A 57671-nucleotide genomic window follows, 5' to 3' on the forward strand; every position below is an offset into this window, starting at 1 on the left:
TTTGAAGATGCTGAAGATATTGACTACTTACTCACAAATGTTGAGGGAGAAATAGTAACCGAGCAATGGATAGTTCAAACTTATGCTCAGAGAAACTGGATAGAAGTTTTCTATCGAGAAGCCAAGGGATGGTTAGGATTAAAAGAGTATCAAGTTAGAGATAAGAAGAGTTTGGAAAGACATTTTATTCTAGTTTTTTGTGCCTATACTTTTATCCTTTGGCATAAGCTTACTGGAGGTTTAAGAAGACGTTGGGCGAACAAACCTTTGGAGACATTTCCTGAAGCATTAGAAGCTTTTCGTACAGGTATATCTTATCGTTTTGTCCAATGGTTGAACCAAAATCGCGACGTATTCGTAGCTTATAAAGCTAGTTTGGGCTTTGTTTGGTCTTGATTTTTGTTTAAGTACCGTTAAAAAAAACAGGAAATACATAAAACCACTAATTTAAAATTTATGTTGGTACTTAATAAATAAAAACTAATCAAAATTAGAACATTAGAAACATTAAAACAAATGAAAAAAGAAATAGAACTACTCAAAGAAGAGTTTGCTTACAAAATATCTGGTTGGAATCGCAGACGTAAATGGCAATTGTTTCAGAAAAACTTACCCATCACCCGCAATACATCTATTTTAGATGTAGGCTTTAGTGAAGAAGAATATAGTGAAACCGATAATTTCTTAGAGAAACATTATCCTTATCCAGAGCAGATTACTGCTTTAACTCTAGATACCCCCGATAAGTTTTTACACGCTCGCAAAGATTCAGAGTTTCAAGTTCCAGAAATTGAAATCTTACGCAAAAGAAAAGAATCTTCAGCACGATATCCACAAATCAAAGTTGTTAGCTATGATGGTAACTCTTTTCCTTTTCCCAATCGCTCGTTTGACATTTGTTGGTCGAATGCTGTCTTAGAACACGTTGGTAATTGGGAAGAACAGATTTTCTTTTTAAAAGAGATTAAGAGAGTTAGCAAAAGAGCCTTTATTACGACACCGAATAGAAACTTTCCCATAGAAGTACACACACGAACACCGATTCTACATTTTCTTCCTAAAAAAATCTTTGACCGATATTTGGTGTCTGTTGGCAAGGAATGGGCAGCAGGAGATTATATGTACTTATTGTCTCTTAGAGAGATTCACAAGTTGTTGAAAGCTGCCGAAGTTAGTAAGTATCAAATTTTTAAAAATAAGCTTTTGATTTTCCCGCTCGATTTTGTAATTATTTTTTGATAAAAGATTAGTTATTAATTCAATCAAGGAACTCAATGTCTTTACAAGCTACACCAAAAGTTTCAGTGGTTATTCCCGCCTATAATGCCATGACTTATCTTCCCGAAACGATCACAAGTGTTTTGCAACAAACCTATACGGATTTTGAAGTAGTAGTAGTTAATGATGGCAGTACTGACAAAATTGAAGAATGGATAGTTCAAATTAGCGATCCTCGAATCAAATTGGTTTCTCAAGCTAATTTAGGATTGGCAGGAGCGCGAAACACTGGAATCAGAGAATCTCAAGGAAAATATTTAGCATTTCTAGATGCAGACGATCTATGGGAACCAACCAAGTTGGAAAAGCAAGTGAAAATTTTGGAAAAGAATCCAGAAGTTGGTTTGGTATACACTTGGGTAACTTATATTGATGAGACAGGACAATCTACAGGTAGAGTTTTCGACCTCAGGCAGAGGGTTATGTATGGAAAAATCTCGTTGAGCGTAATCTGGTAGAATGCGGAAGTGTCGCCATGGTACGCAGTTCTTGCTTGGCTACTGTAGGACTATTCGATGAAGATTTAAGCTCTTTTAATGTAAACGAAGACTGGGATATGTGGCTGCGAATTGCCACTGAATATCCTTTCAAAGCTATTAAAGAGCCTCTCGTTTACTATCGGCAACATCTATCAAGTGGTTCGAGAAATTGGAAAGCAGTAGAGCAAAGTTTCCGCATAGTTATTGAAAAAACTTTTGCTAATGCGCCACTAAATTTTCTTTATCTCAAAGGAAGAAGTTATGGTTCTGCATACTTTTGTCTTGCCTGGAAAGCTCTTCAAAGTCGCGAACGCGATTATCAACGAGCCGCTGATTTCCGTAGTCAAGCTCTAGCATACTATCCAGGATTACGTTTTTCTAAAGAATACTTTCGCCTCAGTTTGGCTATTGCTATTATGCGTTGGTTTGGTTCCAATGGTTACGGTAAATTTTTGTCCCTGTTTTATAGTTTACGTCGTCGCGTAATGGCACTTCCACGATGAAATCTTACTAATTATAATTTGCAAATTTATAAATCCACTAGTTTAGAGTTATGCCTCAAATTTCTGTTATCGTTCCTGCATACAATGCCGAACGCACGATCCTGGAAACAATTCAATCTGTTCAGCAACAAACTTTTCAAGATTTTGAAATAATCGTTATTAATGATGGCTCTCGCGATCGCACTTTAGAATTACTAGAAACGGTTCGAGATGAGAGATTAAAAGTTTATTCTTATCCTAACGGTGGATTACCTACTACTCGTAATCGTGGTATTTATAATGCCATTGGAAATTATCTTTCTTTTATTGATGCAGATGATTTATGGACAGAAGATAAGCTAGAAAAGCAATTGCTAGCATTACAACAAAATTCCGAAGCAGGCGTTGCATATAGCTGGGTAGTATGCATGATTGAAAATTTGAATAATCCAAATAATATTAGTTTTGTTTCTGGCGCAAAAGTCGCTTTTATAGGAAATATTTATTCTGACTTATTGTTAGGAAATTTTATTGGCAATGGTTCAAATATTTTGGCACGACGAGAAGCAATTGAGTCTGTAGGAGAATTTGAACCAACTCTTAAATCCTGTGAAGATTGGGATTATTATCTACGACTGGCAGCTAAATGGGATTTTGTTCTCGTTCCCAAACCGCAAATTATTTATCGTAAGTCGGTGGGAAGCATGACATCTCATGCATCTACCATGGAAGCGGCCGGTATGCTTGTTTTAAGTAGAGCTTATCAAATTTCTTCTTTAAGTCTTCAAGAACAAAAAAACAGAAGCCTAGCTAACTTTTATCGTTACTGTGGAGAACTATATCTCTATAGTTCTCCTACTTTGCAAGATATTAGACGAGCTAGACAGAAATTGTGGCAAGCTATTCGCCTTTATCCGTTTATTTTATTAGAAAAGAATACTCAAATATTATTGATTAAGTTTTTATTAAAACAAATATTTCCAGCTGACATACTTGACAGTTTTGCTGCGTCAATTAAAAAACCTTTTTTAGTTAAAGATCCACGATAGTAGTTTATAATTTTTCGATTTTAAAAAAATTCGAAATGCTAAATTCAAAGGAAATAGTTTAAATAAATGATTGAATGATTAATTGTAACGCTAAAATAGATAATTTTTTTAAAAAACTTTTCTGCTATATCTACAAAGTCTCTTAGTTTAACAAAGGAATCATTGTATCTAACATGAAAATTCTTGTAGTTGGTTGGTTTAGTTTTGAAGACTGCAACGTTACTGCCGGAGATCTGATGGCACGAGATCTCGCTTGTCAGTGGATTGAACGAGCTGGTTATCATTATGATGTTGCACTTTTGCCGATCTTTAGTGGAGGAGTTGATTGGCGTACGGTCGATCCTGCCACTTATTCACATCTGGTCTTTGTTTGTGGTCCGTTTCCTCTGAACAAAATTACTAATGATTTTTTAAAACGTTTTAATTCCTGTCGTCTTATTGGTCTAGATTTATCAATAATCGAGCCAATTAATAGTTGGAATCCCTTCGATGTACTACTAGAAAGAGATAGTTCTGCGAGTTCACACCCAGATATTACTTTTCTTGCTCGTCATCCGAAAGTTCCTGTTGTGGGTATTATCCTCGTTCATCCACAAGCTGAATATGGTAGTAAAGGCAAATATAAAGTTGCTAATGAAGCTATTAATCGACTCATTACTTCGCGAGAAATGGTAGCAGTTGCTATTGATACTGGTTTGGCTCCTAATACGACCAATCTCCGTAGTTCAGCCGAAGTAGAATCCCTTATTGCTCGAATGGATGTTGTAGTAACTACACGCCTGCATGGTACTGTTCTCGCTCTTAAAAATGGAGTTCCTGTAGTTGCTATCGATGCAATTGCTGGAGGTGCGAAGGTTTCACGCCAAGCAAAAACCATTGGTTGGTCGAATGTGTTCTCTGTTGATAATCTTTCAGATGAAATGTTGACCAAAGCTTTTGATTACTGTCTAACCGAAGATGCAAAAGCACACGCACAAAAATGTCGCGATCGTGCGATTCTAGGAGTAGAAGAAATCCGCAAGCAATTTATTACTGCTCTAGAGCCGTCAAATCAATCCACTGCAAGATTTTGGTCTCAAGCAGCACTCAATAAATCTAAATCTTTCGATCAGCTTTTGCCAAATCTTTGGAAACAGGCGATCCCGATTAGGTATGAGATTACAGGTAGTATTAGAAACTGGTTATTTAAGCAGCTTTTTCGACCCCAATAAGACAGTAGCTCGGCAACTGCGTGATTTTTATTAACTTCCAAATTTTATCTAGTTTGAAAACATTAAATATGCTAAATATCAATCTGACAGCTAAACCTTTAGAAATCGAACCTCAAGTATCAATCCCCTTGAAAAATATCAATAAACGTCTAATGTCTGGCGAAGTTATTGTAGTTCCCCAATGTTTACAGGCTATTGGTTACTACGAACTCCTGCAAGAAGCTAGTCTAGAGGGAATTCGTCAGGCTGTGGGTGAGGAGAAAGCTACACAAGTCAAAAATCGAGGCTTTGAAGCTCTTCATGACATTATTACTTTGGACGAGCTATCCTTAGTTAGCGGTCGCACTTATGAGACTGTTCGTACGATAGCTCCAGAACTATCAAAAATACTGGTCAAAAAAGTATTTCAGCAAGATCGACCTTTTTACTGTGAAGAATATCCCAACGTACGGTTTCATGTTCCTTACGATGTAGTAGCACAGAAAAAAAGTGTATTTGGCAAGTTCTATTGGAATGGCAAAGTAACAGCCCACGGTCCCCATCATGATAGTTGGTATCAATGTCCTTTCAATTGTATTAATATCTGGATTGCGGTTGGTTCAGTCAAAATCGGTAATGGCTTGAGTATTTATCCTCAAATCTATGGAAAACGTCTTCCCTGTACCAAAGATGGTAAAATCCTGCCCGACCAGTACTTCGGTTCAATTACCAATTTTGAGCTAAAATCAGGGGATGCGCTCATTTTTCATGGAGAGCATCTGCATAGTTCTGAAATTAATAGCACAGATGAAACTCGATGCGTTGTCAGTTTGAGAATGACTTTAGAGAAGCCACAATTCCTCGACCAGTCGCCTTATAAAGATAACTACATTTACTATCATCCTAATCATAAATTAAAGGCAAGGTTGACCGAACTGCTGAGAGGAATATTACGCCGTCTGAGAAAACAAATTAACTCTTCTCTAGGTAAACAAGAACAACAAAACTACATTCTTTCGGAACTTGCTGGGACAGTTTTTGATGTTACATCTACAAATTTCCCCAAACCTATCTCACTTAAGACTGTTGAAGAAACTTCTCGAGATGAAACTAAGTTTATCTTTGACTCCTCAGATTTACCCACAGGCACAATCAAACCTTTATCCAAAAAGCTATGTGTTGCCCGATTGGATAATCAAAAAGTGGTCGCTTTTAGCAGATATTGTCCTCATGAAGCAGCAGATTTAGCAGGAGGTTTTTTGCGAGACGGACAAATTTTCTGTCCTTGGCACAATTTAGCATTTAGCCTAGAAGATGGTTCTAGTCGCTGCCAATCGCTGTCTTCATTGACTATTGTTAATTCCATTGAAAATAGCGACAAAGTAGAAATTCGCAGTTGAAACAGAAAGCAATTAAGCGATCTCGGTAGCCAAATTCTGTGAGCAAGCGATCGTAACCAATGGTAGATGTAGTATATGCGATTTTATTTCCTATCAATGAGTTTTGACTAAGTAACTAGTGATTTCTAAACAGCAAGTTTCTGGTCCTTACTGCTTCAAATCCTCGCCTTATAGCATTCACAGCAATAGTTTGCTGAAATTGTAAAAATCAAGTTTTAAGGTTTCTTATGCAAAATACAAAAGTCACTCTAGTTGTAGTTCCAAGAGAAAGATTTAGTTATACTCAAAAATCTCTGGAAAGTATATATCAGAATACAAAATTTCCCTTTAACCTTATCTATGTGGATGTAAATTCTCCGCCTCAGATTAAACGTTACCTCGAAATGCAAGCTCAGGAGAAGAGCTTTCGCCTAATTCGAGTAAATAGCTTTCTTACTCCAAACCAGTCTCGCAATCGAGCACTACCTTCTGTTGATACCGAGTATGTTGTGTTTATTGACAATGATGTTTTAGTTAAACCAGGTTGGCTAGAGTCACTAGTTAAGTGTGCTGATGAAACTGGAGCCTGGATGGTTGGACCGCTTTGTTTAGAAGGTGAAGATTTCGCAAAAGTTCACATGGCTGGAGGAACTTACGAGTTCAAACAACGTGATGGCAAGCGCTGGATGATTATGAGGCGTCCATACTTTAGAACCCCTTTATTTAAGGTGCGAACTGATTTTCAACGTCAGCCATGCGATGTTAATGAGTTTCACTGTTGTCTAACTCGTATGGATGTATTTGAGCAATTTGGATCATTTGATGAACAATTCATGAATGTGGGTATACAGGATGATTTTTGCTTAACATTGCTTAAAGCTGGTAAACCTGTCTACTTTGAGCCAACCTCTGTCATGAGCTATGTTCCTCCTACAAGACTTGTCCTTTCAGACATCCCCTTTTTCTTTACACATTGGAGTCAGGCTTGGTTTGATAAAAGTATCAATCGACTACAGGAAAAATGGAACATTACTGAAAATTCGCCAGTAATCAAGGGGAATAAAGTATTCTTAAAAGGACAAAAGTACTCTATATGCCCGAAACCTCAAGAAAAATTTTTTAACATTAAGGCATTGCTACTTCTTGGAAATCTCCTACAGAAGCAATCGCATTCGCTATGAATAAAAAACAAAAAGCTCTATTTTATAGGCATTTCAGTGAGTATTTCCTCAGAGGCTTCAAAAGTTTTTTAAATGCGACTTAGACATTTTTTAGTCTACAGCACCCTCAAATGTATATACACCTAAGTTCTACAAAGACTCAAAGTCTTATTCTTTCGTAAGTTGAAATTTGTATTATTTCGTTAAGAGATTAATAATTTCTGTTTTTATCGATTTTCAAGAAAAAAATTATTTCTTTCAGACATAACCAATCAAAATTCATTGGACGCTCCCGTTATGTACAGTAATTACTTTAATTGAATCATTGAATCATATGGTTGGAATGATTACTTAGAAACGTCTATTTATTTAGGAATTATGTCTAGAAAAACTTTTGTAGCAGGTTGGTCTAACTTTGAAGGGTGCAACGTTACGCTCAGCGATCTAATGGCACGAGATACTGCCTGTGAACGGTTACAAAGTGCTGGTTATAGCTATGATGTTGCTCTTACACCTCCCTTTACTGATGGTGTTGATTGGCGTTCAGTCAATCTTAATACTGATTCAGATGTTGTGTTCGTATGGGGTTCCTTACCTCTATCGATGAGTTTTGACTAGGTGATAATGATTTATAAATAGCAAGTTTATTGTCCATGCTGCTTCAAATCCTCGCTTTGTGGTATTCACAGCAATAGTTTACTGAAATTATAGAAAAAATCAAGTCGGGCAATGGAGATTAATACAAAGAAGTTAAATATTTTTTCTGAGTATAATTATTCGCTAGAAGGAAAAGCATATGAACCGATACTTTATCCCTTCTGGGGAAAACCTTTAGGCAATTCTAAAGTTTTGAGAAATGGACCTTATCCCTGGAATGAATGTTTTGATAATTATATAAAAGTTGGAAAGTCCATTTTTCGACTGTCTTCTCTAGAGAAAGCAGATGTAGCAATTGTGCCTCTCAACTTGGTAAAGCTAGAAACTCCAAAAACCAAAGTTCAGATAATAAAGTTTTTGGAAAAGACACGGCAGGCTGGAAAGCTAACCATGAGCTTCTTCGGTGGTGACCACTCTCATACACAACTCCCAGCTTACTGTGATTTGGTATTTCGTCACTCCATGTACGCTTCTACTAGGAAACCGAATGACTTCGCTATGCCAGCTTGGGGAGAAGATTTTATCAAAACTTATTTTAACGGTCAAATCATACTGAAACAGAAGCAACTTAAACCAACCGTAGGTTTCTGTGGTTTTTCATCAAAAAAAAATTTTAAGACATATGGAAAATTTATTTTGTATGAAACTGGAAAGTTTTTTCAAAAACGACTAATTTCGAGATATAACATAGGTCATGTTATACGGTTTAAGGCTTTGTCCACTCTATCTAAAAGCTCATTAGTAAAAACAAATTTTGTTTTGAGAGACCAAGCTTTTTTTAACCAAAAAAACGCGAATTCACAGAAAACGGTTCGAGAAGAATATACTCAGAATCTTATAGAAAGTGATTATGTTTTCTGCTGTCGAGGATATGGGAACTTCTCCTTCCGCTTTTATGAAGCTCTTTCCTGTGGGCGAATTCCAGTTTTTGTTAATTCAGATTGTGTTCTTCCATATGATTTTGAGATCGATTGGAAAAAGTATTGTGTTTGGGTAGAAGAAAATGAAATCTCGTTGATTGCAGAAAAAGTTGCTGAGTTTCATGAAAAACTTCAACCCCAAGAGTTTTTAGATTTACAGTACGAATGTCGAAAAATTTGGGAACAGCGATTGTCTCCTGAAGGATTCTATTCCAATTTGTATCGCCACCTTCCCCTAGTCTCTGGTAAATAGAAAAGAGAAGGTGCTAATTTTGATTTGTTTTATATTACTGACATCGAAAACTCTGATGTCAAACAGCCAAAACTTTAGGGATAGTTAATGTTAATTGCCAGACTTCAAAAAGCTTTCTCAGGTTCCTATATCCGCAATGTAGGCTGGATGGCTAGTGCAGAGATAGCTAATCGCATTATCCGTTTAGCAAGCACTGTTATCTTAGCCCGAATGTTCAGTCCACAAGACTATGGATTAATGGCAATTATCTATACTGTATGTGACTTTTTTCAGGTATTTACCCTTAGAGGTGGAGTTGGCTCCAAGATTATTCAGGCAGATGAACGAGATGTAAACGCGATTTGCAGTACTGCCTACTGGCTAAACTGGATTGTTTGTAGCTCGGTTTTCATCATTCAATGTCTTGTTGCCCTTGTTCTTCCCTACTTTTCGGAGGAGCCAAACCTCACTTTACCGTTAATTGCTGTTGCCTTTACCTATCTGGCATATCCGCTTTTCCTCATTCATATGACCTTAATCCAACGAGAGAACCGATTCAAAGCTGCAGCAACTTGTAATGTCGTTGTCTCTCTGGTTTCAAGTATTGTTACTGCAATACTTGCTTTGTTGGGAATGGGCATTTGGTCAATTATTTGGTCAATGATTTTATCTTTTCCTATTACTATTATCCTTACTTGGAAATATCATCCTTGGAGACCACCTCTTCACTTTACTCTAGAGAAATGGCGAGAGATTCTCGATTTTGGCGGCAATTTGCTAATTACCAAACTGTTAAAAAAATTCCGCGCTAACATAGATTATTTAATTGTTGGAAAATACCTTGGGGTTGAAGCTCTGGGAATCTATTATTTTGCCTTTAATTCCGGCTCGGGAATTACGATAAGTATCCTTAATACATTTCTGTCTCCTATGTACCCTTATATCTGCGCGGTTAGAAATGATTATAGGCAGTTTAAGAAACGCTATTTTAGCAGTCTTAAAAGAGTGACTGTAATTCTCGTTCCACTTATCTTATTGCAAGCTTGTTTAGCTCCTATATATGTACCTATAATTTTTGGCAGTAAGTGGACTTCTGCTATTCCAGTATTGATTCTAATTTGTCTGTCTGTGATTCCCAAGATTTACTCTTGGGCTGCCTTTTTATTACTGAATGCAATTAATCGACCAAAAATTTCATTGCAGATAAGCTTAGTATTTACAACTATTTTTATTATTTCCCTCCTTGCCGTCGTGAAGGCTGGTATCGTATGGGTTGCTTTTACTGTATTGTTAAATAATCTAATATTATTATCTATTTTTACTATTTGGATACACCGATTTGCTTTAAATCAAAAGCATTTCCCGCAACTTAAATAGTGATTTCAACAAGGTTCACATAGCTAGAGGAACTTACGATTCAAACCACATATACAAGGTTGGTAAATTTATGTATCTCCTCGACAATTATGCTAAACAAAAAGTTGCAAGTTTTCAAAAGAAAAAAATCTTAGATATTTCCTAGAAACACTAGAAACATATGTTATTTGTTAAAATGAAAAAATATCTCTCGCTGCTCTTTTTCTTCATCATAGTGGTTAGCTTCTGTATTGCAAACCAGGTAGATTCTCTAGCTGAAAACCCAATTAATGTAACAGATAAATGGAATAGAAATCAAATTGAGCTAATAAAAACTATAAATTACGATATGACTGCTCCGCATGAGGGAAATCCTAAAGGTGTTTCAACAAGTATAGAGTGGGCCACGAGTCCTCGTATAAATATGGGAAACGATCCATGGGAATTCAAAGCTATTATAGCTTGGGGGCATTTGTATGAAGATGATAGTGGGAATCCTGCAACTAACACCCGTGTACAAATCAAAGAGATTAAGGCATACATGCTCAGTAAGCGAGATGGCAAATGGCATCTTTTGCAAAGCTCGAAAAAAGTTGAAGGTGCTGCTTACCGAGCAGATTATGCTAATAATGAAAGCAAACCCGCGGACATTCGTTACGAAAAGGACGGAAGCATATCAGTCAAGGCAGGTCAAGGGTACAATTTTCACTTTTGGACTCCCCGAAGGAGTAATATCGATCCCACTGATATCGCTGGTATTGTTACTAGTGTAAGAGCAAGGCTCATAGTTAATAATCCCCAACAACCAGATGATAGATCTAAGGCTCGTTATCTATTGGGTATGGGTGGGGATTATTGGAGAGACCAAACTGCTCAGTGGAATAAATCCTGGACTAACAACGCCGATATAGGTATTGGTAAATTCAAATATGTCAAACCATGGTGGCGGTATTTCACTATGACTACTCTTTCACCAACTGAAATTTGTCAAAATCCTCCTCCTGTCGATCGAGCGATGAGTACTGATTAAATTGGTTGACGGGTAAAAAGTTGCATACATCATTAATTATTTTGAAATATGGTCTTAAATATAATGTGCCTGAGAAATCTAATTTTTACGAAAATACAGAAATTGACATTGATGCGGTAGTTCGTGCTTACGAAAAAGGTAAGGGAGTTTCGAGTAACCCTACCGTAACTGAAGAAAGTAAAAGAATACTTTTCGGACAAAAAGCAAGGCGAAGTTAATCGTTACCAGTGGCAAAACTCTAGGGTTTGACAGACAATTGTCAAAGTACGAAGTGACTTAAGCTCGAGAAGAATTAATGTAGAGAATGCAGTCAGAACTGACTAGGATCGCAGGAATAATTAAATCCGGTCATCGAGTAGCATCGGGAATGGCTGAAGATAGCCCTTACGATCGCGGTACGATTGAAATGCAATTACCTCATTTCCAAAAGTTTGGACTCGATCTCAGTTCTTACTTTTTTGGTACGTTAAATATCTCAATTGCACCTCACACCTTTGAGATCGAACGACCCCAATATACTTTTAAAAATGTTAAATGGCATCCCGATTATCCAGCGGAAGATTTTTCTTTTTCGCGATGTCAAGTAATTGTTAAAAATATTAGCTATTCGGGACTAATTTATTATCCCCATCCCGAAACTAAAATCGGACATTTTCAAGATGACTCAATATTAGAAGTAATTGCTTTACCGATTCCCGAGATTAGTTATGGCGATCGCTTACAGTTAGCTCTCAAGGCGAGAGAAATTAAGCTCTACTGACGAGTACAACCAGCAATTCTCGACCTCTATACTTTTAAGTAGCCGCATTATTTCTTCGTTCCAGTAATTATGAGAACACGAGTTGGTAGCTACCTGACTTCCATATTTCATAATTAAATAATACAGGGTAAAAGCAAATTTAAAAAAATGTCTCAAAATAAATCGCTTCCGAGTAAATTTATCGTTAAATTGGGCAAATTTGTCTGGACGACGATGTGGCAGATTATGATGTCCCAACTCGCGCCGCGTAACAATTCTGGAGAATACGTTCGCCCCAAAAGTCAGTTTCGAAACTTTATCGACACCGAAGCCGATAATCCCTATCAACCAGAACCCCAACGCTATCGTTTGTATGTCGGTTTGGGGTGTCCCTGGGCACATCGTACTTTGGTAACTAGGGCTTTAAAAGGATTAGAAGATGCGATCGCCGTATCGACCGTTTATCCTTCTGCAGACGAAGGAATTTGGGTACTAGAAAAATCCGAATTAGGCTGTCGTACCTTACCCGAACTGTATCAGTTAGGACAACCTGGATACATGGGACGTTCTACCGTACCAGTATTATGGGACACTCAGAACGAAACAATTGTTAATAACGAGAGTGCAGAAATTATCGTAATGCTCAACTCTCAGTTCGATCGCTTTGCCACCAATCCCGATTTGGATCTCTATCCCAATGAACTAAAAGCCAAGATCGATCGCTGGAACGATAAAATCTATCATACGGTCAACAATGGGGTATATCGTTGCGGTTTCGCTCAAACTCAATTAGCATACGATCGCGCTTGTGAAGAACTGTTTGCCACTTTAGATGAAATCGATCGCCTTTTAACCTCTAACCGCTATTTGTGTGGCAATACGGTTACCTTAGCAGATGTGCGACTGTTTACCACCTTATTTCGCTTCGATATCGTCTATTACGGATTATTTAAGTGCAATCGCTGTCGCATTCGCGACTACGATAATTTAGGTGCTTACCTACGAGATTTATATCAATTACCAGGAGTTGCCGATACTTGCGATCTAGAAAGCATCAAACGAGATTATTATGGCAACCTGTTCCCACTCAATCCTGGGGGAATCATTCCTGCAGGTCCCGATCTGACCAACCTCCTTCAACCCCATCATCGAGAAAAAATTACGGCGAATATTGGATAAACTAAACTTATAGCACTACCATTCTGTCAATGGCTTGCGCCATCTCTACTGCTACACCTGGTTGCCAATTTCCCTCACACCGGCGATCGCCTGCTAAAATCAGACGCAAAGAATAAGCGTGGGGATAACCTTCTACTTCCATCCACAGCAATTCGCTTTCGGCTTCGCAAGCCATTCTTTCCTCGTCCATCAGTTCTTTTTCCATTTGTGCCATCGTAGTTACGAGTTGCTGTAAGAGACGACCAAAATCTTTAAATTCGGCGGCGGTTAATTCGATCGCCCACGCGTTGCTACCTACCAAACCCTGATACTTTTTAGGTTCTGAGTCCCAACCAATACGCCAATTAGCACCTTTTTTTAATAAACGTTCCACTTAATTATTTTAAAAGTCTAACCTTGTTAGGGAGCTAAGAGAGGCTGAATTCAGCTAACTATGGCAACAATAAATCTGCATTGCCTCTTTGGGGGAATTGGGTATTATTGTTGTTTTCTGAAGTTGGCTGAGGTTGAGCGGCAGAGTTGGTATTGATTTCTTCTGATTCAGGATTGTAGATACTTAATAATGTTTCTACTAATTGATTTCTCTGTTGGCGACTCAAACTTTCAATAACTGCGCGATCGCCCCGATAGGGATTTTGGGTAAGGGTAGTACTGCCAGGATAGCGAGCCTCTGGAATTAATTCATTAACACCTAGATAATCTGCTAGGGTTAGTTTCCAATCTAGCCGATAATTCACAGGACGATCTTTAACGTATTGGTGATAGCGAATTAGTCGCTCGATCAAAGTGTTCTGTTGTGCTACTTTGCCTGTTTCTTGGCTTAGATACTGATTTTCTAAGGGAAATTCGGCTAATCGCTGGTAAGCTATTTCTGCCGCAGCATCTGGACGAATGCTACTAACATTTGTCGGTAATTGTTGGGCATACGATGCGATCGCCGCAAAGACCATGTTCGCTGTAACGAAAACGATCCAGCCAAGAGCAAAGGCGAGCGCTCTACGGTAAATTTTATCCTTTAATTTCATCTAACTGCTGGCAAAAGTGTCGATCTTTTACAAACAAGATTGGGTGATAGCGATCGCTAAACTAGTAAACAAATTTTTTCATCAATCTTCGCCTCACCCAACCCACTTCGAGTAATTGCTAAACTATTTGGCGATCGTGTTTCTATTAAAGTGGTTTGCAGAACCTTTAAGGAGGTAAAAGCTGAAACTAGATTGAGAATCAAACATGGGAATTTTGGATGTAATTCTCGATGGTGCAAACCGTTTTATTCCTAGTCGCCGATAATTTCTGGTTGAGTTAGTTCGTCAGACATTTCGATAATGGCGCGAATTGCGGGTTTCATCATTGGCTCGTCAAAACTATCTATTTCTTCATAACGACGGCGCTTGGCTCTATTGGCTACCTGAACGGTAATCCGATAGCGATTGGAGGCAGCGTTCATTAGTTCGTCAGCACGATACATAATTTCAGAAGAGTCAAAAGAACTTTTTTTGTTCATACCAGAAAGGTTATTGTTTCAGAAGTTAAGTATAATCTAGTCTAGCAATAAGTAAGTCTCGAGCGTATTGGCGATCGCTGTAAAAATCCTGTTGTCAATAAACTGCGAGCTCGTAGACGATCGAAACGCACTATATTAACAATCAACACACAATTTCTGATGAACTCCGAGCGCAAATTTGCTTTATTAGTCTTGGGCATTCCTCTAGTCGGTCTATTATATTGTGGTTTGGGTATAGCTTTATTTACTTCCAGCACTATTGTGAGAGAATATCCCCTAGTCACTGGCGGTATCTTTATTCTGTTGCCGTTTGGCATCGCTGCCTATATTTGGATCTCGGCTTCGGCTAGAGCTTATAAGAAGTAAAGATAAAAGTTCACAATTCCCCGCAGTAAACGGACGGGGATTGTAAGGAAGAGGGAAGAAGGTACAATAACAAATTCATCAAACTTCTTTCTTCAAACTTCAAAAAAATGAGCCACAGAAAACAATTTATTTGGAAACGTAGCGTCGAGCTTTGTGTTATTTGCTATCGATTAACCAAGCATTTTCCACAATCAGAACTATACGGTTTAACCAATCAAATCAGACGAGCAGCAGTATCCGTGCCATCCAATATGGTTTCTACTTTACAGAAATTATCTAAATAACCTTGTTCCCTCTTCCTTCTTCCTTTGAGAAGCGGCGAGAAAGCTTTGTTCTTTTAGGGCAAAGATGAATTGCCGCCGCTTCTCGGTAAAAATTATTCTGCGCTGCTCTTCTTATCATTAGTCAAAGCGTGACTTAGAGCTAAAGTCTGTAAAAATAATAGATAGAATTAGCGCAATAAATAAAGATTAAATATATTACATTATGCCCGCACCAGGTCTAGATATCGATCTTGCTACCTATATCGACCACTCTTTACTGCAACCTTCAGCAACAGCAGAACAGGTAAAACAGTTATGCCAGGAAGCTTTTGTATACAATTTTCCTGCGGTTTGTGTTTATCCTACAGCAGTCAGGCAAGCCGCAGAGTTACTTTACGATAAAAAAACTAAGGTATGCACGGTAATTGGTTTTCCTACCGGTGCTACTACTTCTGCTGTCAAACTATACGAAGCCCAAGAAGCTACGGAAAACGGTGCGACAGAACTAGATTTAGTAATTAATTTAGGTTGGGTTAAAACTAAGGAAACCGACCTAATCTATCGAGAAATAGCTCAAATTTGCGAAGAAACCGGACAAACAGTTAAGGCGATTTTGGAAACTGCCGTGCTTAGCGAAGCAGAAATTAGATTGGCAGGAGAAATTTGTCTCGATGCTGGGGTGGCATATCTCAAAACCAGTACGGGATGGTTCGGCGGTGCCACCGTAGCAGCGGTACGGCTATTGCGAGAAATTACTGGCGGACAAATTGGAATTAAAGCTTCTGGGGGAATTCGTACTCTAGAACAAGCAATAGAATTAATTCAGGCTGGTGCTACTAGGTTAGGTACTTCTCGCGGGCTCGATTTAATGCGCCAGCAGCGAGAACCCGATAACAAGTAGAGAGGTAAACCAAATTTAATTAATAATACTTAATGAATCAAAAATATAAGGCCACGGGGATCGTGCTAAAAGGCTCGCCCCTAAAAGAAAGCGATCGCCTGGTAACTCTGTTAACCTCAGAATATGGTTTAGTGCGCGCTGTCGCTCCTGGAGCTAAAAAGCACAAGTCTCATCTACGCGGTAGAACCGAGCTATTCGTAACTAATGAATTTTTAATCGTTAAAGGGCGTTCTTTAGATAAGATAATTCAAGCCGACACGCTCTATACCTATCCTGGTTTGAGCCGGGATCTTGGCAAACTGGCTACCGCCCAGTATTTAGCAGAATTATCTCTATCTCTAGCTTTGAGCGAACAATCTCAAACTCCGCTATACGAATTACTCAACGAACATCTACGTCGGTTAGAACGATTAGATTTGCAGCAGTCAGTATATCCCAATTTAACCCAAGCAGTATTTCACCTATTGGCAATTGCGGGTATTGCTCCGCAAGTTTATACTTGTTGCCAGACTCAAAAACCAATTGCTCCTGACTTTACCAGTTCTCGGTGGCGTGTGGGATTTAGTTTTAATAGTGGCGGAACTATAGATCTCGCTCTCAAACAGTCTAATTCCCCAAGCCAGCCAAATAGGGAGAGGGATTTGGAGTTTACTGAAGCTGAGGGCGATCGCTATCCTACGATTAATTATAAAGTAAACGCGATCGAACTGACTATCTTGCAACTACTCAAGAATAATTCTTTACCAGTAAGCGAACTGAGTGCCTGGGAAAAAAGCCAAAATTTATCTTTGGCAACTACCTGGATCCGAGTCGAAAAAATTTTGCGTGAATACATTCAATATCAGCTTGGTAAACCGATACGCTCTGCCACTTTAGTAGATAATTTATATGTAGAATTCTAAATCTCAATCCTAGCAATCATTACTAATTGAATCGAGATCGACTGAAACAATGCATCTTTCAGACACCAAAAGCAGCCAAGAACAAAAACATCATTCACCTTCTCAAGCGATCGCCCAAGAGAAAGGGTTCGCTCCCGTCTTAAAAAATAGTCGCTTTCTCACTTTGTGGCTGGGTCAAATATTTTCTCAACTAGCAGATAAAGTTTATTTAGTTTTAACCATCGCCATTATTGCCGATCGCTTTCAGTTACCCAACCAACCGATCAGTAAATGGGTATCGCCGATTACGATCGCCTTTACTATTCCTGCAATACTATTCGGTTCTTTGGCGGGAGTATACGTCGATCGCTGGCAGAAAAAATCTATTTTAGTTATTTCCAATCTGATTCGGGGTATTTTAGTCCTAATTCTACCACTTCTGTTGTGGACATCTACAGGAAAACTCTTTGGTTGGGGAATCTCGTTGGGTTTCGTGTTGATGTTGGGCATCACTTTTGCCGTATCCACCTGTACTCAATTTTTTGCTCCTGCCGAACAAGCGGCAATTCCGCTAATAGTCAAAGATAAACATTTGCTCGCCGCTAACTCGCTGTACACGACGACGATGATGGCATTGCTGATCGTTGGTTTTGCGATTGGGGAACCTTTACTGAGTTGTGCTGACTGGTTGGGTACTAGAGCGGGGTTACCGAGTAATATTGGCAAGGAAATTTTAGTCGGTGGTGCCTATGCGATCGCCGGAATTATTTTACTCTGGTTAAATACGGGAGAACGGCAACAAAACCTAGAACGGAAGCAGCCTCACGTTCTTTCGGATATTTGGGATGGAATTCAATATTTAAAAACTAATAAACGGGTGCGTAACGCTTTAATTCAGCTAGTAATTCTATTTTCCGTTTTTGCTGCTTTAGTGGTACTGGCAGTAAGTATGGCTGATGCCATTCCTCAAATCGATGCCGATCAGTTTGGCATTTTGTTGGCGGCAGCAGGAGTGGGGATGTCGGCTAGTGCGGCTATTTTAGGTCACTGGGGTCAAAAATTCGATCGCGCTCGGTTGAGCTTTTTGGGTTCGGTGGGTGTAGCCTCATCTTTAGTAGGATTGTCTTGGGCAACTACCAATCTCTGGTTAGCTTTAGCGATCACTGCTTTACTGGGAGCTTTTGCGGCATTAGTCGGCATCCCGATGCAAACTACTATTCAGTCAAAAACCCCTCCAGAAATGCGCGGTAAAGTCTTCGGACTGCAAAACAATGCAGTTAATATCGCTCTGTCTTTACCCTTGTTTCTAGCAGCAGAAGCCGAATCCAGATTTGGTTTACAGGCGGTAATTTTAAGTCTAGGTGCAATCGCTCTAATGGGGGGTATTTTAACTTTGTATCTTACCCGAGGCAAAAAAAAAGCAGTCTCTTAAGCAAGTGAAAAGCCATAATAATTCAATTTTTAAGATTGAGAAAACTAGAAAAAATCAGACAATGGCAGCATATCTGGTAAATTAACTAAAAGTCGGTCGATATCAATTCAGATTGTCGAGCGATTTACGGAGCTATTCCTTATTGTTGCCTGAAAAAAAGAACATTTGAATGCATATTGCTTGGCTGGGAAAAAAATCACCGTTTTGCGGTAATGTTACCTATGGTCGGGAAATAACTAACGTATTGTTAGAGCGAGGCTATCGGGTTAGTTTTCTTCATTTCGCCCAGTCTTCAAGCGATAGCGAAAGCGAACCTCATTTGACTGTAGATAATCTACACGATCCCCATTCGGAAATTACACTGCCGTTTATTTATAAATCTCAGGTTTATACCATACCCACTCCCAAATCGAGTAAAATTTTGTGGCAATCTCTTCATCGATTACAGCCAGACTTAGTACACGCTTCTTTGACTCTATCTCCCCTCGACTTTTTACTACCCAAAATCTGTGAGGAGCTAAAATTACCTCTAATTGCCACTTTCCATCCCCCATTTGACAACAAAATTCGCACTCTCAAATCCAGCACCCAATATCTCACCTATCAGCTCTACGCACCTTTTTTAGCTCGCTACGATCGCACGATCGTTTTTAGTGAAATTCAGCGAGATTTACTAATCGAATTGGGAGTACCGGCATATAAAGTAGTAGTCATTCCCAATGGCGTAAATGAGAAAAAATACTCTCCAGGTTTTACTAGGGTTAAAGAGAGTCTCAAAGCTAAAAAATTATTCGTCTATCAAGGACGCATTGCTACTGAAAAAAACGTCGAAGCTCTATTAAAAGCCTGGAAACACTCCGATTTTGGCAAAGACAGTCTCTTGCTCATTGTAGGAGACGGACCGCTGAGAGCTGCTCTACAACCTCACTACGACAAAGAATATAACATTTTCTGGATGGGATTTATCTCCGACGAACAGCAGCGCATTGACATTTTAAGAGCCGCAGACGTGTTTATTCTGCCTTCTTTAGTCGAAGGTTTATCCATTTCGCTGTTAGAAGCCATGGCTTGTGGAGTAGCTTGCTTGGCCACCGATGCTGGTGCCGATGGAGAAGTCTTAGAAGGTGGTGCCGGAGTGGTGTTAAATACCCAAAATGTTACCGCTCAGTTAAAAATTCTGCTTCCTTTATTACACCACCATCCAGAAATGACCGAGCTGTTGGGACGAAAAGCCAGACAACGAATTCTAGAACGTTATACTTTAGATCGCAATCTCGACCTACTCGAACGGCTGTATGCTGAAGTTTTACAGCAATATCTCGGTTGGAAACACTCAATTTATTGAACTAGTTACCGAAAACGGTTGCAGGCTGCTTTCGCTCCAAAATAGCTTGACAACGTTATATCACGAGCGTAATCTATAAGTATACTTACCAAAGGGATAGGCGATGAGAATTCTCCTGGTAGAAGACGATCCCGAGCAGCTCGAACCCTTGCAAATTGCTCTAACTCATGCGGGACATATCGTCGATGGAGTTGGGGAAGGGCAAACCGCTCAGTGGCTGCTGGAAGAGAAAGCATACGACTTATTGATTTTAGACTGGATGTTGCCCGATATCAGCGGACTCGAAATCTGCCGCCAGTATCGACAAGCTGGAAAAACTGCACCCGTACTGATGCTTACCGCTAAAGATACTCTATCTGATAAAGTTAGCGGTTTAGACAAGGGTGCCGATGACTACCTAATTAAACCAGTAGATATGGTGGAATTATTAGCTAGAGTTAGAGCTTTAGGACGGCGATCGCCTGTTTGGAGTGGTGATATCTTAAAAGTAGCCGATCTACAACTCCATCTGACAAGTCTGACTGTAGAACGGCAAAAAATCGCCGTGCAACTGTCAAACCGCGAGTTTCACCTACTAGAATATCTGCTGCGCCATCCTCGGCAAGTATTGACCCGCGATCGCCTAGAACAAGCTCTATGGGACTGGGGAGAAGAGCCTGGAACTCATGCACTGACAACCCTAGTCAAACGACTGCGACAACGTTTACGAGAAATTGGAGCGGAGAATTGGATTGAGGCAGTTTATGGCATGGGCTATCGTATCAGCCCACCTGAAAATTGAGCGAGACTTGGTGGTAAGATGAACCCTTTTGCCAAGTTTTACAGTCAGTTTTGGCACACTTTGCCAGTTCGCCGTCGGGGAACCATAATTATTGCGATTCCCGTTACCAGTTTATTTGTTTCCCTGGGGATCTTTGTTTGGTTTAAGTCTAGCTTAATTGAAGACGAAATCTGGGTTCGGCGCACTCAGCAGATTAGGCTAGAAACCAAGCAACTGCTAAGCGCTTTCTCAGACGCGGAGACGAATATGCAAAGTTATGGTCTGACGGGTCGTTCGGAGTTTCTCGAGTCTTACGAAATTGCTGTCGAGGGGATTCCCGAAACTTTAGAAAAACTCGAGCGGTTGGCACGAGACAATCTCCACCTGCAAAAACAGTTAGTCAAAGTCGAGGAATTGATGGAACAAAGTCTGGGCTTAATGAGTCAGAAGATTGGGTTTCAGGATTTAAACCAGAGTAATGGTTCAGAAGAGTTGGTTATTTCTACTGCTCTGCTCTACGATTGGCTCGAGGAAGGCAAAACTACCATCGAAACTACCCGCAATCAAATCCAAGAGTTAACGGAAACAGCAGAACAGGTTTCAGCAAGACGCAAACAACATCAAAATTATTTTCGCCAACTCACTTGGGCGATCTTTACCCTCTCAGCAGTTTTGGGAATCGCTTCGGGGCTTTTAGCAATCTATCTATTTCGTCAGCTCGCACGGGAACTAACCAAAAACCAACAGAAATTAAAACAAAAAAATTTACAGTTGCAAGAGCGCGAGCAATCTTTACTCGAGACAAATCAACGCCTCGAACAAGTTTGCGATCGCCTGCAGCGTTTTACTGCCAATGCTTCTCATGAATTACGAACTCCACTGGCTACAATTTTGAGTAATGCCCAGCTGGGGTTGATTACTGCCGCTGACGATCCCGAGTTTCTCTGTCAGCGTTTAGAAAAAATTGTGGAAAAATCCAAGTCGATGAGTACGCTGGTGAAAGAGTTGCTCTTTCTGGCTCGTTGCGAAACTGAATTACCAATTGAAAAATTCCAGCCTACAAATTTAGTTGAATTGTTGAAGAATCTGACTCCAGAGTGGACGGAGCGAGCCAAAAATCAAGACCTACAGCTGAAGGCACAACTTCCCGAGCGTTCTCTCATAGTTATGGCCGATCCCAATCTAATTTGCCAGGTCGTAATTAATCTACTCAGTAACGCCTGCCGCTACACTCCTGCCGGTGGAATCGTGCAGCTACGCCTCTCACCACAGGGCGATCGCGCTACAATTGAGGTCGAAGACAACGGAGTCGGGATTTCGGCAGAGAATTTGCCCCACATTTTCGAGCGTTTTTATCGAGTTTACCCGTCACCAAGCCGAATCAAGGGCGGTTCTGGATTGGGATTAGCGATCGCAGAACAAATTATTCGGGCTCATCGAGGTACTATTTCAGTTAGCAGTATCCTCGGTCAGGGAACTACTTTTCGAATCGTTCTACCCGGCAAAGGTTAATCAACAATAATCAACATATTATTAGAGTGTTAATGGGGTTGCCATTTTTTAGCCATAATTGTGCTCTATCCTTAGAGACATAAGCAACTCAAGCTAATAATTCCACTGTCGATCTCGATCGGCTACGGTACTACAAATGGAGTTACAATCATGTTAAGCGCACTTTTAACTACTTTAATTACAATTACTACTTTTATCATCTCGGCTTACGCTCTCAATCATCATCGAAGAATTTACTACAAAGGAGTTTCATGTCGTTTTCAGGGAGAATATCAAACTGCCATTGAATATTACACTCGGGCGCTCGAATTAAAGCCCAAATTTGCTCATGCATACTATAGCAGAGGAAATGCTCAGTTCGAACTTGGAAATTATTTAAAGGCACTTAACGATTATTCCCAGGCTATTGAGTTCGAGTCGGATTTTGTCGAAGCCTATTATAATCGAGGTAACACTCATGCGGCTCTTGGCAACTGGAAAGAAGCTCTGGCAGATTTCACTCAGACTGTTCGTCTTGACTCAGAACATGCTAAAGGCTATGGCAATCGAGGATTTGTTTACACTAAGCTGAATAACCCTCGAGATGCAGAGCGAGATTTTCGGCAAGCAATAAATCTCTTTTTGCGCCAAGGCGATTTACAAAACTATCAGCTTGTAAGACAATATATGGGCGATGAGAAGGCTCCAGCCGAGCTAAATCAAAATTCAGCACTGGAGGCAAATTCTGCCCCTCAGCTTATCGAAGTTGGAGTTGTCTGACAGGCTCAGTGGAGTTAACCATAAATTTACGATATTATCGATAGACATTAAAAAGACTGGTTTTAAAAGCGTAACTTTTTGACCAGCTCGAACTACAACTATAGAACTTTCGCATTGACAGAAGGGAGAAATTGTGTAGATCGATCCTGGCTATAAGCGATCGCTGCTAGGAGAAAAGCGATAAGGCTTCGGAGTAAACCTTCAACTGAGCGATGTAATCTAGAGCAATATATATATTTTTTCTAATGATATTAGAGTCAAAATACACCGGAAAAATTAGATTTTATCACAGAGCCTTGAAATAACTATGTGGATTATCTAAGTTTCAAGTAAGAAAAATGCAATCTATTCTTACTCATGTGTTCTGTTCATTAAGACCATTTTGTCAATTAGAACTTATGAGAATTAAAGCAACTATAGAGTCTTAGTATTCACTCCAAAGAGAGCTTTCTTGAAAAGTAGCACGAAAATTTATTTTAGAATAATTATCTATCTTGGATTCTCTAACTACATAACTCTCATTTTCTGGCAACGCGAAACTCTTAAGCTTTTACCCTCAGAGCGCCAGCGATCGCCATAACGCCAATTGAAAGAAGAATTACCACCTTATGGCGTGTCTGCGAACTCAAACCCAACCAAAGTGTAGTTACTTTTCATCAAACCCCTTTTCTGCATTACTTTGCAACTCTCTATTTTATTTTTTGCCCCGTACATAGCTTTAAGACAAATAATCCAGAACCACTCGTTTCCTATACTCTATCGGTGGGATAAGCTGAATCTCCAACATAGAATAAAATGTCAATAACGGAAATTAATTCAGGTAAAAATTAGATTTGAAATCTCTAAGTTTTTTAACCAATCCCTCTCGCCAAAATCGCCAGTATGCCGTAATTGGCTTGGGGCGTTTTGGTAGAGCAGTCTGCCAAACCCTACATGAAATGGGCTGTGAAGTTTTGGGTACGGATATTGATGAGAAATTAGTTACGCAAGTATTGACGCAAAAAATTGCTTCTCATGCAGTTCAGCTCGATTCTACCGAACCAGAATCTCTCAAAGAGGCTGGTATTTTTGAAATCGATACGGTAATTGTAGCGATCGGTAATTATCTTCAAGAAAGTATTATAACCACTCTGAATGTCAAAGAAGCAGGAGTAGAATATGTCATAGCTAAAGCCTCTTCAGAAATTCACGGTAAAGTCTTGCGCAGAGTTGGGGCAGATCGAGTGGTTTTTCCAGAACGAGAAGCTGGTTGTGCCTTGGCGAGAACTTTAAGTCAACCCGCACTTTTAGAGCGTTTTGAGTTAGATCCCGAAAATAGCATTGTCGAGATTTTAGTTCCAGAAGCTTTTCACGACAAAACCATCGCTCAATTAGAACTCAGAAGACGCTATGGAATCAGCATCTTAGCTATTGGTGACGGAGACAAGTTCGTTACCAATCCCAGCCCCCAACAAACCCTAAGGAAAGGACTAGTTATGGTGGTCATTGGCAGTAACCGCAGTATTCAGCGTTTACCAATTTAAAGTAATCTTTTTAAGATTTTAAAGATTGGGTTTGGGCTAATATAGCTGGTTCACTGCTGCGATCGCCGGCGGAAATATTCTATTTAATTTTTAATTTGGCGATCGCAACTACAGGAATAGCAACTTCCCACTTACCCAAGACTTTGAACGGAACAATAGCAAGAATCTAGAGATTGGGAGCAAGCAAAAAGACTCTCGGTATTGAGCACACTTAAATCTTGACAAGATTTTATCAATTTTAAGTAATTCTTTCTCCGACTGTGGGAGTAGTTTCCCTAACCACTCGCGGCTCGGCAAAAACGGTATTGTATACCCATCCAGCTAATACGGCACCGAGAATGGGAGCCACCCAAAATAACCACAACTGTCCGACTAACTCTACTCCAGCAAAAACAGCTACTCCCGTACTACGAGCGGGGTTAACCGAGGTATTAGTGACGGGAATACTAATTAAGTGAATCAAAGTCAAAGCTAACCCAATGGCAGCCGGCGCAAATCCTGCGGGCGAGCGAACGTCGGTAGCTCCTAAGATAATAATCAGAAACATAAAGGTTAAAACCACTTCGGTTACCAAGCAGGCAAACAATGAATAACCACCGGGAGAATGTTCCCCATAACCATTAGTAGCCAGAGGATTGGAACCAGCAAGACTAAATTCAGGGTTGCCACTGGCAATAATGAGAATAATTAGTCCAGCGACGATCGCACCTAAGACCTGAGCGATAATGTAGGGAAGCAGTTCCCCGCCTGAAAAACGCTTACCCGCCCATAGACCAAAGGAAACGGCTGGATTGAAGTGACCGCCAGAAAATATGTCCGACGGCATATGCCATGGTCAATACTGACAAACCAAAAGCGAGAGACACTCCGACAAAACTAATGCCGAGAGGAAAAAAAGTATCCTGTCCAATTACATTTTCTTCGGACGTGAATACACCAGCTAGGACGGCACTACCGCATCCACCGAGAACGAGCCAAAAAGTGCCAATAAATTCTGCAAAACATTTTTTAAAAATTGACATGATTTACCTCTATTTCGTTACCAGAAAAGCGAGAGAGTCTGGGGTTGAGATCGAGCAAAATACTTTCTATCAGGGCGATAAAGACTTTATAGCTTAAAGATTTTACTTAATTCTAGTTACAACTGACTCAATCATTTTGCAGAGTACACCAAAGAAATAAGAGAGAAATAAGAACTTATAAAAAAGTTATAAGGATATAGTGTCGACACCATAATCTCGTAGTTTTAAAGATTTTTAATCTATGCTTTTTGCCAGCCGAGAAGCTTGGCAATCTCTGTGGGAAGGGAGACGGGATTGAACGGTGTAGCGATTGCCCCTACTACACCAATTTCTCGCAGCTGTTGAGCAGTCAACCATTTGGCTTTGGCTGTAATTAAAACTATGGGAATATATCGCCATGAAGACTGTTTTATTTCTCGCAGCAACTGCAAACTAATAGCTTCTATAGGAAATCGAACCTCTAAAAGAATGGCATCAGGTGGTTCTAAAGTTGACTTTGCTAGCCCTTCTCGAACAGAAGAAGCCAAAATGACATTCCAGCCACCAAAATCACTCAAGCAATGACGCAAAACCTCTCGAACGTCGAATTCAAAATCAATTAGTAAAATAGATTTATTCGTCATGACTATTGAGTTGCATGGCTTCATAGAGATTGCTTCGAAGATGACTCGACAGTCGCAACCTCATGGCTTATGGCTGTGGAATTCAGCCTTAGTTTCTAGTTAGCGAAACCTAGGAGCAGAAGTCCCTAATTAAAATATTTAGAATAAAAAAATAAGAAATTTATACACAAATCTAAGAGATCCATCCCAATATATCTGCAACCTGAGTCCAGACCGTCATCGGATCGAATGGTTTAGGAATGAACCCAGCAATTTTTATAGTTGCGAACTTGGCGCGGTCGCTCGGCGTTACCTTTGCCGTGAGTAAGACGACGGGAATAGCCAGGGTTTCGGAATTGGACTGTAGGCATTCGACAAACTGAAATCCATCCATTTCCGGCATCGAAACATCGAGAATAATACTATCTATCGGTTCTGTTCTGGCTTTATATAACCCTTCGGCACTAGAATTTGCTGTTAATGCTCTCCAACCGGCAAAGTCCTCAAATACTCTTTGCAAAACAAAGAGTATCTCCGGTTCGTCGTCAACAATCAGTACCCGTTTACTCATGGCTCCACAATGGTAACGTGAAGAAAAATGTACTACCGCGTCCTAACTCGCTTTCAACCCAAATACGTCCGCCGTGCTGTTCGACGATACTTTTACAAATAGCTAGACCCAATCCCGTACCTCCTTTCTGACGGGAGTCAGATGCATTGACCTGTTGGAAACGGTCAAAGATAGTTAATAACTTATCTGCTGGTATACCCTGTCCGCAGTCTTTGACTTGAAACAGAATTGCCTTTCGTCCTTCCTCTAGAGTTGCTAATTCGGCTCGCTCTCGAATCGATAACGAACCCTCAGTAACCAACTCTGCCGTCAGCCAGATAGTAGAACTTGGGGGAGAGAATTTAATTGCATTGCTCAACAGGTTAGTTAAGGTCTGCACGATCACATTGGGAGCTGCGAATACTTGGTAAGAAAAGGGACGAACTACCAGCTCGATCTTGGCTCGCTCGGCAAGCAGCTTGACGGACTCGGTTGCCTGCTGGAGAAGGTTTTTTATCTGGCACGTTTCCTTGTCTAACTTCAATTTCCCCGACTCTAACCGCTCTAGATCGAGAATATCGTTGACCAGACAAACCATACGTTCGCTGTTGTTGAGGGCAATTTGTAATAGTTCTTTTGCCGTTTCGGATTTATCCTCGTAAAACCCAGTATTGAGCAGTCCTAAAGCTCCCCTAATTGCGGTTAAGGGAGTACGAAGTTCGTGACTGACGATAGAAATAAATTCATCTTGGAGTCGGTCGAACCTGTCGCGATCGCTAAGATCTTGAATCTGAGCGATAAAATAAAGGGACTTGAAGTTGCGATCTTTCACTAGAGATAAGCTGAGAAAACAGCGAACGGTATTGCCGCATTTGTGGAGACAGCAGATTTCTCTTTGGGTAACTTGAGTGCTAGCCGCTAACATCTGTTGTCTAATCTCCAAAATCAGTTCTCGATCTTGAAGAGCGGTAATATCTTGCAGAGTCGCCGTGAGTAATTCTGCCGTTGAGTAACCGACAATCTTACCCAAAGAAGCGTTTACCTTGAGAAACTTGCCGTTGCGATCGACGATGGCGGTGCCGAGCGGCGTATTTTCAAAGGCATTGCGAAACCGTTCTTCGCTCTCTTGAAGTGCTAGCTCTGCTCTTTTGCGTTCTGTCAGATCCCGAATCACAATCAGAACATCGTCTGTCCCCAGTGGTACTACTCGTGCCTCTTGCCAAACAATTCGTCCGTTTTCCAACATGGGAAACTCATCAATTTGGATTTCTCCACTTTGCAGAGTTGCTTCAACAAGCCCGAGCGATTGTCGTGCCACTTGGGGAGGCAAAATGGTGCGGATGTTTTGCCCAGCAGTTGTAGCCGAGACTGTATCGAGGGAAGAATTAGTTGGCTTGACATTGAGATACGTACCATCACGATGCATCCGAATTATTAGATCGGGCAGTGCCTCTACAATAGCTCGGTTTAGTGTTTCTCCTCGCCGAATAGCTTCGGTTTGTTGGACAACTTGCTGTTGCAATTCTCGCTGGTATTTGGCACGTAGTTCTTCAGACTGACGACGTTCGCTGATATCTTGAAAGGCATTAATCCCATAGATCGCGTTGCCAGCTTTATCAAAAATAGGAATAGTACTTACTTCCAAAGGTACGCGCTTACCCTTAACTTCAATCTCGATGTCATCGACTAAAGTAGATTCTCCCTGTAAAGCTCGGGTTGCTGGCAATTTCTCCAGGGAATAGTGGCGATTCGTTCCAGCAACATAAATCGGAAACTCTCGTATAAAATCATCAGATGATAAGGAAGTTGCTATGTCGCTGCGTCCGAGAATTGCTGCTGCCGCTCGATTTACTAATACGGCTTTGCCGTCTCGATCGAAGACAGTAATTCCAATAGGCACATCGTGCAGAAAAGTTTCAAATTTGCTTTCGCTAGCTCGCAGAGAGCTAAATGTAGCCTCAAGCTGCTGCGCCATCTGTTGAAAGGCGATGCCCAGCTTGCTGACTTCGCCGACTCCACCAACTTTAATTGGTCGATCTAACTGTCCTTCGCTAATTGCTGTTGCGGCTTGCTGTAAGCGGCAGATGGGAGTAGTGATCGCCCGTGTCGTCCAAATTCCCGTAATTGTCGCCGATAACAGTGTCAGTCCGCAGAGCAGTAGAGTTCGCTGGTTGTTTACTTGGATGTCTGCTAAAAAGTCGGTTTCGGGAATGACCGTGACGATTAGCCAATTCAGTCCATAAGGATTACGGTATGGTGCGATTTCGACGAACTGACGCTGTTTGTCGAGCAGAAAACTAAATCTTTGACTGGTTTGAATTCGCTCTAAGTTTTCCCACCGGGCGATCGCTGCTTGAGTTACGCCACGAGTTAAGGGATTCTTGCTATCGACAGCCCGCAGTCGTATCAATTGCTCTCCTTGCTTGCGAAAGGGTCGCTCTTGGCTAGAGCTGGCAATTAATTCTCCCGTTGGCTCGATAATAAACGTTTGACCTGATGGCGAAAAATCCAGAGAATCCAGAAATAAACTCACATCTTCTAGCGGTAAATCGGAATTAAACACACCCTGCAATTCGCCGTTTAGATAGACGGGAGTTACCGCAGAAATTACAGCAACAGGTAAATTGAGGGCAGGAAAAACTCGAGTCCAGGTTTGTTCGCCGGCTTGTAGAGCAGTACGATACCATATAAGTTGGCGCGAATCGAAATTGGGAGTGACATGCAGTACTTTTAGACGATTGCGTTCCTCGTCAACTTGGTAAAAGCGCCGCGTTCCGGGTGCGGCGCCTCGCTTATCCCAGATAGCGATCGCGTTGGGTGTAGTGACAACTCCATGGCGATCGCGACCGACTCCTAAAACTTCTCCCTGATAATTGCCCAAGCTAAGGGTGGTGAGGGAAGGAAAGATTTGTAATTGCCGGTAAAAATGCTGCTCTAGTTTGTCAAAATCTGCTACGTCTAGTTCTCCTTTTGCTACCGCTACTCGATTTAGTTCCACTATTTGGTGGGGAGTTTGTAGGTACAATTCAAGTCGTTCGGCGATTCTTACTGATACCTGATTCATTAGCTCGCTGGCTAAGGCATTGGTAGCTTGCTGTCCGCTGCGGTTAGATAAATAGGCGACTAGACCTACTGCTCCCACTAGCTGAAGCACAAAAGGAATGGTCAGCAACATTGCCAGGGGGATTTTAGCTAAAGGACGCTGCTGATTCATAAAGGGTACAAACAATAAGTGTTTCCACCTCTCCATTTAGCCGCTTGTAGTGCCTGGTTTGCCGTATCCATTAGCGCTCCGACACTCGTATTCGATATAGGTACGGTGCCGACAATTCCCAGGCTCAAGGTCACGCGATCGCTAACGCTCGATCGCTCGTGTACGATACTTAACTTGGCAATCTTCCGTTGTATCTTTTGGGCTAAACTGACTGCACTATCCAAATTAGTTGCCGGTAAGAGAATGGCAAATTCCTTTCCACTATAACGAGCTACCATGCTCGACGAGGGCATACATTGCCCCAAGGCAGCAGCGAGTCGTTGCAAACAGATATTGCCTGCTGCATAGCCATAGCAAAGGTTATAGAGTTGAAAGTAATCGATGTCGCCTAGGATCAGAGCTAGGGGTAACTGTTGTTGTAGCGACCGTCGCCAGACTTGATGTAGATGGCACTCTAAACAATGGCGATTTGGTAGTTGAGTTAGAGCATCGGTATTGGTAGCAACAGATTCTCCCGAACTCAATTTTTGCTGGGGTAATCGTTCTAGACAATTGACTACTCGACTGACTAGTTCGGGACCGAGAATCGGTTTGCTAATAAAGTCATTCGCTCCTGCGGCAAATACCTGCTGCAAATATTGGCGATCGGTTTGAGCCGTAATCGCCAAAATCGGTAGATTTTCATAATCAGTATGGAAACGAACCTCTTGACAAAACTCGATCCCGTTAAATTTAGGTAGATCTAGGTCTAGCAGCAGTAAATTGGACGACACGGAAAATAAAGTATCCCACAACTCACTGGGTTTGGTGAGATCGACCACTTTAATACCCTTCGGCTGCAATAGTTGACTGAAGAAGTTTGGAGAACTTGAGCGATCGCTAAGGACTAATACTGTAGCTACTGGAGGTTGTCTCGTTAGTTTTTTGTGTTCGGTAGAGACTGGAAACTCGTAACCTGCGTTCATAGCTATTTGTACGCTGGGGATTAAACCAGTCGAACCTCGCTCGGACAGTTCAGACTTAGCTTGAGACAAAAACTGCTTGAGAGATGCCAATTGCCGCGAAAAATCCTCAATTTCAGTTGCTTCTGTGTAGTCCGTCCTACTTAATAGTTCTTCCATCTGTCTGACAAAAGCCACTCCCTCGCCATAGCCAAATGTTCCCAATCCTCCGACTAACTTATGAGTTTCATCTCTTGCTCGCTCTCGCTGCAATTCGGTTAGAGTATTGGTTAGTATTGCCCGCTCCACTTCTTCTAAGAGTCCAATTCTTCGTTCCAAAGTCGAGCTAAACCATGATGATGCTTGAGCGATCGCCACAATTCCCGATTGTCTCTTTTCTGTCTGGCAGTTGGGGGCAGGTTTCAAGCGATATCCGATGCCAAAGACTGTTTCGACTACTTCCTCAACGATACCAACTTTTTTCAACCGCTGTCGCAAATCTTTGATTAGATTGGTTACCGCTCCTTCTGTCGGATAATTATCGCTCGTCCAAATGCGATCGATGATGGTATTACGACTGAAAGTTTGTCGGGGATGAAATAAAAACAACTCCAATAGTTTATATTCCCTCGGTTTTAATTCTATTTCCCGTCCATCATAAGTAACTTGCAATGTAACCGCATTTAGGGTCAATTTACCCCAAGTTAATCGCGAAGTAAGCCCGGGATTTTTGCTCCTCCTTAATAATGCTCTAATTCTTGCCAGCAGTTGCGAGGGTTCAAAAGGTTTAGTCAGATAATCATCAGCTCCTGCATCCAAGCCTTTGACAATATCATGAGTAGAATTCTTAGCAGTAAGCAGCAGAATAGGCATTTGGTAGCCTTGAGAACGCAGTTGTTTGCAGACAACAATCCCATTGAGTTGAGGAAGCATCACATCGAGTAAAACAAGATCGTACTGCCACTGGCTAGCTAGTTCTAAACTTGTTTGACCATCTCTAGCAAGATCGATGGTATACCTTTCCCCAGTTAGTGTAGCCGAGAGAAATTCGGCAGTGTAAGCATCATCCTCGACTAACAAAATTTTCATAGCAAACTATTTTAGTCGTCTGGAAAGTAAAAACAATTACTCAAAATTCAAATTTAATACGATTAGTTTAAATTGATGGCGGCACTACCCATTCGTATTTCGCATTATATTTACAAATTTATAGAATTTATGCAGTAAAAATTACAGACAAAGGCTTGTCTGAGCAGTGAAGCAAGAGAGATTGCAGACATTGATAGCTTTGGAGGCGATCGATTGTTTACTGCTGTACGGGTTGGATGCGAATCATTGCATCACTAGGACTCTGGCGAATAAGTTGAATAAAATCAGATGGTGTTTCCCACTCGACGAGTACGGATATTGGTGGCGAGTCGCTTTCTGGAGGATTGGCAGGGCGAGTGAAAGTTTCGCTATCGACCAAGCTAAAACTAGGGGACTTAGAAGTTCTCCGCAGTTCTCCTACAGCACGAGTCGGAGCACCAAACCTCTTTTTGAGCTCATCGACGAGTCCTTCAGTATTGCCTTGAGGTATCAAAACCACCTCAGATAGCTGGGGTTGATTGCCAATAAAATTAAATAAGACTTCAAACTGATAGGAACCCGAATTCCAATCGGTTTTTAACAGAGTTTTTTGTCCATTATCGGTCGTTTGGGGATTTTCCACGGGAACAGCAACTCCGTCAGAAGCCTGTTTGATTTCTTCCACACTCATGCCCCATTCAGTATATTGCCATTCTGCTCTAGCGGGAAGAATCGCTAACTGTCCGAAAGCAGCAGCGAAAACAAGCGGTAGCCAAAAGGATAATTTTTTCTTCATATAGCAATCCTATTTAAGCTGCGAAGATCATCATAAAACTCGCTATTAGACATTGGTTATTTTTCAGGAATGATTTAGATGCCACGACATTAAATTAAATCTAGCCACCATTAAATTGAGCCAGCTTACTTAATAATACAATTTGAGTAAATTTTCCAAATTACAAATTTGTTAATTTAGCTTTTTATCGCTTTTCTCAGTTGAGTAAAATAAATCGAGTAAACTACTTTAGCATCTCTAGACTGCCGAGATGGCAAATCTACATCAGTACTTACAATGAATAAAGTATCCGTACTGAGGCTGATTCTAGACATTGATATGGTCGTTTTTTCAGTTAAATTATTTTCGTGAGGAATCTAAATGAAAAAAAAATTAGCTTTACTTTTTGCAATTACATTGAGCTTAGCTTTAATCTGTGGTGCTAATGTAGCTATGACAGAAACTGAAGATAAGATAGGTGCTCGACTTCTAGCTCAATCACAACAACCAACATCGCCAGAAGAGTTTATCGACAACCTAGAGCTTACCGAGCAACAAAAAGAGCAGATTCAGGAAATTTTAGACAGTTACCGACCAGAAATTCGCAGTACATTTGAGGAACTTCAACAAGAATTACAGAATTTAAGAGATACTACCGATCCTACTGCTTCGGCGGATGAAATTCGGATTGCTCGCCAAGAAGTTGTTCGGGTCAGACAACAACTAAGCAATTTGCTTTTTGAAGAGTTGATGGCGATTCGCAGTGAGTTGACAGTCGAGCAACGAGAACAAATTAATCTTCGCCTGCAAGAACTCTACGGTCAGTACAATTAATCTCACCTAGATTCGTGATAAGCTATAACACCGAGTTTTTTCTAGGCAGAAAGTACTACTCTCTCGTAATATGATTCGTCGATATGTGAATCTTTCAAATAATATTTGTTAAAAGGTGTTCTTAAAATTGTTCTTGAAATAACAAGTCCTTTTATATGATGAATCGATTATCATTGAGTACTATCTTTACTTGCACTATTATTAGTTTCGCCACTCCTGCTCTTGCCTTATTGTTCGATCGCCCCGATTTTTTCGAGCAGGGAGATGAGCAGTTCGAGCAGGAAATCGAGCGATTTGAGCGTCAAGCCCCCGAACCTGCTTTGAGTATTGAAGGAGAGGAACAAAGCTGGCAACATTTCGTTTCTCAAGAAGGAGGTTTCAGTGTTTGGGCACCTCGCGGTACCATTACTGCAGAAACAAAAACTTTAGAAACTGAGGTCGGAACTATTGAGTTTCAAGTCTTGGCTACTAATCCCCAATCTTCCAGATTTGTCGTTGCCTACTCGGAGCAAGAACTAACTACGGCTCAGTTAGAAAACCCAGAGGCTATTCTAGTAGGGTTACGAGAGCGAATCGTTAACAATACCGCTTTTGAGCTAATAGATGAACAACCGATAACTTATGACGAATATCCCGGTAGACAATTGCGCTTACAAGATTCGGGAGAAACCATTACTTTCAGAGTCTACCTAATTGATGAAAGACTTTATATTCTGGGTGCGAGTCAGTCAGAGGAGGGTGAGCTTTCTCCGGCGGCGAGTGCCTTTTTTAATTCTTTTGAATCGCTCGAATAAGCTATTCCATAGTCAAAAAGTGTCGTAACGTCAGTTCTACGAAAGATTTTCGGAGACAATTTGAAGAAATCGAGCAATTGGAAAAATCTACCTTTTTCCCTTGCCCTTTAACCAATCTACATCATTCAATTTTCAGAACTTATCGTGCCTCACGTGTCGCAGCAAACGCGATCGAGTTTACTGCTATCAAGATAATGAGAATTTGTCAGAGAATTTATTCTAAATTTGAGGACTGAGGGAAATCCACTCCTACTATTTCTCCTAAAGGATTAAAAAAAAGTGCGAAGCTACGAGTCTCTCGTTCAAAATCTAGCTCCACTATCACGATATCGGAACCAGAATTTTCCACTACTCTAGAGTTAGCAAGACTCTCAAAAGGACCTGTGGTTTCTATAATCTCTTGCCAGCGTTGCTCTAAAGTTTCAGGCAACAATTTCTTTTTTAAGTCGGGAGTAAGATAACTCCTCGCTACTCCATATTGACTATTAGCTAAAGCACCGACAAACTCTTCCGCACTGGCTTGATTGTTTCCTATAAGAAGAAAGTCAACGGCAGTAATTTGCAAATTGGGATCTAAAGTTACCACAAAATCGGGGATCGAGTTTTCAAAATTAGCAGTTACCAAAACCGTATAGTTATTGGAGAAAACATTCATCGGACGGATCTTGCTATACTTAACAAAAGCTCCTTTTGTATCCAATATTCTTTGCCATTGCTGTTGTATGTCTGCAGCAGAAATATATTCTCTGATACTCGGACTAAGATACTCTCTAGTCTGAGAAAAGTTTCCCGCAACGAGGGAGTCAAAAAATTCTTTAGTGACTTGTCGAGCTTCTTTCGCTCTTTCGGATCTAGCATCATCAGTTTGACTAATTTGAGCGCTCGCTTCAGTCGTCAGAGAAATTGGAATTCCCCTGCTTAATATTGCCACCAAAATAACGAACCAGCCAGAAAAATGAGTTAGTCTTTGTATTCTACGTTTCATCTTCAGTTACCGTCGATCTATGTTCATAACAGATAGCTTTCTCGTGCCTAACATTTTCATCAGCAACAGAGGTTTTTCCACATCAAACAAGATTACTACAGAAACCATCATGAAATACCAATTTTAGTCGAAAAATTATCCGAGATTACTGTTTATTTTATGGCGATGCCTACGATGCCCTTTATGACTGATATAAAGTAGCCAGTAAAGTCCGCTGGAAAAACTTCACCGAAGGTTGAGTTGAGAAATGGTGAATTACTTTTAGTCTCAGTTGAGAAAGACTAATACGAGCGTACTGTAGCAGAGGTTTATGTCAAAGATTCTAGAAGCACAGCCATTAATTTAAACGTTCAGATGCTCAGAGATGCCTATGCTTGGCACTACCAACAATATTCGGATAACTGTTCGACTAAAAAAGATTATGCGATTGCGGAAGATTTAGTAGAGAAGAAAGGTTGGGAGTTTGGAATCGTAGTCACCGAGCACCCTGGGACTACCGAAAAGCTATAAGTAAGTACATACTAAACTTAAATCTTATTCTGCCAGCCTAAACTATTCTGATTTAGTTCCCGAATGTAGCTGTCGGGTTTATCGATTATCGCCTCGGCACAGGAGACAGGATTAATAAAGGTTTTGGGCGATCTACTACTTCTACTACTAACTCTTGTTATTTTGCATTTAATTCTGTCTACCTACTTATAAACCTGCCGCATATGAAAGATTTTACACCTACTTGGCATCGTGAAGCCACAACACGCGGGATAAACTTCGTCGTGCTGGTCTACGAAAAGGCGGAGGGTTTTGTCTTACGTTTAATTGAAGGTCGATGGCCGTGGTAGGAAGCTCACAATGGCTCGGTTACTAACCAACAAGTTAACTACTATTTATTATTGCTAATATCGTTTTGTCCCGTCCTTCAACGAAATACTGGTTTCACTCTCATAGAAATGCTGGTTACCGCGATCTTAGTGGGTGTTATTGCCACAATACCTGCTCCTAGCTTCTTAGGATTACTCAATCGCAACAGAGTTAATTCTGCTTTAAACCGCGTCCATATAGAGAACTGGAGTTTTAGCCAAATCCGTTTTCCCTTTGCCCCTTGCCCTTGTATCTTGAATTGAGGATCTTGAATCCTGATAGTTTAGAGAAAGTAGTAGACCGTCTTACCCTTGGTTAATTAAAACCGTGTTAAAGCTGGGTCACTACAATTTCTCTCTCCTCAAGCCAACTCAAACAATCGCCAGGGTATTGAAACCCGTATCTTTGCAAGGAAGAGTCAGATGAGCGAGAGTCAAAACGATTGTAAAATCTCACTAAAAGTGAAGCAAACTCATGAGTGAAACACAGTGGGTAGGAATAGCGGTGCGACCCCGCTGCGGTTTCAGGGCGCACCTGCGCCGAATCGCTTCATCTGTATTTAAAGAAGCGATTCGCTCCTGGCAGAGCCTGCTAGGGAACGCGCACCAAGACGATGTCTGTCAAAAATATCTTGATATCTATGTAGGTCCTGAAGGAAAACTATTTCAAGTAACAAATGATGAAGTAGGCATTAGCAAACTCGTTCCAATTAAAGAAATTAAATCACAACTTAAATCGGCGATCGCCATCAACGAAGACTGGAAGCAGAAACTAGATTTGTTAACTAGCGTACCTGGAATTGGGGAAGTCGTAACTGTAACTCTTATTTCATTTTTACCAGAATTAGGTAAAATTTCCCATAACTCAATTTCTTATTTAGTTGGTGTTGCTCCTTTGAATAAAGATAGCGGCAAATTTCGTGGCAAACGAAGAATTTGGGGCGGAAGGGCTAAGATTCGTTGTGTGCTTTATATGGCAGCTTTGGTAGCAATTCGTTTTAATCCCCCCAGGAGTTACGCAGTTGAAGAAGAAATGCGATAAAAAGGAGGCAAGAACCCACCAAAATACACAGCTACTGAATATATCAACTTCCTGATTGCTACTCAGAAAGCTTACAGTTGTAGAGAAGCTGAGCGAGTGCAACCAAAACAGCCAGAACCACCAGCTCATGATGCTATTACTCGCTTACTACATCGCGTGGAACCAAACGTAGAGGAGCTATGGGATGAAGCGAGAGGATTGGTCAAGCTCAAAGAAGGTATTTTGGTTGTAGACGATTCAGTGTTGAACAAGCTGTATGCCCAAAAAATGGAATTGGTTAGCTGGCAGTGGTCGGGCAAACACGGACGAGTAGTCAAAGGCATCAATCTGACAACCATGCTCTGGACAAATGGGGATAAACACATTCCCTGCGACTACCGACTTTATGAGAAAGCAGTTGATGGTGCTACAAAAAACGACCACTTCCGCGCCATGCTACAAACGGTACGAGAGCGAGACTTTATACTGCGCTGTGTGGCGTTTGATAGCTGGTTCAGTGCCTTAGATAATCTGAAGCTAATTCGTAGTTATGGTTGGACTTGGCTGACTCGACTGAAGCGTAATCGGTTGGTCAATCCCGAGCGCCTTGGCAATCGTCGGGTGGATGAAGTTGATTTAAGTGAAACAGGGACGATCGTTCATCTCAAAGGTTATGGCTGAATCAAAGTCTTCAAGATAGTTGCTACAGACGGTGACATTGATTACTGGGCTACCAACGACCTTCAGATGACTCCTCTTCGTCGACTACAGTATGCTGAGTTTGAGTGGGCGATCGAGGAATATCACCGAGGGCTAAAACAATGTTGTGGCGTTGAGCGGGCACAAGTTCGTTCCGCTCGTGCACAGCGCAACCATATTGGTTTAGCTATTCGCGCCTTCCTACGCCTAGAAATCCAATGGTTCAACACGGGCATCAGTTGGTATGAAGCTAAAACTAGCATTATACGTGAGGCAGTGCGTTCCTATTTGTCCTCTCCTTGGTTAACTCTCCCACCAACTGCGTAACTCCTGAGTGTATTAAGCGGTGCGACCTCTATGAGTTTTACTCATCTAGGGAACGCGCACCAAGACATCGATTTGCTATCGAATTTGAAGAGAGATTTTCTTTATAGGTATTTCTTCCTGATACAAATTATTTGACAAACCCGATTAATTTTTACAGCACTGAAGTTAAATAAATCGATCTAAGGATAATGCTCGATCGCGACTTCTATCTTTAATTCTCAACGATGATTTGTCCTACCATTCCCGCTGGAGCGTGACCTTCAATCGAACAATGTAATTCATAATTACCCGGTTTCATGGGAGTCAAAAACCATTCAGCTTCCGCACCTGGTTTTAATTCCAGTTCGTGGATCGCTCCTTTTACTTCTACTTTACTAGCTTCCACTTTTTTCGTCCAGCTAGCGTCGGCAAAATCTTTAGCCGTAAAGTAGTGTTTTTCTGGACTAGGATTATCTAACATTAGTTTGTATTGCTTTCCCGTTTTCAACTTAATGTGGTTGGGAAAGAATTTTAATTCCCCTTGCTCGTTTCCCAAACTGACTTTGACTTCGCTTGCTGAAGAATTAGCTACGGCTGTTGGCATCCAAATTCCAACGGTAGCGACTATTATTGCTATCGTTAGAGCTGTATTCTGGCTAATAGTCTTAAAAATTGACCGATTCGGTGACATCATAGCGATCTCCTCTTGCTTCAAGTAACAGATTACATTAATAATCATCTCACGCGCTTGATTAAACTAGAAGATTTAGCATCATATATCGGAATAACTCAATTTCACTTCAGTAAGTTATTCAAACAATAAACAGGAACATCTCCCCATCAGTATGTGATGCAACAGAGAATCGAACGAGCTAAACGTTTATTAAAAAAAAGCAGATATGTCTATTGCAGACATCGCTTTAGAATGTGGTTTTAATAGTCAGAGTCATTTAGGAAAATATTTTCGTAAAATAACAGGAATGACTTCCAAAGCCTGCGGTGAAGAACAATAGTTGAAAATGAAGCGATTAAAACTATTTTTATCAAACATCCCCAATAGCGATCGCTACTAAATTTTCGATATTTTCAATTGTAGGATCTCCGGCTAAGTAAGCGATGCCCCGATGCAGATGCAGGGTAAATTGTTGTTTGAGAACTTCTCTGTCAGTTCCCAAGCCATCACTAGCACATCTCTGTTTGAGAGCAATTAATAATATATCAGCAATTTCTCCCCCAAACACATTCCAGGCAATTTCTACTTTACTATCGGTCTTAATCTTCACCGCAGAAGGAATACTAGCTTCGGCTAGAGAACGACATAACGCCCATCGACACAGAATATTCCACTGTTTGATTTTAGTACTGCGCTTGAGTTTGTTTAATTGGTCTTCAGCAGTTTTAGAAAGGCGAACGCGCTCGATTGGGCTATTCATTAGAAAATAGTAAAATTATCGTGCTCGAAAGATCTATTTAAGTGTATCGGAAAGATAGTCGGCAGTAGTTTCCACTAAAGCGATCGCATTTTCATAAAGCATTCGCGTCGGACCGAGTACCCCAACGCTTCCGACTGGTAGACGATCTTGATAGTAGTTTGCCGATACCAAGGTACAGATTTGCATCGGTTCGAGAGGATTTTCCGCACCAATTTTAATCGTAACTCGCTCGGTTTGACGATCTAGGTCGGGAAAAGTATAAATAACGGGTAAAAGCTGCTCTTGCTTCTCTTCTAAGAGATAGAGTAAGGTTTGTACCTGTTCTAGTCGAGAAAACTCTGGCTGACGCAGAATTTCGGCAACTCCATGAATGGCAATTGGATTGAAAGTAGAAGGTTTGAGAGAGCGTTGTATTGCTTCCGCTAATTTTTTGAGAAAATCTGTATAGCTTTGAAATTCGCGGTCGATTTCTCCCCAGTCGATCGCGGCAATTTTGTCAAGCGATCGCCCTTTGAGTTTGTGATTGAGAAAGTTAGATAAGATTTGTAAATCACTTCTAATTACTTCTTCCTCAATTGCTTCTTCACTAAAGGGAGATTCAATTAAAATCGATTGGGTATGATAAGAATCTGTAACCACAATCAGCATGATTTGACCCGAAGCAACCCGCACTAACTGCAAATGGTGGATGGTAGTGTTGAGTTTTTGAGGGAAGGTAATTAGAGCAATATAGCCACTTAAAGCCGCCAGGATTTTCGTCGCTCTTTGTAGCAAGGCTTCAAAGTTGCCTTTTTCTGACTGTAGCTCCTGTTCCAAGAAGCGAGCGATAATTTTGCTGATATTTTCATCCCTTACCAGCAGGCGATCGACATAGATCCGATAACCAAAATCCGAAGGAATCCGTCCGGCAGAAACATGGGGCTGATATAATAGTCCCGCACTTTCCAAACGTCCCATCGCGTTGCGAATTGTCGCCGAACTAACGTTCAAGTCGTATTCCTCCGCTAAGGTTTTAGAACCTACTGGTTCGGCTGTAGCGATATAGTGTTTTACTGTGGCTTTAAGTATGTTCTGATATCTGGTATTCAGATCGGGTAGATGAGCCATCGCTCGAACGAATTATTTAACAATATCAATATCCTAAGTTTTTTGGTAAAAAAATTATGTCTATGTCGGAGATAAAAAACTCTAAAACTCTGGCGATCGCCTGCTGACTTGTTAATAGCGAGCTATAGTTGAATCTATTAGTTGAGAATAAGCATCGATACCTCCCGTAACATTTTTTACCTTATTAAAACCTCTCGCCATTAACCACTGACACATTTGAGCCGAACGCATTCCATGGTGGCATATGATGATGGTTTCTGCTTCCGGGTTGAGACGAGTTAAAATGTTATCCGACCATTGCTCGAATTCGCTCAAAGGTAGTACTTCAAATTCGGGAATGCAGGCGATCGCCACTTCATTTCTTTCTCTAACATCGATTAATTGTAAAGATTGGTCTGCACTTGCCAAACGCATTGCCAATTCACTAACATCGATTTCAGGAATTTTCGAACTATAAAACATAATTATTACTTATTTACTTGCTGGTTGGCAAACTCTCATTTTGCTGGGGATTGTTATAAACCAATTGTATTAACAACACACTAGCGACAAAAACTAATTATTATGACCGACATATAGTAAATTAAGATTGTTTCCAGCTACTATCGCTAGTATTTGTTACTGTTTAATGAAACCCCGTTCTTTTTTCACGATTTTAGCCACAGGAGCGATCGCGATTTTTCTCGTCGCGGCGATCGGTCTTTTTTGGATACTCGGTCGAAGTCCTCTAAGCTTATTAGCTGGTGGAGTAGAAACTTATCCTCAAGCAACAGTCTTTATTCCCAAACAAGCTCCTGCGGCAATTTCATTGCTAGTCAATCCTGAAAAACTAGACGCGCTGCGACAACTATCAGTACCAATAAACAAGAGAAGACAATCGCGTCTCGAATGGGACGAATTAAAAACTAATTTACTAGCGCCGACGGGATTAGACTATCGGCGCGATATTAAACCCTGGCTGGGAGAAGAAATCACCCTAGCAATTACCTCTTTAGACTACGATCGCAATGCTGATAACGGCGTTCAGCCTGGATATTTATTAGCCACGGCTACTAGAGATACAGAATTAGCCAAAGAATTTTTACAAATTTCTCTCTCTAAAGCAGCACTCGCCGAATCGCTCGATTTAGTGTTTGAAAAATACAAGGGAGTTAACATTATCTCTCAACGTTCTCTGTCTCCTGAAGTTAACCCCACTATTTGGGCAAATGCTGTAGTTGGTGATTTCGTTTTGTTTGCCAATCATGCCGAAGTATTGCGGAAAGCGATCGACAATGCTCAAGCCGTCGCTCTCAATTTAGAACGAGCTGATTTTTATCAAGCCGCCTTAAAAACCATCGTTCAACCCCGGATCGGACTGGCGTATCTCAATCTTCCAGGAACGTCCGCTTGGCTCGATCGAGCTGCCGTCCCCGAAACTACAGATAAACAAACCCTAACGGCAACCTTGTCAGTTAAACGGGCGGGCGTAGCTGCCGAAACCGCATTAATTGGAGTTAAAGGTGAAAACGATCGCACTCCTGCTTTGAGCGAACCCGTAAAAGCCTTAGCTTATCTTCCCAGTGATAACATTGCCGCGATCGCCGGAACCGATTTAGCAGACTTTTGGCAAAAAATTCTGGCGGGTTTAAATCCTCAAACTCCTTTGGCACAGTTGGTAAATCAACTCGTAGCTAGTATTGAAACTCATTTACAGATCGATTTAGCTCAAGATATTTTTGCCTGGGTAAAAGGTGAATATGCCCTAGCTTTAGTTGATGCGCCAGAGTCCGAGGATCTGGGTTGGCTATTTGTCGCCGAAAATACTGCCAGAGAAATTACCGAAGAGGCGATCGCCCACTTAGATAATATCGCCCAACAACAAGGGTTGAGCGTAGGACAGTTTCCCGTCGGCGAGACTGATGTTACCGCTTGGACAAAATTAAAAACTGCTGCTAAATCCAATTCGGTAAGTCTCAATGCAGAAGTAAAGGGGGCGCACACTATAAGCGATAAATACATTCTTTTAGCCGACTCATTAGAGACGATCGCTAAGGCTCTAGATCGCCGAGATTCTTTTTTATCTAACCCAGAATTTCAAAAAATAGTCGCCTCTTTACCCACTGATAACGATGGCTATTTTTACATCAACTATGCCGAAGGCAAACCAATTATCGAAAGAGAGTTGCCGATCGTCAAAGCGATCGAACTAGCCGCGCAGTCATTATTCGCTCACTTAAAAGCGATCGCCCTTAGCAGCCAGGGAAGCCAAGCAGGTGTTCGTCGGGCTACAGTCGTGTTCGATTTGAATCGTAATTAATTTTTAGTGTGAGAATCGCACTCTAATTGTACGCACCAAATCTTTAGCGATCGCGATTGGAATTTAAACTGTCAGATTTAAAGGCTTTTAAAAGCTCGATCTCGGTGATGACTTCAGATAATTAGTTAGGTTCAGTATTTTAACTTAATTAATTACACTTACTTAGTTGTTTTATAACTATTATCACCGATAGAAAACTAGTGTTTTAACCCATTACAAACTTGAAATAAAATAAGTTAAAACTGGGTAGATAATTTTAAAATAAATATTAAAGAATATTTATATGGCTACCTTAGTAGATTTTAAGCAGGAAAAAACAATTCTTTTAGTTGATGATACGCCTAATAATCTACAACTTATATTTAAATATCTTAAAGATTCTGGTTATAAAGTTTTGGTAGCTCAAAGCGGCAAAATAGCAATTGAAACTGCTAAGTTGATTTTACCGGATTTAATTCTGTTAGACATTATGATGTCAGAGCTGAATGGATTTGAAACTTGCCGTCATTTAAAAACTAATATCTACACTAAAGATATACCAATCATTTTTATGACCGCACTATCAGAAACCAATACTAAAGTAGAGGGTTTTAAACTGGGTGCGGTAGATTATGTTACCAAACCGATCGACCGCGAAGAACTACTGGCAAGAATTTGTACTCATCTCACGCTTCAAAATTTAAATTATCGTTTGGCAACAGAAGCTAAAAAACAAAAGCTACTTTTTGATATTACCAAGCGCATTCGTCAGACACTAGATCTAAAATCGATCTTTCAAACCGCTACAGATGAAATTTTGCATTTTTTAAACTGCGATCGCCTGTCCTTAGTCGCGCTCGATCGGGGCAAAATTTGTATAGAAGCTCAGTCGATCGCTAGTAATCTAGCCACGAGTTTACTACCAATTACTTTAGAGCGCATTTGTCCCAACCAACAACAGTATCGCCGCTATTTAGCAGGCAAAACCTATGCCATTAAACATTGCGAGTGCTCCAACAGAGCGGAAACTACAGAGTCGCAACTACAGTTTATTATCCCGATTGCGATCGACAAAACCGCCAATCTAGAAAACTTTAATCTGCTATGGGGGTGGCTAGTTGCCGATTGTAGTTCTGCCAGACAATGGCAAGAAGGGCAAATAGATTTACTTCAGCGTCTGACAACACAGCTAGCAATCGCGATCGAACAAGGTCTACTATACAAACAGCTACAACAAGCTAATCTACAACTCAAACAACTGGCGATGTGCGATCCCCTTACTAAAATTTTTAATCGTCGTTATTTCGAGCGTCAACTCAATCTTGAATGGCGCAGGGCGATTAGGATACCTGCTTCTCTGTCTTTGCTGATGTGCGATGTTGACTGTTTTAAAATTTACAATGACACCTACGGTCATCAACAAGGAGATGAATGTTTGCGTTTAGTAGCTAAAACCATCTCTGTTGTGGTTAAACGACCTGCTGACATCGTAGCTCGCTATGGAGGGGAAGAATTTGCCGTTATTTTGCCTCATACTCCCCTTCGGGGAGCGATTGAAGTTGCCGAAAATATCAGAGCTAAAATCAAAGAACTAAATATTCCTCACACTAATTCAACAGTAAACTCAGTAGTAACTCTAAGTGTGGGAGTAGCCAATACTTTTCCCAACTCTGAAGACAATCCCGCTCTACTGATTGAAGCAGCCGATCAGGCATTATACACCGCTAAAAATCGTGGACGAGACTGTATCGCCGTCTATCAAGACAATATTTCAAGTTCTAAATCCAAACAGGCATACGAACTTCAATGGAGCAAGCGAATTCGTCAAGCTCTTCAAGAAAATTTGTTCAGTCTTTATGCTCAACCAATTACTGCTCTAGATTTGGACGATCGCAAACAGTATTTTGAGATTTTGTTAAGGTTAACCGATAAAAACAGAGTTATTTTACCCGAGCGATTTTTAGATATTGCTAACCGCAATTTTTTGATGCCTAATATTGATGCCTGGGTAATCGAACACTTACTGGCAACATTAGCTAGTTACGATCGCCACCAATGGGAAAATCATCGCTTCTCGATCAATCTTTCAGGTGCGTCGTTAAACGACGAAAATTTTCTCAATTTTTTGTTAACCAAGCTGCAAGATTATCATCTTGACCCCGAACTGTTCTGTTTTGAAATCACCGAAACAGTAGCTATTTCTAACTTAAATAAAGTGTCCGATTTTATCAAATCTCTGAGAAATATTGGCTGTACTTTTGCTCTTGATGATTTTGGTAAGGGAATGTCTTCTTTGACTTATTTAAAAAATTTATCGGTAGACTTTTTGAAGATTGATGGCTCGTTTATTAAAGCCTTAAACCAAGATAAAGTGTCGAGAGCAATGGTAGAAGCAATTAATAATTTAGCTCAGGTAATTGGTTTGAAAACTGTAGCCGAGTTCGTGGAAAATCAAGATATTTTGGATACTCTGCGCGATCTTAAAGTAGATTATGCTCAGGGATATCATCTCGGTCGTCCTGGAAAATTTGCCGATATTTTACTAACTCAACCTTAAATTTGAGGAAAACAAGAAATTTCCTATTCTTATAAAAGAGTAGCTCTGACGCTCGTCGAGTGACTATCCCTAAGATATTTACCGCCTGCAGAATTAATCTATCAAAAGATGGAATTCTTCGACGCTCCCAAATCTTAATAGCTCGATCTCCTACTTTAACTGTAGTCGAGCGACCGAATTTAGCTCATCCTTTTTATCGAGCGGGTTTTAGAATTATTAGAATTATTGGTAACCCTTGTTAAGTTGCGATTCGAGTTAGGCTTAAATTTTCGCACCGAGCTAAATCTAGATAATATTACTTCTTGAGAACTACCTATCGCCGATTGCTCTGAGTTACAATTCTTAACAAAATGACGAGACTGAGATAGAGAATGAAAACCGCTTTAGTGACTGGTGCTTCTTCTGGAATTGGAGAAGCTTTTGCCAGAGAATTAGCTAGAAAAAAAATCGATTTAGTTTTAGTTGCTAGATCCCAAAATAAACTACAGCAGTTGGCGACAGAACTAGCAGATAAATATGCGATTGCCACAGAAGTAATCGCCCTAGATCTTACCTTACCAGCAGCGGGAAAGAGTTTATTCGATAAGATAGCTGTCAAAGACCTGACTATAGATCTGTTAATCAATAACGCAGGTTTTGGGGATTATGGCGCATTTAGCGATCGCCCTTTAGAAAAGCAATTAACGATGATCCAACTCAACAATACTGTAGTAGTTGAATTGACGGGGTTATTTCTGTCAGCAATGAAACAACGGGGTAAAGGTGCGATCGTCAATATTTCGTCAATTGCTGCCTTTCAACCCGTACCTTATATGTCTGTTTATGCTGCGACTAAAGCTTTCATTCTCAATTTTACAGAAGCAATCTGGGCAGAAAATAAAGATAGCGGTGTCAGAATTCTGGCAGTTTGTCCTGGTCCTACTGAATCTCAATTTTACGACCGTGCCGCTTTTCCCGACTCAATGGGAGAAATGAATGGTGGGACGATGAACTCTCCTGAAGCAGTAGTCGCTGAAACCTTTAAAGCTCTAGAACAACAGCAGTCTACGATTGTAACTGGTGGTATCGGCAATCAGTTAATTGTCAATCTACCGAGATTTTTTCCTAGAGACTTATTAGTTAGCGTGGTTAGCAACCAGTTTAAGCAGGGAGCAACTAGGGAGTCATAAGCAAGTAGGAAGTATGGTTACGGGGCAAAGGGGAGAAAAATTGTTATTGCCTCTTACCTCTTACCTTTCTACTTTCTACTCGTTAATTGCATCGAGTACGAAATTTGGGGTTTTAATCTAACTCCCTTCTTCCCTCTAAAGCTCTGGCTAATGTAACCTCATCTGCATATTCAAGATCGCCCCCCATTGGCAAGCCAAAAGCAATTCTGGTTACTCTAGTAAATGGCTTTAACAGACCATTGAGATAGAGAGTAGTGGTTTCCCCTTCCACGCTAGGACTAATCGCTAAGATAACTTCTTCGATCTTTTGACTGGTAACTCGCTTGACTAGAGCTTCAATATTGAGTTGTTCGGGACCGATTCCATCCATAGGAGAAATAACGCCTCCTAAAACATGATACAAACCGCGATACTCTCTAGTTTTTTCTAGAGCAATGGTATCGCGAGAGTCAGCAACGACACAGACAGTCGAGCGATCGCGATTGGAATTGCTACAGATAGAGCATACAGGCTCTGCTGAAAGATGAAAACAAACTTTACACAATCCAACCTGTTGTTTTGCTTCGACTAAAGCTCGAGCTAAAGCTTTAACTTCTGCATCTGGTCTTTTAATTAAATGTAAAGCTAATCTCTGGGCGGTTTTTGGACCAACTCCAGGTAAAAGTTGTAATTGCTCGATCAAACGAGCTAGAGGGGGTGTATATATGGCGTTCTCCTGAATAATAGTTACGATTGTCTGAACTAAATATAAATAAAGGATTATAGTTGGTTATTCTATACTCGCTTTTGAATAATAATTTTCAGAGTTTAGATTTAGCGTTTTTGCTGCATTTTATATATTAAATTAAGTACGGGTGAGACTGTTAAAAAATTATTATGACTACTACTAAGAAGACCGATACTAAAATCGCTCTTAAAGACTCAAAATACTATTTCAATCGAGAATTGAGTTGGCTGGAATTTAATCGTCGCGTATTAGCTGAAGCTTTAGACGAAAGAACGCCACTTTTAGAAAGGTTGAAGTTCATGTCGATTTTTAGCTCTAATTTAGATGAATTCTTTATGGTGAGGGTAGCTGCTCTCAAACAACAAGTCGAAGCAGGAGTAACTAAATTGACCGCCGATGGTCGTACCGCCGAACAACAGCTAGAAGATATCGCTGAAACCCTACGTCCGATGATTCAGCAACAGCACCAACATTTTGAAAAGGTGCTTAAAAAAGAGTTAACTCGGTGCGGCATCCATCTCGTAGATTATGTCGATCTCAATCAAGAACAAACCGCTTATCTCAATAGCTTTTTTGAAGAACATATTTTTCCCGTTCTAACACCTCTAGCGGTCGATCTTTCTCATCCTTTCCCCTATATTTCTAATCTCAGCTTAAATCTAGCAGTAGTACTCAAAGATCCTTCAACTGAAAGGGAATTATTCGCACGGATTAAAGTTCCCAAATCATTACCACGTTTTGTTTCTTTGCCAGAAGAATTGCGTCAGCGATATCGAGGAAAAGTGGGAGTTTGGACTGGGGTTCCTTTAGAACAGATTATCACTCACAATCTAAAATATTTATTTCCTGGAATGAATATTTTAGAATCATCCGTATTTCGGGTAACTCGCAATACAGATTTGACTTTGGAAGAAGATGAAGCAGATGACTTGCTGCTGGCAATTGAAAAAGAACTACAAAAACGTCGTATTGGTGGTTCTTCAGTGAGATTGGAAATTCAAGCTTTTATTCCTGAAAATATTCGTGCGACAATTATGCGCGAGCTAATTCTAGAAGAAAATGATGTTTACGACATAGATGGTCTACTAGGGTTAGGTGACTTAATGTCTTTTATGAGTTTATCCTTGCCAGAATTAAAAGACAAACCCTGGTCTCCGGTTGTGCCACCGCCAGTAAGTTGGCTTAAAGATGACGGCAGCAATTTATTTGAGATTATCCGTGAAAAAGATTTCTTAGTCCATCATCCCTATCATTCTTTTAGCGTTACGGTACAACGTTTTATCACCGAAGCAGCTGACGATCCTGATGTCTTGGCAATTAAAATGACCCTCTATCGTACTTCTGGAGATTCGCCAATTATCAAGGCTTTGATTTCAGCCGCAGAAAATGGCAAACAGGTAGTAGCTTTAGTAGAGCTAAAAGCTCGTTTTGATGAAGAAAATAACATTATTTGGGCGAGAAAACTAGAAAGTTCTGGGGTACATGTAGTTTATGGCTTACCCAAACTTAAAACTCACACCAAAATTACTTTGATCGTTCGCCAGGAAGAAAATAAAATCAATCGCTATATGCACATCGGCACTGGCAACTACAATCCGAAAACAGCCAAGATCTATACAGATCTGGGTCTTTTTACCTGCGATAAAGACTTGGGTGCAGATATAACCGATTTGTTCAACTTTTTAACTGGTTACTCCCGCCAAAAATCCTATCGCAAACTTTTGGTTGCCCCAGTTAATTTGCGCGATCGCACCCTCGAAATGATTCGCCGCGAAATCGAACATTGTCGTAATGGTAAAACTGGTCGCATCGTCGCCAAAATGAATGCTTTGGTAGATACTCAAGTCATCGAAACTCTTTACGAAGCGTCTCAGGCTGGAGTAAAAATCGATTTAATCGTCAGAGGAATTTGCTGTTTGCGACCCAAAATAGAAGGAGTCAGCGACAATATTAACATTATCAGCATTATCGGGCGTTTTTTGGAACATTCGCGCATCTATTACTTTCACAATGATGGTGCTGAAGAAATCTATATTGGTAGTGCAGATTGGATGACACGCAATCTCAGTCGGCGAGTCGAAGCAGTAACTCCCGTTGAATCTTCAGAAATTTTCAAAGATTTGCAAGAAATTTTAGGAGTCATGCTGTCAGACAACCGCCAGTCGTGGGAACTACAGCCAGATGGAACTTATATTCAAAGAAAACCAACCGAAGGCGAGGCAATACAAAGTACCCACGAGATACTTATGGAAATGGCGGCACAGACGGCAGAACTTGCTTGAGCACTGAAACTTACAATATTCAATACTCAATCGGGCGATCGCTGGGTTGTTAACAATTCTGCCAACATCGTAGTTTAAATATCAACTGGGGCAAACTCTAAGAGTATCTGCATCTGCTGGTATTTTTCGCGAACTTGCTCTAAATCGTATGTTGGGATTATTGTACCTGGTACACTGTTTGCCTTACTATATCTAGAATTCTGATGCTTGAGCTTGTTTTTTGCACTCATGCTTTTTCGAGACTATTGCAAATTTTTTTGAAGTACATCGTGTTATTCGTTCGAATTAGTAGAGTTTTTACTCATAAAGTTCTTCTTCATAATAAAATTTAGTTTCCAGATTGCTGTTTGGAGACGATAGAACATTGCTATTATCTATAAAATAGGTAGATTAAATTCCTTTCTCATGTTTAATTGGTTTCGCCGTAACGCAAAAGCATCTAAACCAGAATCCAAGCCCGACAAAAAAAACGTAACAAACGTAACAGAAGTTACAGAGGCAACTTCAACCGAAACAGAAGCAGCAACCGGATCGGCTACTTCTTCTCAGGTGGATTATCTTGCCTATGCTAAAGCGGCATATCAAAATATTCAGCAGCGCAAACAACAAGAGAAAGTAGAAGAAACTGCAGTAAAAAAAGAACCAGAAGTAGTTACGAAAGCCGAAACTTCAGAAACAGTCTCACAACTGAAAGAAACAGCAGCAACGGAAACCGAAACTCAAGAGACAGTCTCACAACTAGCAGAAAATGTACCTGCTTGGATGAAAAAATCTCAGGGATTAGAGAAATTGAAAGCAACTGCTATGGAAACTCCCGTTGCCGAACCACAACCCGAACCGAGTACTCAAGTCCAAGCGGATATTGACGAAGATTTTATTTGGTCGGCTAAAGTGCTTGCCAATCGCGGTAGAACGGCAGAAGATGTTTCTGAAGAAGAAATAAGCTGGTTGACCAAATTGCGCCAGGGATTAGGTAAGACTCGTCGTGGCTTGATCAATCAGTTAAAGTCGATTGTTGGTCAAGGACCTTTAAATGAAGATGCGGTGATGGAGATTGAAAGTCTCTTACTGCAAGCAGATGTGGGAATTGAGGCTACTGACTACATCATTGACACCTTACAGAATAAGCTGCGCCAAGAAACTCTACCGCCAGAACAAGCGATCGCCTATCTGAAAAAGATTTTGCAAGATATTTTAGATAAACCTCTAGCAGAAAAAGAGGATAAGGCTTTCGTTCCCGAACAGGGAAGTTTGAATATTTGGCTGTTGACTGGAGTTAACGGCGCGGGAAAAACTACTACCATCGGTAAACTAGCCAATCTGGGACAAAAATCAGGCTATAGTTGTTTGATTGCTGCCGCTGACACCTTTCGTGCCGCCGCCGTCGAACAGGTAAAAGTCTGGGGAGAACGGAGCAATACTCCCGTCGTTGCCAACCCCGGAAAAAATACCGATCCTGCCGCAGTAGTCTATGATGCGATCGCTGCAGCTATATCCCGTCAAATCGAGTTGTTGCTAGTCGATACCGCAGGGAGATTACAAAATAAACAAAATTTAATGGCAGAGTTATCAAAAATTCGTAAAATTATCGACAAAAAAGCTCCCGATGCTCGAGTAGAATCTTTACTAGTTCTAGACGCGACTCTCGGTCAAAATGGCTTGCGACAGGCACAGATATTTTCTGAAGCAGCTCAGCTTAGCGGCGTAGTCTTAACTAAACTCGATGGCAGTGCTAAGGGTGGCGTGGCTTTAGCGATAACTCAACAGCTAAATTTACCAATTCGCTTTATCGGTGCGGGAGAAGGAATTGAAGATTTAAGACCTTTTTCTAGCTACGAGTTTGTGGAAGCTTTGCTAAATGGCTAAATTAGTATTAATATTTATTAACAAGCTTCTCATAATCTTTAAATAAATATGAGTGTTTTTAACTAATGTTCTTGGCACTATAATTAATCCAAGTTATCATTAACCAACGGTCAGACCAGGTTAAGAGCGCACTAGGACTCAAAAATCCGTTACATTAAGTTGTCGCTCGGTTCTGTTTTGCCTCAAGTCGGCAAAGTATGCTTAGCTCCTCTGTATCGATAAATTAATAAAAATTAAGAATTTTAATTTAATTGTCAAGCAGAGTAATTAGTTGCAAACGGCTTCGCCATATAATGAAGCATAATTTTAACCATTGGTCCGATTAAAATTTAAGGTTGTTTTAAGATTAGTTCACACGAGTTCTTAGTACCCTTAAAGCTCAATTATTAACGACTGATGCCGTAAAAATCTAATGTCCCAAATTGTAGAGGCAATGACTGTCACCCCTTTTGGCAATACCTCTCAAAAATCAAATAGTCTTGGCACTGCCTCGAAAACAGAAGCAAATCCAATTTTGGCACTTAAAGAATTGGTTGCCAATCTTCAGCGAGAACAAAATAAAGTTCAAGATTTGCTGAGTTCTTTAGGGTTTGCCCTGCGCAGCTTTAGTAATTTAAATCAGTTCCTCGAACTAACTCCATTGATGGCTGCTAGAGTGACAGATTCGATTGGGGGAGCTTTGATTTTATATAAAGACAGTGGTTTGGTGCGCCTCGAACAAATTTATTGTCAAGACAGTCAAATTGGACTAGAGATGCGGCGTGTCTTTGAAGCGGTAAATAACCGCCTCAACCAGGACATAAATAGTAAAAAGGCGATCGCTGTTGCGGGAGCACAATTGGCAACAGATATGGACGAAAGAATCCGTCAAGAATCGATCGCGCCAATTCAAGTTTTTGGAACTCCAGTACTCGTTAAAAATGTCGAACGGGGTCGGCTTTACGTGTTTAGCACCGATCCCGATTACAATTGGACTCATACGAGAAGAAAACTGACTCAGCTAGTAGCCGATCAGACTGCCGTGGCGATCGCCAATCACGAACTTACGGTAGAACTGCGCTCCAAAGAAAGACAAGACCGCGAGTTAGAAATTGCCTCGGAGATTCAACTGCGGTTGTTACCGAGCAAATGTCCGCAAATTGAAGGTTTGGAAATTGCTGCTAAGTGCCAAACTGCAAGTCGGGTAGGCGGAGATTACTATGATTTTATTCCCACTAATTTCGATCGCCTGCGGCGCGAGCGAGGCGAAGGTGAAGAAGCATCTTTAGTTCCTTGGAGTATCGTCATTGGCGATGTCATGGGTAAAGGCGTTCCCGCAGGATTAATCATGACCATGACTAGAGGAATGTTAAGAGCCGAAGTCTTAAATCGTCACTCTCCTGCCGAGATTATGCGCCATCTCAATCGGGTAATGTACGCTGATTTGGAAAACTCCCATCGGTTTGTCAGTATGTTCTACTCGGAATACGATCCCAATACCAAACAGCTTTCCTTTACCAATGCCGCGCACAACCCTCCACTACTTTGGCGAGCCGCTACAGACGCGATCGAGAAATTGGACAGTTGGGGAATGCTAATTGGTTTGGATATCGATTCTGAATATGAAGATGCCGTAGTACAGCTTGCTCCTGGAGATATAGTGTTTTACTACACCGATGGCTTTACAGATGCAGTAAACGAAAATGGTGCTCGCTTTGATGAAGAAAATCTCTGTCGTACTTTTAAATGGGCTTGTCAGCATTTAGAAAGTTCTGACGAGATTCTAGAGTACATTTTTAACTGCATAGAAGAATTTAGCGGCAGCAATAATTATGGTGATGACATGACTTCAATCGTGATGCGGATTAAGAAGTAGAAAGTAGGAAGTAAAAAATAGCAAATTCACTTTTGACTGGTATTTGCTGGTACTGCACCTCTCAATTACAGCGGTGTGCAAACAAGTTAAGCACGGTTACAAATGGCAATTCTAATAATCAAGTCAGCTAGATGTACTTAATAACTCTGAACACCGCTTTAAATCGATCCGGGTAAATGTATGTAAAGAAATCTTAACGATAGGAAAAATATAAGGCGACTAAATTTTTTCGAGATTAGATTAGTCTTGAATCTTCGCGCCCAATACATACGATCGAAAAAATTATGGATATATTATACAGCCAGTTACTTCAAGTAATTGTAGAAACCTCATCCGAGCATTTCAGCTTGTTTTCCAGTATTTTGGCACAGACGATAGAAGATCCCGACATTCTCGGTCAAATACAGGATGCTTGGAGTAATTTTCTTGAGTCTGGTCAAGCATGGGCTTTAGCTATTGGGGCGTTTTTGGGCTATACCTTTAAAGGTTTTACAGGTTGAGAGCGATTTAGTAAAAGAATTAAATTATCTATATTCATAGATTAGATGTCTAATGATTAGATGGTTAGCTCTGACTTAAATCTATGAAATCTATGACTTTATCGAATTAAGTTCGAATTAAGGTGGTTTAGATATTTGGTGACTAATTGCTATTAATTTAAAATATAGTGCGATCCCTAAATACTGACCTTCTATCGTGACCGAAAAACAAACCTGGAGCGATCGCTTTGAATCTGCCTTAAATCCGGCGATCGCGATTTTTAATGCTAGTATTGGCTTCGATATCGAACTAATCGAATACGATCTGACCGGTTCGATCGCCCATGCGAAGATGCTGGCTAAAACTGGCATCATTTCCGATACCGAAGCAGAACTTTTAGAGTCCGGGCTAGAACGAATTCGCCAAGAGTACCGACAGGGTAAATTCAACCCAGGAGTTGAAGCTGAAGACGTTCATTTTGCCGTGGAAAGAAGACTGACCGAAATCGTCGGCGATGTGGGCAAAAAACTCCATACGGCGCGCTCGCGCAACGATCAAGTAGGTACGGATATTCGTCTGTATTTAAGAGCCGAAATCGCACTAATACAGCAACAGATCCTAGCTTTTCAGTCCGCCTTACTAACCAAAGCCGAAAGCAATGTAGAAACTTTAATTCCAGGCTATACTCACCTGCAAAGAGCGCAGCCTTTAAGTTTGGCACATCATTTACTCGCTTATTTTCAAATGGCGCAGCGAGATTGGGAAAGATTGGCTGATGTATACCGACGCACGAATATATCTCCGTTGGGCTGCGGTGCTTTAGCAGGGACAACGTTTCCCATCGATAGAGAATACAGTGCCCAATTGCTGGGATTCGATCGCCCTTACGAAAATAGTCTCGACGGCGTGAGCGATCGCGATTTTGCCATCGAATTTCTCTGTGCCGCCAGTTTGATTATGGTGCATTTAAGCCGTTTGAGCGAAGAAATAATTCTTTGGGCATCTCAAGAGTTTAACTTTATCACTCTTAAAGATAGCTGCGCTACGGGTTCGAGCATCATGCCTCAAAAAAAGAATCCCGACGTTCCCGAACTAGTGCGAGGTAAAACAGGTAGAGTATTCGCACACCTGCAAGCTTTATTGGTAATTATGAAAGGATTACCGCTGGCTTATAACAAAGATTTGCAAGAAGACAAAGAAGCTATTTTCGATAGTGTCAAAACTGTTAAAAGCTGCCTATCGGCAATGACAATTTTGCTGAATGAAGGCATTGAATTTAATACCGTTAGGCTAAATGCCACCGTAGCTGAAGACTTTTCTAATGCCACCGATGTTGCCGATTATTTAGCAGCCAAACAAGTTCCGTTTCGCGAAGCTTATAATTTAGTAGGCAAAGTGGTTAAAACCAGCTTAGCGGCAGGTAAATTACTTAAAGATTTGAGCTTAGAAGAATGGCAACAAATTCATCCTGCTTTTGAAGCCGATATCTATCAGGCTATCGCGCCAGAACGAGTAGTGGCAGCACGCAATAGTTATGGCGGCACGGGTTTCGAACGGGTTCGCCAGGCGATCGCTACTGCTAAATCTCAATTAGCATCTTATATCTGACAACTTATATAAATAAACTATTTTTTATGCGTCGTTATTGGCGATTTATTTTTACCGTACTGGGCATTATTTTCCGACATCCCGTAACCGGGACGACAATTATTCCCGTCTTGCCAGATGGACGCATTGTTTTAGTACAGCGCAGCGACTCTCAAAGATGGGGTTTACCTGGAGGAATGGTAGACTGGGGAGAAGATATTCCTCATGCTGCCTGTCGAGAATTGGCAGAAGAAACGGGGCTAAAATTAGTCAAAATTAGGCGTTTGGTAGGTGTTTATTCCGATCCCTACCGCGACCCCCGTCTTCACTCGATTTCTGTCTTAATAGAAGCTGAGGTTACGGGAGAGATAAAAATCAAAGATAAACTAGAAATTTTACAGGCTAAAGCTTATTTACCCCAAGAACTGCCTCGAGGTAATCTCAGTCACGACCACGACCGTCAGCTACAGGACTTCCTCGACGGTAAGATGGCGATCATTCGATAAACTGAGTTAGCAATGAGCCTAAAAAATCGTCTGAGGGAACATCTAAAGCAAATTGCCAGAGAACGAGATCCCTATGTTGCTTCTGGAGGTCATTTCCTAGTCAGAGAATACGTGCGCCAACAGCTAGAAAGCTGGGGAACGGTAAAAATTCACGAGTTTACCTTCAGAGGAAAAATTTATCAAAATCTAGTTCTCGATCTGCCAGCGAAATCTCACGATAACAACTTGTCGCCTATTTTAATCGGAGCGCATTACGATGCCGTACCTGGAACTCCCGGCGCAGATGATAACGCTACGGGGGTTGCCGTTTTATTAGAGTTGGCAAAATCTTTTAGCGCTCGCCCGTTAAAATATCCAGTCAGATTAGTCGCTTTCGATCTAGAAGAATCTGGTCTACTGGGCAGCACTGCCTATGCCAACGATCTTAAAGCCGAGAGACAACCTTTACGTTTGATGCTCTCCCTAGAAATGTTAGGCTACTGCGATCCTACTCCCGGCTCTCAAAGCTATCCCGATTTAATTAAGCGTTTTTATCCCGATCGCGGTAACTTTATTGCTTTAGTAGGCAACTTACCTGCTACTCTCGATTTATTTCGGCTCAGTCATTACCTCAAACACCAAGGTACGCCTTGCGAATTTTTACCCGACCCTAGTAGCGGCAAATGGATACCTCAAACTGCCTTAAGCGATCATTATCCTTTTTGGCGACAAGGATACCGCGCCATTATGGTTACCGACACGGCTATGCTACGCAATCCTCACTATCATTGCCCTAGTGATAAGATCGATAGCCTAGATTTAGATTTTTTAACCAGTGTTTGTCAGGGTCTAATTACAGCTTTGAGAAAGATTTAAGGACTTACAGGAGTTACGCAGTTGAGTTTAAAATGCTTTCCCAGCGTGCAATGTTTATCTTGCGATCCGCTAGCAACGTGGGGGTGTGTACCGCTATCCGTCTTGCTTTTAGTCTAGCGCAAGTAATTGAAGTGCGTAACTTCTGGACTTAATAAGATAGGTTGGGTTGAGGCACGAAATCAATATCCAATCGCCGGGTTTGAGTCGGCTAAACTATAAAGCTATCTCCCAAGTAATACTGTCTGACCAGAGGATTGTCGTATAGTTCTTCGGTCGTACCTGAAGCGAGAATTTGACCATCTCGTAGAACATAGGCGCGGTCGGTAATCGCCAGGGTTTCGCGAAAATTGTGATCGGTAATTAAAATTCCCATAGCACGAGCGCGCAGTTTGGCAATGATTTTTTGCATTTCAGCGACAGCAATGGGATCGACTCCTGCAAAAGGTTCGTCCAGCAGCATATACTTCGGTCCGTCAATGCCAGCAGCTAATGCTCTTGCCAACTCGGTACGCCGTCTTTCTCCTCCCGAAACCTGAGATCCTAGAGTATTGGCAATTTTTTCTAAGCGAAATTCTGCTAGAAGCTGTTGTAGGCGAATTGGTCTGGCAGGACGGGGAATACCAGTTTGTTCCAGTACGAGTAAAATATTATCCCGTACGCTGAGATTGCGAAAAATACTCGGTTGTTGAGTAAGATAACCAATACCCAAACGCGCTCGTTGATGGAGGGGTAATTTGGTAATCTCGCGATCGCCAAGCCACACTTTACCTCGTTCGGGGGCAATTGTTCCCGTAGCCACATAAAAAGTCGTGGTCTTACCGGCTCCGTTAGGACCTAGTAAGCCTACTATTTCTCCTGGCAAAACCCGCAGATTGACTCGGTTGACTACGGCTTTCTTGCCATAAGATTTATGAATATTTTCTAA

At 40.9% G+C, this 57671-nt stretch carries 50 protein-coding genes and 8 pseudogenes (1 of these 58 running past the window's edge); 42 read left to right on the plus strand and 16 right to left on the minus strand.

The genetic code is table 11. The annotated features are described in order from the left end of the window. The 14 genes and pseudogenes from ACLFKQ_RS01230 to ACLFKQ_RS01295 all read left to right on the plus strand — a co-directional run. Window positions 1-396: pseudogene (locus tag ACLFKQ_RS01230) on the plus strand (IS701 family transposase); the annotation flags it as partial. Window positions 397-516: 120 nt separating this feature from the next. Beyond that, window positions 517-1239: a class I SAM-dependent methyltransferase gene (locus ACLFKQ_RS01235; protein ID WP_448998109.1), complete on the plus strand. Its 723-nt coding sequence runs from the start codon at window positions 517-519 to the stop codon at window positions 1237-1239. A 35-nt stretch (window positions 1240-1274) separates the two neighbouring features. Beyond that, window positions 1275-2260: pseudogene (locus tag ACLFKQ_RS01240) on the plus strand (glycosyltransferase family 2 protein). A gap of 50 nt (window positions 2261-2310) precedes the next feature. Continuing rightward, the gene (locus ACLFKQ_RS01245) at window positions 2311-3288 is read left to right on the plus strand and encodes a glycosyltransferase (protein ID WP_448998110.1); all 978 of its coding nucleotides are present in this window, start codon (window positions 2311-2313) and stop codon (window positions 3286-3288) included. Between the two features lie 173 nt (window positions 3289-3461). Beyond that, window positions 3462-4499: a polysaccharide pyruvyl transferase family protein gene (locus ACLFKQ_RS01250; RefSeq protein ID WP_448998111.1), complete on the plus strand. Its 1038-nt coding sequence runs from the start codon at window positions 3462-3464 to the stop codon at window positions 4497-4499. Between the two features lie 68 nt (window positions 4500-4567). After that, on the plus strand, window positions 4568-5878 hold the full coding sequence (locus ACLFKQ_RS01255) for a Rieske 2Fe-2S domain-containing protein (RefSeq protein WP_448998112.1): 1311 nt from the start codon (window positions 4568-4570) through the stop codon (window positions 5876-5878). A gap of 227 nt (window positions 5879-6105) precedes the next feature. Next, on the plus strand, window positions 6106-7038 hold the full coding sequence (locus ACLFKQ_RS01260) for a glycosyltransferase family 2 protein (RefSeq protein ID WP_448998113.1): 933 nt from the start codon (window positions 6106-6108) through the stop codon (window positions 7036-7038). Window positions 7039-7395: 357 nt separating this feature from the next. Continuing rightward, window positions 7396-7635 carry a hypothetical protein gene (locus ACLFKQ_RS01265; protein ID WP_448998114.1) on the plus strand — a complete coding sequence of 80 codons (240 nt, stop codon included), beginning with the start codon at window positions 7396-7398 and terminating at the stop codon, window positions 7633-7635. Between the two features lie 111 nt (window positions 7636-7746). Beyond that, window positions 7747-8847 (plus strand): exostosin domain-containing protein, encoded by a 1101-nt coding sequence (locus tag ACLFKQ_RS01270; protein WP_448998115.1) that lies wholly within the window; start codon window positions 7747-7749, stop codon window positions 8845-8847. An 87-nt stretch (window positions 8848-8934) separates the two neighbouring features. Further along, window positions 8935-10203 (plus strand): lipopolysaccharide biosynthesis protein, encoded by a 1269-nt coding sequence (locus ACLFKQ_RS01275; protein WP_448998116.1) that lies wholly within the window; start codon window positions 8935-8937, stop codon window positions 10201-10203. A gap of 160 nt (window positions 10204-10363) precedes the next feature. After that, on the plus strand, window positions 10364-11212 hold the full coding sequence (locus ACLFKQ_RS01280) for a hypothetical protein (protein ID WP_448998117.1): 849 nt from the start codon (window positions 10364-10366) through the stop codon (window positions 11210-11212). A gap of 65 nt (window positions 11213-11277) precedes the next feature. Further along, complete coding sequence (locus ACLFKQ_RS01285) at window positions 11278-11430, plus strand: hypothetical protein (RefSeq protein WP_448998118.1); 153 nt, start codon at window positions 11278-11280, stop codon at window positions 11428-11430. 86 nt (window positions 11431-11516) lie between these two features. After that, window positions 11517-11972, plus strand: a complete 456-nt coding sequence (locus tag ACLFKQ_RS01290; protein ID WP_448998119.1) for a hypothetical protein — start codon at window positions 11517-11519, stop codon at window positions 11970-11972. 147 nt (window positions 11973-12119) lie between these two features. Beyond that, complete coding sequence (locus tag ACLFKQ_RS01295; RefSeq protein ID WP_448998120.1) at window positions 12120-13130, plus strand: glutathione S-transferase family protein; 1011 nt, start codon at window positions 12120-12122, stop codon at window positions 13128-13130. Between the two features lie 7 nt (window positions 13131-13137). Here the strand turns inward: ACLFKQ_RS01295 and ACLFKQ_RS01300 are convergent, their stop codons facing one another. From ACLFKQ_RS01300 to ACLFKQ_RS01310, 3 genes are all read right to left on the minus strand, one after another. Continuing rightward, the gene (locus tag ACLFKQ_RS01300) at window positions 13138-13503 is read right to left on the minus strand and encodes a DUF1818 family protein (protein ID WP_448998121.1); all 366 of its coding nucleotides are present in this window, start codon (window positions 13501-13503) and stop codon (window positions 13138-13140) included. A 58-nt stretch (window positions 13504-13561) separates the two neighbouring features. Further along, window positions 13562-14155, minus strand: a complete 594-nt coding sequence (locus tag ACLFKQ_RS01305; RefSeq protein WP_448998122.1) for a hypothetical protein — start codon at window positions 14153-14155, stop codon at window positions 13562-13564. A 251-nt stretch (window positions 14156-14406) separates the two neighbouring features. Then, entirely contained in the window at window positions 14407-14634 is a 228-nt protein-coding gene (locus ACLFKQ_RS01310) for a DNA-directed RNA polymerase subunit omega (protein ID WP_448998123.1), read from the minus strand. Between the two features lie 159 nt (window positions 14635-14793). Here ACLFKQ_RS01310 and ACLFKQ_RS01315 point away from each other — a divergent pair, with 159 nt between their 5' ends. From ACLFKQ_RS01315 to ACLFKQ_RS01365, 11 genes and pseudogenes are all read left to right on the plus strand, one after another. Continuing rightward, window positions 14794-15000 (plus strand): hypothetical protein, encoded by a 207-nt coding sequence (locus ACLFKQ_RS01315; protein ID WP_448998124.1) that lies wholly within the window; start codon window positions 14794-14796, stop codon window positions 14998-15000. 107 nt (window positions 15001-15107) lie between these two features. Next, on the plus strand, window positions 15108-15284 hold the full coding sequence (locus ACLFKQ_RS01320; protein ID WP_448998125.1) for a four helix bundle protein: 177 nt from the start codon (window positions 15108-15110) through the stop codon (window positions 15282-15284). A 202-nt stretch (window positions 15285-15486) separates the two neighbouring features. Beyond that, window positions 15487-16164 (plus strand): deoxyribose-phosphate aldolase, encoded by a 678-nt coding sequence (gene deoC, locus ACLFKQ_RS01325; protein ID WP_448998126.1) that lies wholly within the window; start codon window positions 15487-15489, stop codon window positions 16162-16164. A 32-nt stretch (window positions 16165-16196) separates the two neighbouring features. After that, on the plus strand, window positions 16197-17066 hold the full coding sequence (gene recO / locus ACLFKQ_RS01330) for a DNA repair protein RecO (RefSeq protein WP_448998127.1): 870 nt from the start codon (window positions 16197-16199) through the stop codon (window positions 17064-17066). Window positions 17067-17115: 49 nt separating this feature from the next. After that, window positions 17116-18477: an MFS transporter gene (locus tag ACLFKQ_RS01335; protein ID WP_448998128.1), complete on the plus strand. Its 1362-nt coding sequence runs from the start codon at window positions 17116-17118 to the stop codon at window positions 18475-18477. A 169-nt stretch (window positions 18478-18646) separates the two neighbouring features. Beyond that, entirely contained in the window at window positions 18647-19822 is a 1176-nt protein-coding gene (locus tag ACLFKQ_RS01340; protein WP_448998129.1) for a glycosyltransferase family 4 protein, read from the plus strand. A gap of 103 nt (window positions 19823-19925) precedes the next feature. Continuing rightward, entirely contained in the window at window positions 19926-20603 is a 678-nt protein-coding gene (locus ACLFKQ_RS01345; protein WP_448998130.1) for a response regulator transcription factor, read from the plus strand. An 18-nt stretch (window positions 20604-20621) separates the two neighbouring features. Continuing rightward, window positions 20622-22094 carry a sensor histidine kinase gene (locus ACLFKQ_RS01350; RefSeq protein ID WP_448998131.1) on the plus strand — a complete coding sequence of 491 codons (1473 nt, stop codon included), beginning with the start codon at window positions 20622-20624 and terminating at the stop codon, window positions 22092-22094. A 150-nt stretch (window positions 22095-22244) separates the two neighbouring features. After that, complete coding sequence (locus tag ACLFKQ_RS01355) at window positions 22245-22853, plus strand: tetratricopeptide repeat protein (RefSeq protein ID WP_448998132.1); 609 nt, start codon at window positions 22245-22247, stop codon at window positions 22851-22853. A gap of 275 nt (window positions 22854-23128) precedes the next feature. Beyond that, window positions 23129-23278, plus strand: a pseudogene (locus tag ACLFKQ_RS01360) (IS701 family transposase); the annotation flags it as partial. A 408-nt stretch (window positions 23279-23686) separates the two neighbouring features. Beyond that, window positions 23687-24376 (plus strand): potassium channel family protein, encoded by a 690-nt coding sequence (locus tag ACLFKQ_RS01365; protein ID WP_448998133.1) that lies wholly within the window; start codon window positions 23687-23689, stop codon window positions 24374-24376. Window positions 24377-24614: 238 nt separating this feature from the next. Here the strand turns inward: ACLFKQ_RS01365 and aqpZ are convergent. From aqpZ to ACLFKQ_RS01395, 6 genes and pseudogenes are all read right to left on the minus strand, one after another. Continuing rightward, window positions 24615-25398: pseudogene (gene aqpZ / locus ACLFKQ_RS01370) on the minus strand (aquaporin Z). 239 nt (window positions 25399-25637) lie between these two features. Beyond that, window positions 25638-26021 (minus strand): response regulator, encoded by a 384-nt coding sequence (locus tag ACLFKQ_RS01375; RefSeq protein WP_448998134.1) that lies wholly within the window; start codon window positions 26019-26021, stop codon window positions 25638-25640. 172 nt (window positions 26022-26193) lie between these two features. Beyond that, window positions 26194-26571, minus strand: coding sequence for a response regulator (locus ACLFKQ_RS01380; protein WP_448998135.1), 378 nt, complete (start codon window positions 26569-26571; stop codon window positions 26194-26196). After that, on the minus strand, window positions 26564-29779 hold the full coding sequence (locus ACLFKQ_RS01385) for a PAS domain S-box protein (RefSeq protein WP_448998136.1): 3216 nt from the start codon (window positions 29777-29779) through the stop codon (window positions 26564-26566). The genes ACLFKQ_RS01380 and ACLFKQ_RS01385 overlap by 8 nt, the downstream gene beginning before the upstream one ends. Further along, window positions 29761-31794, minus strand: a complete 2034-nt coding sequence (locus ACLFKQ_RS01390) for a response regulator (protein WP_448998137.1) — start codon at window positions 31792-31794, stop codon at window positions 29761-29763. The genes ACLFKQ_RS01385 and ACLFKQ_RS01390 overlap by 19 nt, the downstream gene beginning before the upstream one ends. 217 nt (window positions 31795-32011) lie before the next feature. Next, window positions 32012-32569: a hypothetical protein gene (locus ACLFKQ_RS01395; protein ID WP_448998138.1), complete on the minus strand. Its 558-nt coding sequence runs from the start codon at window positions 32567-32569 to the stop codon at window positions 32012-32014. 360 nt (window positions 32570-32929) lie between these two features. Between ACLFKQ_RS01395 and ACLFKQ_RS01400 the strand changes: the two genes are divergently transcribed. Next, window positions 32930-33382, plus strand: a complete 453-nt coding sequence (locus ACLFKQ_RS01400) for a Spy/CpxP family protein refolding chaperone (protein ID WP_448998139.1) — start codon at window positions 32930-32932, stop codon at window positions 33380-33382. Window positions 33383-33537: 155 nt separating this feature from the next. Next, window positions 33538-34176 (plus strand): hypothetical protein, encoded by a 639-nt coding sequence (locus tag ACLFKQ_RS01405; RefSeq protein WP_448998140.1) that lies wholly within the window; start codon window positions 33538-33540, stop codon window positions 34174-34176. Between the two features lie 214 nt (window positions 34177-34390). Here ACLFKQ_RS01405 and ACLFKQ_RS01410 read toward each other — a convergent pair whose 3' ends face one another. Further along, window positions 34391-35161, minus strand: coding sequence for a DUF3887 domain-containing protein (locus tag ACLFKQ_RS01410; protein ID WP_448998141.1), 771 nt, complete (start codon window positions 35159-35161; stop codon window positions 34391-34393). Window positions 35162-35458: 297 nt separating this feature from the next. Between ACLFKQ_RS01410 and ACLFKQ_RS01415 the strand changes: the two are divergent. The 4 genes and pseudogenes from ACLFKQ_RS01415 to ACLFKQ_RS01430 all read left to right on the plus strand — a co-directional run. After that, a pseudogene (locus tag ACLFKQ_RS01415) lies at window positions 35459-35671 on the plus strand (thermonuclease family protein); the annotation flags it as partial. Between the two features lie 380 nt (window positions 35672-36051). Then, entirely contained in the window at window positions 36052-36282 is a 231-nt protein-coding gene (locus ACLFKQ_RS01420; protein WP_448998142.1) for a pilus assembly FimT family protein, read from the plus strand. 487 nt (window positions 36283-36769) lie between these two features. After that, a pseudogene (locus tag ACLFKQ_RS01425) lies at window positions 36770-37024 on the plus strand (transposase); the annotation flags it as partial. Between the two features lie 78 nt (window positions 37025-37102). Then, window positions 37103-38065: pseudogene (locus ACLFKQ_RS01430) on the plus strand (IS701 family transposase). A 211-nt stretch (window positions 38066-38276) separates the two neighbouring features. Here ACLFKQ_RS01430 and ACLFKQ_RS01435 read toward each other — a convergent pair. Beyond that, a complete protein-coding gene (locus tag ACLFKQ_RS01435) occupies window positions 38277-38738 on the minus strand; it encodes a cupredoxin domain-containing protein (RefSeq protein ID WP_448998143.1) in 462 nt (153 codons plus the stop codon). 12 nt (window positions 38739-38750) lie between these two features. Between ACLFKQ_RS01435 and ACLFKQ_RS01440 the strand changes: the two are divergent. After that, window positions 38751-39057: pseudogene (locus ACLFKQ_RS01440) on the plus strand (helix-turn-helix domain-containing protein); the annotation flags it as partial. A gap of 30 nt (window positions 39058-39087) precedes the next feature. On the opposite strand, the gene dndE reads toward ACLFKQ_RS01440, so the two are convergent. From dndE to ACLFKQ_RS01455, 3 genes are all read right to left on the minus strand, one after another. Further along, a complete protein-coding gene (gene dndE, locus ACLFKQ_RS01445) occupies window positions 39088-39477 on the minus strand; it encodes a DNA sulfur modification protein DndE (RefSeq protein ID WP_448998144.1) in 390 nt (129 codons plus the stop codon). Window positions 39478-39510: 33 nt separating this feature from the next. After that, complete coding sequence (gene hrcA / locus ACLFKQ_RS01450; protein ID WP_448998145.1) at window positions 39511-40584, minus strand: heat-inducible transcriptional repressor HrcA; 1074 nt, start codon at window positions 40582-40584, stop codon at window positions 39511-39513. Window positions 40585-40695: 111 nt separating this feature from the next. Beyond that, on the minus strand, window positions 40696-41046 hold the full coding sequence (locus ACLFKQ_RS01455; protein ID WP_448998146.1) for a rhodanese-like domain-containing protein: 351 nt from the start codon (window positions 41044-41046) through the stop codon (window positions 40696-40698). A gap of 166 nt (window positions 41047-41212) precedes the next feature. Here ACLFKQ_RS01455 and ACLFKQ_RS01460 point away from each other — a divergent pair, with 166 nt between their 5' ends. The 3 genes from ACLFKQ_RS01460 (at window position 41213) to ACLFKQ_RS01470 (ending at window position 46588) form a co-directional block, all read left to right on the plus strand. Then, entirely contained in the window at window positions 41213-42883 is a 1671-nt protein-coding gene (locus tag ACLFKQ_RS01460; RefSeq protein WP_448998147.1) for a DUF3352 domain-containing protein, read from the plus strand. Between the two features lie 283 nt (window positions 42884-43166). Continuing rightward, the gene (locus tag ACLFKQ_RS01465; RefSeq protein WP_448998148.1) at window positions 43167-45419 is read left to right on the plus strand and encodes an EAL domain-containing protein; all 2253 of its coding nucleotides are present in this window, start codon (window positions 43167-43169) and stop codon (window positions 45417-45419) included. Between the two features lie 371 nt (window positions 45420-45790). Next, complete coding sequence (locus ACLFKQ_RS01470) at window positions 45791-46588, plus strand: SDR family NAD(P)-dependent oxidoreductase (RefSeq protein ID WP_448998149.1); 798 nt, start codon at window positions 45791-45793, stop codon at window positions 46586-46588. 112 nt (window positions 46589-46700) lie between these two features. Here the strand turns inward: ACLFKQ_RS01470 and recR are convergent, their stop codons facing one another. Then, window positions 46701-47351, minus strand: a complete 651-nt coding sequence (recR, locus tag ACLFKQ_RS01475; protein ID WP_448999429.1) for a recombination mediator RecR — start codon at window positions 47349-47351, stop codon at window positions 46701-46703. A 113-nt stretch (window positions 47352-47464) separates the two neighbouring features. On the opposite strand from recR, the gene ppk1 reads away from it, so the two are divergent. The 7 genes from ppk1 (at window position 47465) to ACLFKQ_RS01510 (ending at window position 56746) form a co-directional block, all read left to right on the plus strand. Beyond that, complete coding sequence (gene ppk1, locus ACLFKQ_RS01480; protein WP_448998150.1) at window positions 47465-49597, plus strand: polyphosphate kinase 1; 2133 nt, start codon at window positions 47465-47467, stop codon at window positions 49595-49597. A 405-nt stretch (window positions 49598-50002) separates the two neighbouring features. Further along, window positions 50003-51463: a signal recognition particle-docking protein FtsY gene (gene ftsY / locus ACLFKQ_RS01485; protein ID WP_448998151.1), complete on the plus strand. Its 1461-nt coding sequence runs from the start codon at window positions 50003-50005 to the stop codon at window positions 51461-51463. A 412-nt stretch (window positions 51464-51875) separates the two neighbouring features. After that, window positions 51876-53318: a PP2C family protein-serine/threonine phosphatase gene (locus ACLFKQ_RS01490; RefSeq protein WP_448998152.1), complete on the plus strand. Its 1443-nt coding sequence runs from the start codon at window positions 51876-51878 to the stop codon at window positions 53316-53318. 284 nt (window positions 53319-53602) lie between these two features. Beyond that, complete coding sequence (locus tag ACLFKQ_RS01495; RefSeq protein ID WP_448998153.1) at window positions 53603-53818, plus strand: hypothetical protein; 216 nt, start codon at window positions 53603-53605, stop codon at window positions 53816-53818. 196 nt (window positions 53819-54014) lie between these two features. Beyond that, window positions 54015-55406: an argininosuccinate lyase gene (argH, locus tag ACLFKQ_RS01500; RefSeq protein WP_448998154.1), complete on the plus strand. Its 1392-nt coding sequence runs from the start codon at window positions 54015-54017 to the stop codon at window positions 55404-55406. Between the two features lie 26 nt (window positions 55407-55432). Beyond that, complete coding sequence (locus ACLFKQ_RS01505) at window positions 55433-55891, plus strand: NUDIX hydrolase (protein WP_448998155.1); 459 nt, start codon at window positions 55433-55435, stop codon at window positions 55889-55891. Window positions 55892-55903: 12 nt separating this feature from the next. Continuing rightward, entirely contained in the window at window positions 55904-56746 is an 843-nt protein-coding gene (locus ACLFKQ_RS01510; RefSeq protein ID WP_448998156.1) for a M28 family peptidase, read from the plus strand. Window positions 56747-56954: 208 nt separating this feature from the next. Here the strand turns inward: ACLFKQ_RS01510 and lptB are convergent, their stop codons facing one another. Beyond that, window positions 56955-57671 carry the 3' portion of an LPS export ABC transporter ATP-binding protein gene (gene lptB, locus ACLFKQ_RS01515; protein WP_448998157.1) on the minus strand. The gene runs 12 nt beyond the window's last position, so the window shows 717 of its 729 coding nt (coding positions 13-729); the start codon falls outside the window, past its right edge; the stop codon is at window positions 56955-56957.

Source organism: Myxosarcina sp. GI1(2024), assembly GCF_053543375.1.

What these genes read in the sequence shown, in the direction of transcription:
- ACLFKQ_RS01235 (WP_448998109.1), top strand. Translation starts at nt 517, where the DNA reads ATGAAAAAAGAAATAGAACTACTCAAAGAAGAGTTTGCTTACAAAATA.
- ACLFKQ_RS01245 (WP_448998110.1), top strand. Translation starts at nt 2,311, where the DNA reads ATGCCTCAAATTTCTGTTATCGTTCCTGCATACAATGCCGAACGCACG.
- ACLFKQ_RS01250 (WP_448998111.1), top strand. Translation starts at nt 3,462, where the DNA reads ATGAAAATTCTTGTAGTTGGTTGGTTTAGTTTTGAAGACTGCAACGTT.
- ACLFKQ_RS01255 (WP_448998112.1), top strand. Translation starts at nt 4,568, where the DNA reads ATGCTAAATATCAATCTGACAGCTAAACCTTTAGAAATCGAACCTCAA.
- ACLFKQ_RS01260 (WP_448998113.1), top strand. Translation starts at nt 6,106, where the DNA reads ATGCAAAATACAAAAGTCACTCTAGTTGTAGTTCCAAGAGAAAGATTT.
- ACLFKQ_RS01265 (WP_448998114.1), top strand. Translation starts at nt 7,396, where the DNA reads ATGTCTAGAAAAACTTTTGTAGCAGGTTGGTCTAACTTTGAAGGGTGC.
- ACLFKQ_RS01270 (WP_448998115.1), top strand. Translation starts at nt 7,747, where the DNA reads ATGGAGATTAATACAAAGAAGTTAAATATTTTTTCTGAGTATAATTAT.
- ACLFKQ_RS01275 (WP_448998116.1), top strand. Translation starts at nt 8,935, where the DNA reads ATGTTAATTGCCAGACTTCAAAAAGCTTTCTCAGGTTCCTATATCCGC.
- ACLFKQ_RS01280 (WP_448998117.1), top strand. Translation starts at nt 10,364, where the DNA reads ATGTTATTTGTTAAAATGAAAAAATATCTCTCGCTGCTCTTTTTCTTC.
- ACLFKQ_RS01290 (WP_448998119.1), top strand. Translation starts at nt 11,517, where the DNA reads ATGCAGTCAGAACTGACTAGGATCGCAGGAATAATTAAATCCGGTCAT.
- ACLFKQ_RS01295 (WP_448998120.1), top strand. Translation starts at nt 12,120, where the DNA reads ATGTCTCAAAATAAATCGCTTCCGAGTAAATTTATCGTTAAATTGGGC.
- ACLFKQ_RS01305 (WP_448998122.1), bottom strand. Translation starts at nt 14,155, where the DNA reads ATGAAATTAAAGGATAAAATTTACCGTAGAGCGCTCGCCTTTGCTCTT.
- ACLFKQ_RS01310 (WP_448998123.1), bottom strand. Translation starts at nt 14,634, where the DNA reads ATGAACAAAAAAAGTTCTTTTGACTCTTCTGAAATTATGTATCGTGCT.
- ACLFKQ_RS01315 (WP_448998124.1), top strand. Translation starts at nt 14,794, where the DNA reads ATGAACTCCGAGCGCAAATTTGCTTTATTAGTCTTGGGCATTCCTCTA.
- ACLFKQ_RS01320 (WP_448998125.1), top strand. Translation starts at nt 15,108, where the DNA reads ATGAGCCACAGAAAACAATTTATTTGGAAACGTAGCGTCGAGCTTTGT.
- deoC (WP_448998126.1), top strand. Translation starts at nt 15,487, where the DNA reads ATGCCCGCACCAGGTCTAGATATCGATCTTGCTACCTATATCGACCAC.
- recO (WP_448998127.1), top strand. Translation starts at nt 16,197, where the DNA reads ATGAATCAAAAATATAAGGCCACGGGGATCGTGCTAAAAGGCTCGCCC.
- ACLFKQ_RS01335 (WP_448998128.1), top strand. Translation starts at nt 17,116, where the DNA reads ATGCATCTTTCAGACACCAAAAGCAGCCAAGAACAAAAACATCATTCA.
- ACLFKQ_RS01340 (WP_448998129.1), top strand. Translation starts at nt 18,647, where the DNA reads ATGCATATTGCTTGGCTGGGAAAAAAATCACCGTTTTGCGGTAATGTT.
- ACLFKQ_RS01345 (WP_448998130.1), top strand. Translation starts at nt 19,926, where the DNA reads ATGAGAATTCTCCTGGTAGAAGACGATCCCGAGCAGCTCGAACCCTTG.
- ACLFKQ_RS01350 (WP_448998131.1), top strand. Translation starts at nt 20,622, where the DNA reads ATGAACCCTTTTGCCAAGTTTTACAGTCAGTTTTGGCACACTTTGCCA.
- ACLFKQ_RS01355 (WP_448998132.1), top strand. Translation starts at nt 22,245, where the DNA reads ATGTTAAGCGCACTTTTAACTACTTTAATTACAATTACTACTTTTATC.
- ACLFKQ_RS01375 (WP_448998134.1), bottom strand. Translation starts at nt 26,021, where the DNA reads ATGACGAATAAATCTATTTTACTAATTGATTTTGAATTCGACGTTCGA.
- ACLFKQ_RS01380 (WP_448998135.1), bottom strand. Translation starts at nt 26,571, where the DNA reads ATGAGTAAACGGGTACTGATTGTTGACGACGAACCGGAGATACTCTTT.
- ACLFKQ_RS01390 (WP_448998137.1), bottom strand. Translation starts at nt 31,794, where the DNA reads ATGAAAATTTTGTTAGTCGAGGATGATGCTTACACTGCCGAATTTCTC.
- ACLFKQ_RS01395 (WP_448998138.1), bottom strand. Translation starts at nt 32,569, where the DNA reads ATGAAGAAAAAATTATCCTTTTGGCTACCGCTTGTTTTCGCTGCTGCT.
- ACLFKQ_RS01400 (WP_448998139.1), top strand. Translation starts at nt 32,930, where the DNA reads ATGAAAAAAAAATTAGCTTTACTTTTTGCAATTACATTGAGCTTAGCT.
- ACLFKQ_RS01405 (WP_448998140.1), top strand. Translation starts at nt 33,538, where the DNA reads ATGATGAATCGATTATCATTGAGTACTATCTTTACTTGCACTATTATT.
- ACLFKQ_RS01410 (WP_448998141.1), bottom strand. Translation starts at nt 35,161, where the DNA reads ATGAAACGTAGAATACAAAGACTAACTCATTTTTCTGGCTGGTTCGTT.
- ACLFKQ_RS01435 (WP_448998143.1), bottom strand. Translation starts at nt 38,738, where the DNA reads ATGATGTCACCGAATCGGTCAATTTTTAAGACTATTAGCCAGAATACA.
- dndE (WP_448998144.1), bottom strand. Translation starts at nt 39,477, where the DNA reads ATGAATAGCCCAATCGAGCGCGTTCGCCTTTCTAAAACTGCTGAAGAC.
- hrcA (WP_448998145.1), bottom strand. Translation starts at nt 40,584, where the DNA reads ATGGCTCATCTACCCGATCTGAATACCAGATATCAGAACATACTTAAA.
- ACLFKQ_RS01455 (WP_448998146.1), bottom strand. Translation starts at nt 41,046, where the DNA reads ATGTTTTATAGTTCGAAAATTCCTGAAATCGATGTTAGTGAATTGGCA.
- ACLFKQ_RS01460 (WP_448998147.1), top strand. Translation starts at nt 41,213, where the DNA reads ATGAAACCCCGTTCTTTTTTCACGATTTTAGCCACAGGAGCGATCGCG.
- ACLFKQ_RS01465 (WP_448998148.1), top strand. Translation starts at nt 43,167, where the DNA reads ATGGCTACCTTAGTAGATTTTAAGCAGGAAAAAACAATTCTTTTAGTT.
- ACLFKQ_RS01470 (WP_448998149.1), top strand. Translation starts at nt 45,791, where the DNA reads ATGAAAACCGCTTTAGTGACTGGTGCTTCTTCTGGAATTGGAGAAGCT.
- ppk1 (WP_448998150.1), top strand. Translation starts at nt 47,465, where the DNA reads ATGACTACTACTAAGAAGACCGATACTAAAATCGCTCTTAAAGACTCA.
- ftsY (WP_448998151.1), top strand. Translation starts at nt 50,003, where the DNA reads ATGTTTAATTGGTTTCGCCGTAACGCAAAAGCATCTAAACCAGAATCC.
- ACLFKQ_RS01490 (WP_448998152.1), top strand. Translation starts at nt 51,876, where the DNA reads ATGTCCCAAATTGTAGAGGCAATGACTGTCACCCCTTTTGGCAATACC.
- ACLFKQ_RS01495 (WP_448998153.1), top strand. Translation starts at nt 53,603, where the DNA reads ATGGATATATTATACAGCCAGTTACTTCAAGTAATTGTAGAAACCTCA.
- ACLFKQ_RS01505 (WP_448998155.1), top strand. Translation starts at nt 55,433, where the DNA reads ATGCGTCGTTATTGGCGATTTATTTTTACCGTACTGGGCATTATTTTC.
- ACLFKQ_RS01510 (WP_448998156.1), top strand. Translation starts at nt 55,904, where the DNA reads ATGAGCCTAAAAAATCGTCTGAGGGAACATCTAAAGCAAATTGCCAGA.